The 52,849-nt window shown below is 70.5% G+C and carries 41 protein-coding genes (1 of these 41 running past the window's edge); 24 read left to right on the forward strand and 17 right to left on the reverse strand.

What is annotated here, in order from left to right:
• Positions 1-78, forward strand: partial view of a hypothetical protein gene (locus LZ198_RS25760; protein WP_253974701.1) — the 3' end only. It extends 2,109 nt beyond the left edge of the window; only the last 78 of its 2,187 coding nucleotides appear in the window; its start codon lies beyond the left edge, outside the window; its stop codon occupies positions 76-78.
• 1 nt (position 79) lies between these two features.
• Here the strand turns inward: LZ198_RS25760 and LZ198_RS25765 are convergent, their stop codons facing one another.
• The gene (locus LZ198_RS25765; RefSeq protein ID WP_253974702.1) at positions 80-3,226 is read right to left on the reverse strand and encodes an ABC transporter substrate-binding protein; all 3,147 of its coding nucleotides are present in this window, start codon (positions 3,224-3,226) and stop codon (positions 80-82) included.
• A gap of 65 nt (positions 3,227-3,291) precedes the next feature.
• On the opposite strand from LZ198_RS25765, the gene LZ198_RS25770 reads away from it, so the two are divergent.
• On the forward strand, positions 3,292-4,311 hold the full coding sequence (locus LZ198_RS25770) for a lasso peptide biosynthesis protein (RefSeq protein ID WP_253974703.1): 1,020 nt from the start codon (positions 3,292-3,294) through the stop codon (positions 4,309-4,311).
• A gap of 6 nt (positions 4,312-4,317) precedes the next feature.
• Here the strand turns inward: LZ198_RS25770 and LZ198_RS25775 are convergent, their stop codons facing one another.
• Positions 4,318-5,343 (reverse strand): arginine N-succinyltransferase, encoded by a 1,026-nt coding sequence (locus LZ198_RS25775; protein ID WP_253974704.1) that lies wholly within the window; start codon positions 5,341-5,343, stop codon positions 4,318-4,320.
• 350 nt (positions 5,344-5,693) lie between these two features.
• Between LZ198_RS25775 and LZ198_RS25780 the strand changes: the two genes are divergently transcribed.
• The 3 genes from LZ198_RS25780 (at position 5,694) to LZ198_RS25790 (ending at position 8,023) form a co-directional block, all read left to right on the forward strand.
• Positions 5,694-6,827 (forward strand): polysaccharide lyase, encoded by a 1,134-nt coding sequence (locus tag LZ198_RS25780; protein WP_253974705.1) that lies wholly within the window; start codon positions 5,694-5,696, stop codon positions 6,825-6,827.
• Between the two features lie 129 nt (positions 6,828-6,956).
• Positions 6,957-7,337: a solute carrier organic anion transporter gene (locus LZ198_RS25785; protein ID WP_253974706.1), complete on the forward strand. Its 381-nt coding sequence runs from the start codon at positions 6,957-6,959 to the stop codon at positions 7,335-7,337.
• Positions 7,338-7,555: 218 nt separating this feature from the next.
• Entirely contained in the window at positions 7,556-8,023 is a 468-nt protein-coding gene (locus LZ198_RS25790; RefSeq protein WP_253974707.1) for a MarR family winged helix-turn-helix transcriptional regulator, read from the forward strand.
• A 69-nt stretch (positions 8,024-8,092) separates the two neighbouring features.
• Here LZ198_RS25790 and LZ198_RS25795 read toward each other — a convergent pair whose 3' ends face one another.
• Together LZ198_RS25795 and LZ198_RS25800 are read right to left on the reverse strand one after the other, a co-directional pair.
• Complete coding sequence (locus LZ198_RS25795) at positions 8,093-8,383, reverse strand: hypothetical protein (protein ID WP_253974708.1); 291 nt, start codon at positions 8,381-8,383, stop codon at positions 8,093-8,095.
• Positions 8,384-8,541: 158 nt separating this feature from the next.
• Entirely contained in the window at positions 8,542-9,480 is a 939-nt protein-coding gene (locus LZ198_RS25800; protein ID WP_253974709.1) for a hypothetical protein, read from the reverse strand.
• A gap of 505 nt (positions 9,481-9,985) precedes the next feature.
• Between LZ198_RS25800 and LZ198_RS25805 the strand changes: the two genes are divergently transcribed.
• A complete protein-coding gene (locus LZ198_RS25805) occupies positions 9,986-11,239 on the forward strand; it encodes an endonuclease (protein ID WP_253974710.1) in 1,254 nt (417 codons plus the stop codon).
• 271 nt (positions 11,240-11,510) lie between these two features.
• Positions 11,511-12,557, forward strand: coding sequence for a hypothetical protein (locus LZ198_RS25810; protein ID WP_253974711.1), 1,047 nt, complete (start codon positions 11,511-11,513; stop codon positions 12,555-12,557).
• Positions 12,558-12,629: 72 nt separating this feature from the next.
• On the opposite strand, the gene LZ198_RS25815 is transcribed toward LZ198_RS25810, so the two are convergent.
• Positions 12,630-14,390: an RCC1 domain-containing protein gene (locus tag LZ198_RS25815; RefSeq protein ID WP_253974712.1), complete on the reverse strand. Its 1,761-nt coding sequence runs from the start codon at positions 14,388-14,390 to the stop codon at positions 12,630-12,632.
• A gap of 554 nt (positions 14,391-14,944) precedes the next feature.
• Here LZ198_RS25815 and LZ198_RS25820 point away from each other — a divergent pair.
• The 5 genes from LZ198_RS25820 to LZ198_RS25840 all read left to right on the forward strand — a co-directional run bounded on the left by LZ198_RS25820 (position 14,945) and on the right by LZ198_RS25840 (position 21,956).
• Complete coding sequence (locus LZ198_RS25820; RefSeq protein ID WP_253974713.1) at positions 14,945-15,232, forward strand: hypothetical protein; 288 nt, start codon at positions 14,945-14,947, stop codon at positions 15,230-15,232.
• Between the two features lie 111 nt (positions 15,233-15,343).
• Complete coding sequence (locus LZ198_RS25825) at positions 15,344-15,727, forward strand: hypothetical protein (protein ID WP_253974714.1); 384 nt, start codon at positions 15,344-15,346, stop codon at positions 15,725-15,727.
• 213 nt (positions 15,728-15,940) lie between these two features.
• Complete coding sequence (locus LZ198_RS25830; RefSeq protein WP_253974715.1) at positions 15,941-17,557, forward strand: HEAT repeat domain-containing protein; 1,617 nt, start codon at positions 15,941-15,943, stop codon at positions 17,555-17,557.
• Positions 17,558-17,758: 201 nt separating this feature from the next.
• Positions 17,759-20,221: an ABC transporter permease gene (locus LZ198_RS25835; RefSeq protein WP_253974716.1), complete on the forward strand. Its 2,463-nt coding sequence runs from the start codon at positions 17,759-17,761 to the stop codon at positions 20,219-20,221.
• Positions 20,222-20,345: 124 nt separating this feature from the next.
• Entirely contained in the window at positions 20,346-21,956 is a 1,611-nt protein-coding gene (locus LZ198_RS25840) for a M20/M25/M40 family metallo-hydrolase (RefSeq protein WP_253974717.1), read from the forward strand.
• 174 nt (positions 21,957-22,130) lie between these two features.
• Here the strand turns inward: LZ198_RS25840 and LZ198_RS25845 are convergent, their stop codons facing one another.
• On the reverse strand, positions 22,131-23,009 hold the full coding sequence (locus LZ198_RS25845) for a sulfurtransferase (RefSeq protein WP_253974718.1): 879 nt from the start codon (positions 23,007-23,009) through the stop codon (positions 22,131-22,133).
• Positions 23,010-23,352: 343 nt separating this feature from the next.
• On the opposite strand from LZ198_RS25845, the gene LZ198_RS25850 reads away from it, so the two are divergent.
• The 4 genes from LZ198_RS25850 to LZ198_RS25865 all read left to right on the forward strand — a co-directional run bounded on the left by LZ198_RS25850 (position 23,353) and on the right by LZ198_RS25865 (position 27,300).
• Entirely contained in the window at positions 23,353-23,628 is a 276-nt protein-coding gene (locus LZ198_RS25850) for a hypothetical protein (RefSeq protein WP_253974719.1), read from the forward strand.
• Positions 23,629-24,160: 532 nt separating this feature from the next.
• Complete coding sequence (locus tag LZ198_RS25855) at positions 24,161-24,850, forward strand: response regulator transcription factor (protein ID WP_253974720.1); 690 nt, start codon at positions 24,161-24,163, stop codon at positions 24,848-24,850.
• A complete protein-coding gene (locus LZ198_RS25860; protein WP_253974721.1) occupies positions 24,847-26,232 on the forward strand; it encodes a sensor histidine kinase in 1,386 nt (461 codons plus the stop codon). Before LZ198_RS25855 ends, LZ198_RS25860 begins: the two co-directional genes overlap by 4 nt.
• A gap of 234 nt (positions 26,233-26,466) precedes the next feature.
• Positions 26,467-27,300 carry a hypothetical protein gene (locus tag LZ198_RS25865; RefSeq protein ID WP_253974722.1) on the forward strand — a complete coding sequence of 278 codons (834 nt, stop codon included), beginning with the start codon at positions 26,467-26,469 and terminating at the stop codon, positions 27,298-27,300.
• Positions 27,301-27,328: 28 nt separating this feature from the next.
• Here LZ198_RS25865 and LZ198_RS25870 read toward each other — a convergent pair whose 3' ends face one another.
• The gene (locus LZ198_RS25870; protein ID WP_253974723.1) at positions 27,329-29,098 is read right to left on the reverse strand and encodes a hypothetical protein; all 1,770 of its coding nucleotides are present in this window, start codon (positions 29,096-29,098) and stop codon (positions 27,329-27,331) included.
• Between the two features lie 191 nt (positions 29,099-29,289).
• The gene (locus tag LZ198_RS25875) at positions 29,290-29,571 is read right to left on the reverse strand and encodes a hypothetical protein (RefSeq protein ID WP_253974724.1); all 282 of its coding nucleotides are present in this window, start codon (positions 29,569-29,571) and stop codon (positions 29,290-29,292) included.
• 138 nt (positions 29,572-29,709) lie between these two features.
• On the opposite strand from LZ198_RS25875, the gene LZ198_RS25880 reads away from it, so the two are divergent.
• The 5 genes from LZ198_RS25880 to LZ198_RS25900 all read left to right on the forward strand — a co-directional run bounded on the left by LZ198_RS25880 (position 29,710) and on the right by LZ198_RS25900 (position 35,964).
• Complete coding sequence (locus LZ198_RS25880) at positions 29,710-30,954, forward strand: tetratricopeptide repeat protein (RefSeq protein ID WP_253974725.1); 1,245 nt, start codon at positions 29,710-29,712, stop codon at positions 30,952-30,954.
• The gene (locus LZ198_RS25885) at positions 30,951-32,075 is read left to right on the forward strand and encodes a HupE/UreJ family protein (RefSeq protein ID WP_253974726.1); all 1,125 of its coding nucleotides are present in this window, start codon (positions 30,951-30,953) and stop codon (positions 32,073-32,075) included. Before LZ198_RS25880 ends, LZ198_RS25885 begins: the two co-directional genes overlap by 4 nt.
• Positions 32,076-32,180: 105 nt before the next feature.
• Positions 32,181-33,707, forward strand: coding sequence for a DUF4331 domain-containing protein (locus LZ198_RS25890; RefSeq protein WP_253974727.1), 1,527 nt, complete (start codon positions 32,181-32,183; stop codon positions 33,705-33,707).
• Positions 33,708-33,711: 4 nt separating this feature from the next.
• Entirely contained in the window at positions 33,712-34,008 is a 297-nt protein-coding gene (locus tag LZ198_RS25895; RefSeq protein ID WP_253974728.1) for a hypothetical protein, read from the forward strand.
• 141 nt (positions 34,009-34,149) lie between these two features.
• Complete coding sequence (locus LZ198_RS25900) at positions 34,150-35,964, forward strand: DUF6311 domain-containing protein (protein ID WP_253974729.1); 1,815 nt, start codon at positions 34,150-34,152, stop codon at positions 35,962-35,964.
• A gap of 15 nt (positions 35,965-35,979) precedes the next feature.
• Here the strand turns inward: LZ198_RS25900 and LZ198_RS25905 are convergent, their stop codons facing one another.
• Together LZ198_RS25905 and LZ198_RS25910 are read right to left on the reverse strand one after the other, a co-directional pair.
• Complete coding sequence (locus LZ198_RS25905) at positions 35,980-37,188, reverse strand: extracellular solute-binding protein (protein WP_253974730.1); 1,209 nt, start codon at positions 37,186-37,188, stop codon at positions 35,980-35,982.
• Positions 37,189-37,329: 141 nt separating this feature from the next.
• Positions 37,330-38,838 (reverse strand): hypothetical protein, encoded by a 1,509-nt coding sequence (locus LZ198_RS25910; RefSeq protein WP_253974731.1) that lies wholly within the window; start codon positions 38,836-38,838, stop codon positions 37,330-37,332.
• Between the two features lie 108 nt (positions 38,839-38,946).
• Between LZ198_RS25910 and LZ198_RS25915 the strand changes: the two genes are divergently transcribed.
• Positions 38,947-39,498: a glutathione peroxidase gene (locus tag LZ198_RS25915; RefSeq protein ID WP_253974732.1), complete on the forward strand. Its 552-nt coding sequence runs from the start codon at positions 38,947-38,949 to the stop codon at positions 39,496-39,498.
• A 63-nt stretch (positions 39,499-39,561) separates the two neighbouring features.
• Here LZ198_RS25915 and LZ198_RS25920 read toward each other — a convergent pair whose 3' ends face one another.
• The 4 genes from LZ198_RS25920 to LZ198_RS25935 form a co-directional block, all read right to left on the reverse strand.
• Complete coding sequence (locus tag LZ198_RS25920; protein WP_253974733.1) at positions 39,562-39,831, reverse strand: hypothetical protein; 270 nt, start codon at positions 39,829-39,831, stop codon at positions 39,562-39,564.
• A 166-nt stretch (positions 39,832-39,997) separates the two neighbouring features.
• The gene (locus LZ198_RS25925) at positions 39,998-40,624 is read right to left on the reverse strand and encodes an autotransporter domain-containing protein (protein ID WP_253974734.1); all 627 of its coding nucleotides are present in this window, start codon (positions 40,622-40,624) and stop codon (positions 39,998-40,000) included.
• A 1,201-nt stretch (positions 40,625-41,825) separates the two neighbouring features.
• Positions 41,826-42,107: a hypothetical protein gene (locus LZ198_RS25930; protein ID WP_253974735.1), complete on the reverse strand. Its 282-nt coding sequence runs from the start codon at positions 42,105-42,107 to the stop codon at positions 41,826-41,828.
• Between the two features lie 118 nt (positions 42,108-42,225).
• A complete protein-coding gene (locus tag LZ198_RS25935) occupies positions 42,226-42,915 on the reverse strand; it encodes a lysoplasmalogenase (protein WP_253974736.1) in 690 nt (229 codons plus the stop codon).
• Positions 42,916-43,282: 367 nt separating this feature from the next.
• On the opposite strand from LZ198_RS25935, the gene LZ198_RS25940 reads away from it, so the two are divergent.
• A complete protein-coding gene (locus tag LZ198_RS25940) occupies positions 43,283-45,313 on the forward strand; it encodes an EGF domain-containing protein (RefSeq protein WP_253974737.1) in 2,031 nt (676 codons plus the stop codon).
• 81 nt (positions 45,314-45,394) lie between these two features.
• Here LZ198_RS25940 and LZ198_RS25945 read toward each other — a convergent pair whose 3' ends face one another.
• Together LZ198_RS25945 and LZ198_RS25950 are read right to left on the reverse strand one after the other, a co-directional pair.
• On the reverse strand, positions 45,395-46,681 hold the full coding sequence (locus LZ198_RS25945; protein WP_253974738.1) for a WD40 repeat domain-containing protein: 1,287 nt from the start codon (positions 46,679-46,681) through the stop codon (positions 45,395-45,397).
• A 139-nt stretch (positions 46,682-46,820) separates the two neighbouring features.
• Positions 46,821-49,760 (reverse strand): Vps62-related protein, encoded by a 2,940-nt coding sequence (locus LZ198_RS25950; protein ID WP_253974739.1) that lies wholly within the window; start codon positions 49,758-49,760, stop codon positions 46,821-46,823.
• A gap of 335 nt (positions 49,761-50,095) precedes the next feature.
• On the opposite strand from LZ198_RS25950, the gene LZ198_RS25955 reads away from it, so the two are divergent.
• Positions 50,096-50,854, forward strand: a complete 759-nt coding sequence (locus LZ198_RS25955) for an endonuclease/exonuclease/phosphatase family protein (RefSeq protein ID WP_253974740.1) — start codon at positions 50,096-50,098, stop codon at positions 50,852-50,854.
• Between the two features lie 12 nt (positions 50,855-50,866).
• Here LZ198_RS25955 and LZ198_RS25960 read toward each other — a convergent pair whose 3' ends face one another.
• Positions 50,867-52,336: a hypothetical protein gene (locus tag LZ198_RS25960; protein ID WP_253974741.1), complete on the reverse strand. Its 1,470-nt coding sequence runs from the start codon at positions 52,334-52,336 to the stop codon at positions 50,867-50,869.
• Positions 52,337-52,849: the final 513 nt, after the last annotated feature.

Raw genomic sequence — 52,849 nt, forward strand, 5'->3', positions numbered from 1 at the left:
CCGGGCGTCCTCGCGGAGACGCGCGGCTGGCCCCAGCGCCACGCCACCGGCGCGGGGACGCGGCGCGGGGCGCCGTGAGTCACGCCGTCGCGTTCGGGTCCACCCACAGGTCCTCGAAGCGCACCTGCGGCGGCGCCTGGTGCAGCCGCAGGCCCTGCACGGACGTGGTGGCCGCGGCGTGGATGCGGTCGTGGTACAGCGGGATGAGCGGACAGTCGGCGCGGAAGAGGTGCTCGGCGCGGATGTAGAGCTGCTGGCGCAGCTCCGGGTCGATGGACACGCGCGCCTCGGAGGTGATGCGGTCCAGCTCCGTGTTGCGGTAGCCCAGCGGGTACACCGTCTGCGCGCTCGAGTTCAGCAGGAAGTGCAGGAAGGTGTCCGGGTCCGGGAAGTCCGCGAGCCACAGCGTGCGGAACGCCGGAATCTTCCCCTCGCGCAGCCGGGCCGAGTACTCCTCCGGCGGCATCACCACGTGCCGCAGCTCCAGCAGGCCCGCCTGGATGAGGGGGCGGAAGAGGACGGCGTCCTCCGCGGAGGTGTCGCGGCCGGTGGGGTGGTGCAGGGTGAGGCGCAGCCGGCGCAGGCCCACGTCGCGCAGGAGCTGCTCGGCGAGCGCCAGGTCCGGCGCGGGCTGCGGGTTCACCTCCGCGCCGCCCAGCAGCTCCGGCGGCGTCAGGGTCCGCGCCACCCGGGCGCCCGGATGGAACTGCTCCACCAGGCCCGCGATGTCCATGCCCGCGCGCAGCGCGCGCCGCACGCGCACGTCGTCATACGGCGACTCGCGCGAGTTGAGCGCCACGAACGCGGTGGAGGGCGTGGTGCTGGCCACCACCTGGAAGGACTCCAGCCCCGGCACCTCGACGTGCTCGGCGGAGAGGAACGAGACCAGGTCCGCGGCGCCGCGCTGCAGCCGCCCCACCGCCTCCTCGCGCGAGTCCACCAACTGGAACTCCAGCCGGTCGAGCATCGGCGCGCCGGTGCGCCAGTACGCGGGGTTGCGCTCCATCACCACGCGCTCGGGCTCCAGCGCCATCACCCGGAAGGGGCCGGTGCCCACCAGCCGCCCGCCCGCGTCCACGCGCGCCACCGCCGTGGGCGTCAGCGCCATCAGGTGCAGGAAGAAGGCCTTGGGCTCGCGCAGGCGGATCTCCAACGTCGCGTCGTCCAGCGCCTCGATGCCCGTCACCTCGCGGGCCATGCCGGAGGCGTACTCGGTCGCGCCCTCCACGTCCTCCAGCAGGCTGCGGTCGGGCGAGCGCACCGCCGGGTCCAACAGGCGCTCCAGGTGGCGCTTCACGTCCTGCGCCGTCAGGGGCGCGCCGTCGTGGAAGGTGACGCCCCGGCGCAGGTAGAAGCGGTAGCGACGGGCGGACGGGTCCGCGTCCCAGCGCTCGGCGAGGTCCGGCTCCAGGCCGCCGTCCGCCAGCCGCACCAGCCCGGAGAAGGCGCACGCGGTCAGCTCCGACAACTGGTTCTCCACGCTGAACAGCGGGTCCACCGCCTGGCGGTTGCGCAGCGAGGCCGCCTGGTGGAGCACCACGCGCAGCGTGCCGCCCACGCGCGGCTGCGGCAGGCGGAAGCGGAACACCTCCGTCTCCAGCCCGAGCGCCTCGTGGCCCAGCTGGTCCACCGTGCGCGTCAGCCCGTCGCCGATGCGGATGACCCGGCGCGCGTCCTCGCGCACCTGCGCGACCTCCTCGCGGATGGACGCGTCCGCCCTGGTGAGCACCTGGTTGGCGCTGCGCAGCTCGTCGATGGAGGCGCTCAGCCGCACCACGCTGTCGGACAGCTCGCGGCCCGCGCGCGCCTGGTCCTCCGCCTTCTGCGACGCGGTGTGGCCCACGCGCGCCATCTCGTGCGTCTGGCGCACCAGCTCGCGCGCGTGCCCGGCCTGCTCGATGGCCATGCGCGTGACGTCCTCCACGCGCCGGGCCACCCGGCGGCTCGCCTCCACCACCGTCGCGCCCTGGGCCTCCAGCCGCTGCGTCTCCGCCACCGTGGCCTCCACGGCGCTGAAGGTGCGCTGGGTGATGGTGCGGATCTCCACCAGCGCCTCGGTGGCGCGGTCGCCCATGGCCACGCCCGTGCCGGCCTGCTCGCGGCCCTCCTTCACCAGCGCCACCGTGGTCTGCACGGCGTCTCGCACGCCGGACACCATGGCGCCAATCTCGCGCGTGGAGCGCGTGGTGCGCTCGGCCAGGTTGCGAATCTCGTTGGCCACCACGCCGAAGGGGCGGCCGTGCTCGCCGGCCTGCGCGGCGATGATGGCGGCGTTGAGGGCCAGGAGGTTCGTCTGGTCGGCGATCTCCTGGATGACGTCGACGATGCGGCCAATCTCCGTGGAGCGCGCGCCCAGGGTGCCCATCAGCTCCGCGGCCTTCCGGATGGTCTCCTCCACCTGGTACATGCCCTTGACGCTGTCGGCGACGAGCACCTCGCCGCGCTCCGCCGTCGCCGTCACCGCCATGGCCAGCTGGTTCGTCTCGTTGGCGCGGCGGCGCACGGAGTCGATGCCGCCCTCCACCAGCGACACGAAGTCCTCCGCTTCGCTGGCGAAGCGCGCCAGCTCGTCACCGGAGGAGGCGATGTTGGCCAGCCGCTCGCTCATCGCCTGCATCAGCGCCGTGGTGCGGCTGGCGAAGTCGTTCACCTGCGACAGGCCGTCCACCACCTGCTCCAGCCGCTCCGTCATCTCCAGCAGCGAGCCCGTGGTGTCCACGGCGAAGGCCTCCAACTGGTGGACGCGCTTGCCCACCACCTGGAGGCTGGTGCCCATGCCGCTGACGGACTCGAGCGTGCGCTCCACCGCGCCACCCTGCCGGCGCGCGGCCTCGAGCAGGGCGTCCGCCTGCTCGCTCACCTCGTTGCTCGTGCGGTGCAGGTTGGCCGTCACCCGCTGCACCTGGGACAGCGCGCGGCGCAGGGACAGGACGAGGCGCCGCACGTCCTCGTGTCCCTCGTAGCGGGGGCCGCCCGTGGTGGTGAGGTCGCCCTCCGCCAGCCGCGCCATGACGCGCCGCCGCGTCAGCCGCCGTATCGCGGCCCAGCGGAACCACGCCAGGTAGCCGCCGACGAGGTACAGCGTGGGCGTGGCGACCAGCAGCGCCGTCCACGAGGACGTCGTCAGTCGCTGCCCACCCGCCAACTGGAGCACCCCCCCCAGGACGAGCGCTGAAAGCACACCGGCCGCCAGGCCGAACGCGAAGAGGTACCGTTTGGCGCCCATGGACGACGGGGAGGCTACTCCGCCTTCTCGCGCCGGTCCTCAAAACGCCGCACACTGGGGGCCTCGTGTCATCCCTGCTCGCCCTCCTGGCCGTCCTCGCGCTCCCGGTGAAGTCCACCCCCCAGGGCCCTCCGGCCCCGGCGCCCGTCGAGGAGGCGCGCTTCGTCTTCTCCTGGCGGGGCATCCCCGTGGGCACGGTGACGCTGACGCGGGGCCCCGGCCGCTTCACCTACGCCAGCCGGCACCTGCACACGCGCGCGGGCACCCACGGCGAGCGCCGGCGCGAGGCCTCCCTGGACGTGGACGACGCGGGGCGGGTGAAGGGCGGCGGCGCGTGGCCCCAGGCGCTGTGGCTGTGGCGGGGGCCTCCTCCCCCGGGCTGCGTGACGGCGCGCGAGGAGCTGTCCGGCCGCGAGGGCGCGCACTGTGTCACCGGGGGCACGGCGCCCTGGGTGGAGGGCACGCTGATGGGGGCCCCGTTCCGCGCGCGCTATGACGCCCGCGGGCGCATGGAGGTGCTGGAGCTGGGCGAGTCGCGCTTCACCGTGGCCGCGCCCGGGGAGCGGCTGCGCGCGCCCCCGGACTTCTTCGCGCAGGGGCTCCCGGTGGAGGGGGACGCGGGGCCGCTGGCGCTGGAGCCGCCGCTGCCGGTGGCGTCGCGGCGGGAGGGGATGACGGCGTGGGAGGCGGGCGCGGCGCGGGCGCTGGCGGCCAGGGTCCACGCGGCGTTCCCGGAGAAGGGCCCGGGCGAGGCGGACTTCCGCGAGGGCGGGGAGGGCGAGGCGGGCGGGTGTCTGGCGCATGCGCTGCGCTTCGCGGCGCTCGCGCGGGAGCGGGGCGTGACGGTGGCGCTCGTCCATGGGCTGCTGGTGGTGGACGGCGGTCCGGCGCGGCCCCATGCGTGGGTGCGCGTGGCGCTCCAGGGGGGCGGCACGCTGGACCTGGACCCCACGTCCCTGGACCCCGTCCTGCCGGACACGCACCTGCCCCTGGCGCTGGAGGACGCGCGAGGGCCGGCGCTGGAGGCGGGGGCGCGGTGGCTGGCGCTGCTGCGGGGGGCGCACCGCGTGGTGCGCCGGCCGTGAGCGCGCCTACTCGAAGGGGATGATGGACAGCTTGTCGCCCGCCTCCGCGCCCAGGATCTCCTTGGCGCGCGCGGGCAGGTAGACCACCTGGTTGTCCAGCCGGGCCATGCACCGCACGGAGCGGAAGCGGTTGCGGCCGGAGTCCTTCTCGAAGGCCACGAGCACGTCGTCCCCCTCCAGTTCGAAGTCCGCCTCCGCCAGCTTGAGCGTGCGGTACTTGCGGATGAGCGACACGTCGCCGGTGTTGGCCTCGAAGTGCGGCCCGCCGTCGAACGGGTCGATGCGCTCCACGTACCGGAAGCCGATGCGCTCCAGCATGCGCTGCACGCCGCGCGTCTGCGGCCCCACCTCGCCGAGCACCTTCTGCACGCGCTCCGGGAACAGCGACGCGTAGATGTCCGACGCGGGGAACAGCTCCTTGATGAACTCCTTGTTCTGGCGGCTGAGCCGGTCCGCCTCCAGGTACGTCAGCCCGGTGAACTTCTTGCCGCACGCCTCCCACAGGAGGCTGCGCCCGTCCGGCAGCAACGGCGGCAACAGCTCCGCCAGCACGCGCGGCCGGAACAGCCGCCGGTGCATGGCGATGAACAGGAAGCGCACGTAGGACAACTGCTTGCCGGGCTTGTCCTCCGTGGCGCGGTAGGGCGGGTCCACCACCAGGCCGCCAATCTCCGTGGGGCCCTCGTAGTTGTAGGCGATGGACAGCACCTTGTGCCGCAGGTGGCGCTCGAGGGACGCGGAGTAGTGCTCGCGCTCGCTCACCTCGTAGTAGATGTGCGGCGCCTCGAACGTGCCGTGCTGGGCGATGATCATCGACGTGCCGATGATGAGCCCGTTGCGCAGGTCCTCCAGGACGAAGAGGTACTCGCGCTCGAAGGGGTTCTTCACCTTCCCCGCGAAGCTCTTCACCGACTTGTCGATGATGCTCTCGAGCGTCTCCTCGTTGTTCGGCAGGTTCACCGTGTTGAGCACGGCGGCGAGCCGCTTGAGGCCGGCCAGGTCGGTCTTCTGGACGTCACGCAGGACAAGCATGGTTGCACCCGGGACGCACCGGGATGGCGCGCCGGAAGGGGTGGGGACCATACACCACACCCCCCTCCATGCGCCCATCCACCTGCCCTCTTGATTCCTTTATGACGCACTGAGTCGGAGTGTCGCTCCCCGGCACGGCCGGAGGGTGCGAGTCGCCTCGCTGCGTCGTGAAACATTTCTCAAATAGGCGAGCCCCTGCCCGGGCGTCCGCTGTGTTGTCAGACGGGCGGGAAGCTCCTGGCGGGGGAATGAAGCGCGGAATGCCTTGCGGTACGGTGTGTCAAACGTTGGCTGTCAAACCTTCGCAAGGACACGACCCATTGAGAAGACTGTTTCCTGGCTTGCTTGCGATGTGGCTGCTCCCGTCCCTCGCCTCCGCCAGCATCGTGTGGCGGGGGGACTTCGAGACGGGGAACCGCTCGCAATACACCGGTGAGCAGATGGTGAGCTCCGACCGGCTCCTGGTGGTGACGAACCCGGTGGCCGAGGGGAAGTATGCGCTGAAGGTCACGGTGAAGCAGGGAGATGACCCCATCAACGCGAGCGGCAACCGCAACGAGCTCGTGTATCAGAGTGGTGAGAAGGAAGGGTCCGAGTACTACTACCGCTGGAAGGTGATGTTCGCGTCGGACTTCCCGAGCGTGGACACCTGGCAGTTGTTCACGCAGTGGCACCACGATGGGTGCTGCGGCTCGCCTCCGCTGGAGTTCTACGTGCGCGGCGAGGAGATCCGCATGGCGTTGAACTCCAACTCCACCATCCCCTGGCGCACCGCGCTCAAGCGGGGCGTGTGGCAGGAGTTCATCCTGCACGTGAAGTGGTCCTCCAACGCCAGCACCGGCTTCGTGGAGCTGTGGCACAACCAGAAGAAGGTGCTCTCGAAGACGTACGCCGCGACGATGTACGCGGGCAACAAGAACTACCTGAAGCTGGGCCTGTACCGCAGCGACACGGTGAAGCCGGTGGGCATCCTGTTCCACGACGGCTTCGTCCAGGCCACCGCGCTCTCGGACGTGCTCGACACCACGACCCCGTCGACCGACGCGGGCACCCCCGTGGACGCGGGCACGCCGGTGGACGCGGGCACCCCTGTCGACGCCGGCACGCCGGTGGACGCGGGTACCCCCGTGGACGCGGGCACGCCGGTGGACGCGGGTACCCCCGTGGATGCGGGCACGCCGGTGGACGCGGGTACCCCCGTGGACGCGGGCACGCCGGTGGATGCCGGCACCCCCGGGGACGAGGGCACGCCCGGCGCCGGGGAGGACGCGGGGACGTCGCCAGGACCGCAGGTGGACGCGGGCACGGGGCCCACCGACGAATCACCTGGGACGGGGACGGGCGTCATCCCTCCGACGTCCGGTGTCTCGCCGGATGACCTGGGCGCCGAGCCCGCGGGCTGCAACAGCGCGGGCGGTTCGGCCGCGGCGGTGTCGCTGCTCGCCCTGCTCGGGCTCGCGCGTGGGTGGCGACGCCGACGTTGAGTGACTCGGCCGGGGCCTCGTCTCGCGGGGGCCCCGGCCTTCCCTCGCTCCAGGCTGGCGTGACTTGACCCGGAGTGTGGAGTGGAAAGACGCTTTCCGTGAAGTCTTCACTCAACGGGAGCGTGGCAGATGAAGCGGAATGTACTCGGAGTGTTGGCGGGGATGCTGGTGGCGCTGGTGGGGTGTGGTGACGTGGACCCCGCGGGGGCGACGGCGCCGGAGGAGGCCCTGGCGGAGAGCGAGTCGGCCCTCTATCCGGAGTGCTGCTCGGCGATTCCGGGCTCCGGCTACACGGAGGCGTTCTGTGACTCCGTCTCGTACTCGCCCGGGCGCTGCAACGCGGTGTGGAGCGGGACGGCGTGTTCGTGGAACACGACCAACTGCCCGGTGACGTGTTGCCAGCCGAAGAGCGGCAGCACCGTGCCCTGGAACTACTGCAACACGTACAACATCTCCGAAGGCCGCTGCAACGCGGTCAACAGCGGCACGACCTGCGCCTGGGCCTGCTGAGCCTCGCCGCTCACGAGGACTCGCGCGCCCCGGTGCGTGGAGGCCGCGAGTCCTCGAGTCATCCTGTCGCCGGGCCCCAGGGCGCGCCGTGGTCGTGACCGGGGACTCCTCCGCGGAGGTGGACCGCGACGTGTCGACGACGCGCCCAGCCTGGGCCGGGGGTTCCCCGCGTCGTCCGAAGTTGGGGAGCCGGCTGTCAATGTGACAGTCTGCTGTCCATGGCGAGATACACGACGGGCGGGGCGGCCTTCACGGACCTGGTGCTGGAGGTCTTCCGGGGCAACGGCCTGATGCTGGCGGCGGGGGAGCGGCTCGCGCTGCCGTCGGGGCTGACCAGCGCGCGGTGGCAGGTGCTGGGCGTGGTGGACCACGAGCCCGCGCCGGTGGCGAACGTGGCGCGCGCCATCGGGCTGACGCGGCAGAGCGTGCAGCAGACGGCGGACGCGTTGGCGGAGGAGGGGCTGGTCGAGTACCAGGAGAACCCGCACCACCGCCGCGCCAAGCTCATCACGCTGACGCCCACGGGGCGGGAGCGGCTGCGCGAGGTGGAGGCCCGGCAGATGTCCTGGGCGAACAAGCTGGGCGGGCGGGTGTCCCCGGAGTCCCTGAAGACGGCGCTGCGCGCGCTCCAGGAGGTCCGCGCCGTGTTGGAGCAGGAGGCCGCGGCGGCGGAGGACGCCCCGTAGCCCACGTGGACGCGGCCCCGGCCACGCCCCCGGAGGAGCGTGGCGCGGGGCCCGCTCACGGACGTGACGTCAGAAGCAGGCGCCGCAGGACCGCTGGCCGGTGGCGCCGGCGTTGTAGCTGTCGCTCGGGTTCGTGGTGGAGGTGCACCACAGATAGGCGACGTTCACCGTCCAGGTGCAGCCCTGCTCGCACTCCCAGATGATGAAGGGGGTGTAGCCCGCCGGACAGCTCACCAGGGACTGCTCCGCCTCCATCGTCATCTCCGGCGCGACCTCCTGGACCGCGTCCGCGCCACCACAGCCCAGGGCCAACCCGCTGACCGCGCACAGCACTCCACCCACGAGCATTCCCAACTTCATGCGTGTCTCCTGTCAGGACCTGCGAGGAATCGAGGCCCGCGCGAGTCTAGGATTGACGATGTCAGGGTTTGCCTCGGCGGGCGGGTTGACTGTTCACCCGCGGGCATTCGGTGGGGCGACGGGAGGGCCGTGACGGGCCCTCCCGCCGGGGGAGCGCCTCAGCGCACGTGGCCGGTGCTGTCGGTGATGCCGCCGAGCTTGAGCGCGTTGGCCTGGGAGGAGTTGGGCTCCGCCTGGACCACGGGGACGCGCTGGTTGCCGACGGGGACCGTGCCCAGGCCCTGGATGCCGTTGCCGGCGCTCGGCGGGCGCAGCCCGCTCGGCTGCGCGCCGGGGATCTGCATCATCTGGTTGAACGTCTGCGGGGAGGTGGTGAGGATGCCCCGGAGGTTGCCGTTGTTGAGCGGGATGCTCTGCCAGTGGACCTGCTCGTTCTGCTGGTGGGGCTGGGTCCCCGCGACGGTGTTGTTGAAGTTCTGGTTGCGGCCATTCTCGGTCTGCTGGGCCCACATGGGCCGCGTGCGCTGGAGCGGGTTGCCCGGAGGCAGGGCCGCCTGGTTCGCCGCGGTGGAGCCGGGGACGCGTCCCATGTTGTCCGTGGTGGACGCCCGCCAGTTGGGGTTGTTCTGGAGCAGGTTGGGGTTGAGCACCAACTGCGCGTTGTTGGGGTTGCTGCCCACGCCGTGGCCCTGCGCCCTCCAGGTGTCCTGCCCCACGCCCTGGGCGCGCGTGTAGACGCCGAGCGCGCCACCGCCGTTGCGGTCCGCGGGCCGGTGGTAGTTCCCGTTGGGCCCCAGGCGCTCGTAGGCGGAGCTCAGGCGCCCGTTCTCGAGGGCGGGGCGCACGAAGTTCGGGTTCATCCCGTGGGTGAGGGTCGCGGCGTTGTTCATGTCGAGCGCGGGGGCCTGCTGGTTGCTCGGCCGCATCGCCGGGGCCTGGCCCTGGTTGTGCTGCGGGGGCACTCCGGGGTTGAGGTTGCCCGGCGTCCGGGGCGGCCCCTGCACGGGAGGGCGGTTGGGGTTGGCGGGCCGGTTGGTGTTGGGGGGACGGTAGTTGGCGGACTGCGGAGGGTTGCTCAGTCGGGGGATGCGGCTCATGGGGGATGACCTCGTGTTCCCGCCTTGCGGGCGGGAGTTGAAGCGGACAGCCTGAATCAATGTGTGGCATTCCGTCCCGCCCGCGAGGGTTTGGGACGGTTGCTGTCCTTGCGCTGTGTTCTCCGGCTTCATGCGCCAGGAATTGCGTGCCCTCCAGTCGGAGCACAATGCCTGTCGGATTGTGGATGGAATTGGACGTGGGCGCGCGCGGCCCGCACGCGAGCGGCCCTCCGGAGCCCCGGTCCCGCACGGCGGCCTCGAATTCCAACGCCACCGGAACTGGCCCGGCACCGCGCGGGACGCCGCGTCGGTGAAACCTTTCGAAATATTCAGCGGGGCTCCGCTCCCGGTGACGCCCGGGCGTGCCCCGAGTACGTGCCGGGGCTCCCGCACCGTCCTCCGGGGCGGAAAATCAGCCCGGAAACCGGATTCCCACGTTTTCGGGTCGTGTGAAAAATCTGCGACACGACACAACCCGCACCCCCGGGTGATCGATAATTCGCGCATGACCAGCGTTGTCGGCCCCCGTCGCTCGCCCCTCTCCGCTCGCCCCTCCGACACTGCCCGTGAGACGACCCCCGCGTCCGCGAAGGCTTCCACGTCGGCTCGCAACGACTTCCAGCCCTCGCGGGCGGGACAGGGGCTCAGCGCCTCCGTCCTCACGAAGCTCGGTGCCGTCTACGTCCCGGTGACGCCCACCGTGCAGCAGGCGGTCCCGGCGAAGCAGGCCGCCGCCGCCCAGCAGGCGGGCGCCCCGCTCGTCTACAGCACGAGCCCCAACGCGGCCATCAAGGACAACTCCACCGTCACCAGCACGCTGGATGTCGCCGAGGACACCACGGTCGACTCCCTCAAGCTGGACCTGGACATCGCCCACACGTACCGCGGCGACCTGACCGTGAAGCTGACGTCGCCTTCCGGCAAGACGGCGGTGGTGTCGAACCGCGCGGGCGGCTCCGCGGACGACCTCAAGGGCGCGTTCGACCTGAAGGACTTCGCCGGCGAGCCCACGAAGGGCAAGTGGACGCTGGAGGTGCAGGACTCCGCCAAGGGCGACGTCGGCACCCTGAAGCAGTGGGGCCTGAACATCGTCTCCCAGACGAAGGCCCCCGAGGAGCCGCAGCCGGAGCCCTCCGACGACCCGTTCGACGGCCTGCGCGACGACGCGCTGCTGCGCGCCGTGCGTGACTCGTCCAACGGCAAGAAGGTCGTCAGCTACAACGAGGCCCGCAAGCTCATCTTCTCCAGCCTGGACGTGAACCAGGACGGCAACGTCGAGTGCGTCTACACGGACGCCGAAATCAAGGGCGGGAAGATTCCCAGCAGCTCCGTGATGAACGTGGAGCACACGTGGCCGCAGTCCAAGGGCGCCACGGGCGTGGCCAAGAGCGACCTGCACCACCTGTTCCCCACGGACAGCAAGGCCAACTCGCGCCGCAGCAGCTTCCCGTTCGGCGTGGTGGTGAACGTGAAGTGGAGCCAGGACGGCGCCAAGCTCGGCACGGATGCGAGCGGGAAGACCGTCTTCGAGCCGCCAGATTCCCACAAGGGCAACGTGGCGCGCGCGATGTTCTACTTCTCCGCCACCTACAACAAGGGCATCCCCAACGACGAGGAGGCGGTCCTCAAGCAGTGGAACAAGCTGGACGCGGTCGACTCGGCTGAAATCGAGCGCAATCGCCGCGTCGCCAACATCCAGGGCAACGTGAACCAGTTCGTCGAGCACTCCGAGCTGGCCGACCGCATCAAGGACTTCTGACGCGAGTCCGACCGTCGGGGGACCGGGCCCGGGTGGCGCAAGCGCCCCAGGCCCGGGCTCCGGCGGCGCTGTTCCGTCTCACCGATGCGCGGCATGGCTCCCGGGATGCCCCGGTCGAGCGAAGGCCCGCGTCGAGCGGACGCTCGGGAACGGATGTCCCGTGGAGCGCGAGGGGCGCCTGCCTCCGCTTCCTTGTCTGGATTCTCGCCAGGAACCCGGAAAACCCGTGAGATGTCCCATCCCGACCCGAAGTCGATGATGGGAGAGCGCGATGGTCCAGCGATGGTGGCGTCTCGCGGTGTGGTGCGTCCTCGTGGGTGGGCTCCTTCACGGTGGCCCCGCCGCCGCGCAGGCCGTTGGGACGACGGGCGCACCGAAGGCTCCGCCCGCCTTCCAGGTCGTGGCGCGCAAACCTCCTCCCGCGTCTGGCGAGGGGCGCTTCTCCGCGAAGGTGAAACAGGGCGGCGCTGATCCAAGCGGCTATGAGGTGCGGCTCGATGGACGGACCTTCTTCCTCCCCGGGCTGAGCGCGCTCATCCACGACCCCGGACGCAATCGACTCATCACCTATGGGCAGTCACTCGACAGCCACGTCGGGGGGGCCTCCTTCGAATACCGGGCCTATTCGGCCGAGGGACAGCCCCTGGTGTCCACGGGGCAGCTCGCCCAGTTTCCCCATGTGGCCTCGGTCGAGCCGGACGGCGCCTTCATCCTCGCGGGACAGGCGGCGGAGGCGACCCCGACGCGCTGGTTCGTCGCGACGTACGACCGCGACGCGAAGCTGAAGTGGCGCTCGCCCCTCCCCGAACCCATGGCGCCGTCGGAGATTGCCCGGTCTCCGGATGGCGACGCGGTGGGCATCCTGTTGACGTCCGTGGGCAGGCGGTCGTCGTTCCGGTTGCTCGTCTACGACGGGGCGGGGAACCTGGTGTATTCGCGGCCGCGTTCGTCACACCAGGCGTTGGCCTTCACCCGGAACCGGAACCTCATCCTCTGCGGGACGCAGGACTGGGAGGTGCTCGACACGCGGCGGGGGCTGAAGCCGGTGGCGTCGGGGCGGCTGGCGGGACTGCGGTTGGACTCCCCCGCCATCCGGGTCCACCCGACGCGGGACGTCTTCATCCTGACGAGCATGCTCGACCAGACGGTCGTGCTCCAGGCCTTCCGGGGCTCGGACGGGGCGCTCGTGGCGGAGTCCCGGCTTCCTTCCCCGAAGCCGCTGTACTTCGACACCGACCGCCTGCGCGTCGCGGAGGATGGGACGCTCCAGTTGAAGCTCGGCGATGACCTCCTCACCCTGAAGCTCCCGGCGGAGTGACGCCGCCGCATCCCTGGAGCGAGGGGCCTCCCCGGCGTCGTGGCGGACCGCGACGCCGGGAGGCGGGGGGACTCAGGGCAGCGTCACCGGGATGGGGTCCGTGTAGGACCAGCGGTCGATGACGGCGTCGGGACCGAGCGACCCGTTGAGGTTCCAGCCCCAGGCGAACACCGAGCCGTCCTTGCGCACGGCGATGACGTGCGTGGCGCCCATGCCCATGGAGGACAGCGGCGCCACCTGCGCCGACGAGGCGGTGGGCTCCGGGTGCGTCTGCTCGGAGACGCCCAGGCCGAGCTGGCCGTTGAAGTTCTGGCCCCAGGCCATCAGCGAGCCGTCCGCCAGCCGCGCGAAGCTGTAGTTGCCGTTGGCGAAGACGGCGCGCGCCTGGGTGACGTTCTTCACCTTCACCGGCGTGGCGCTCTCGGTGCCCGGGCTGATGAAGCCGAGCCCGAGCTGGCCGCTGACGTCCAGGCCCCACGCGGACACCGTGCCGTCCGTGTGCACCGCGAGGAGGTGGTCGCGGCCGTTGGCGATGTCCACCACGTCCGTCACGCCCGGCACCTGGCTGGGCAGCGGGTGGCTGTCACCGTCGGCGACGCCGTTGCCCAGGTTGCCGTAGTCGTTGCGGCCCCACACCCAGACGGTGCCGTCGCGCTTGAGCGCCGCCGAGTGCATGGAGCCGCCCAGCACCTTCACCACGTCCGTCAGGCCCCGCACCACCACCGGGTAGTCCTTCGCCACCACGGTGCCGTCGCCCAACTGGCCGTTCGCGTTGTTGCCGAAGGCGCGCACCGTGCCGTCCTCGAGCAGCACCAGCGTGTGGCGGAAGCCCGGCGCCACCGCCACCGCCCCGCTGATGCCCGGCACCCGCGTCGCCGCGTAGCGCGGCGTGATGTCCAGCGCGCGCGTCTCGCCCTCTACCGGCGCCGCGCCCTGGCCCAGTTGGCTGTCCGAGTTCTCACCCCACGTCCACACGCTGCCGTCCGCGGTGAGCGCGGTGGCGAAGTTCTGGTTGAAGGCGATGGACGTCACCGCCTCCAGCCCCGGCACCACCTGCGGCTGCTTCTGGTCCGCCGTCACGTCCGCGCCCAGTCCGAGCTGGCCCCGGTTGTTGCGGCCCCAGGTGTAGACGCGGCCGTCGCGCAGCGTTCCGCTGTGCAGGCCCCCCGCGGTGCCCAGCCCGCCGAAGTGGAAGGACACCGTCGCCTCGCCCGCGTTGCCCCGCGCGTCGCGCGCCGTCAGCTTCACCGCGTTGGCGCCGGGCTTGGGCGTCACCTCGAAGGCCAGCGTGCCCGCGGCGTCCGTGGGGACGGCGAGGGACTGCTCCTGGCCCCCGTTGAGCGAGTAGCTCACGCTCACCACGCCCTTGTTGTCCGTGGCCACGGCCTCCACGCGCACCCGGCGCACGGAGACGGCGAGCCCCTCGTCCGGGGACACCACCCGCACCTGCGGAGGCTCCGACTCCGGCGCGTAGCGCACCGTCACCTTCTGCGTGCCCTTGCCCCCGACCTGGTCCACCGCCTCCATGCGCACGGTGTTGTCGCCTTCGGGCAGGGTGAGCTCCACGGAGAACGACCCGGAGGACCCCACCGACGTCACCTCCACCGGGAGCGCGGCGCCGCCGTTCACCGTCACCGTCAGGCTCGCCAGCGTCCCGGGCGCGTTCACCGTGCCGCTCAGCCGCACCACCGGCTCCTCGGACGTGAAGCCAGGCGTGGGCGAGACGACCTCGATACGGGGCGTGGCCGGGATGCCGGGCGTGGTCTCCACGTCCGACCCGCAGGCGGAAAGCCACAGGGCCACGAGCGCCAGGGCGCAGGCACGATACTTCATGGGGGACTCCTCGAGGGGGTATTGAGATTGATTTGCAGAATCGAGAGGGCTGCCTCTTACGCTCGTCGCGGGGCGTGCGCAAGCAGGGGGAGGCCTCTATCGCCGCATGTTTCCAGGGAATTTCAGAGGGAACCGGGGATGAGGAAACCCGGGGAAGGACGCCACGCGGAGGTGGACGGGTGCTCACGCGGCGCGAGTCGACGCAGACCCCGCATGTCTGTGTTTCAGTCCTGGTTCGGCGGAGCCCGTCCGCTCGCCGGGGCCCTTCGTCCAGCCCCCGCGCCAGGGGCCCGGGGCGGTGGAGGAGGGGAGCACTCCTTCACCTGGGGCTGCTCGTGTCCGGTCGAGGTCCCCACGCGGTGGAGGGGCTCGGGCTCCATCTCGGTCGATGGCCCAGCGCATCGCCGACCCCCGACCCCCGACCCCCGGGAGGAGGCCATCCGTGGGCCGCGTCGCGGCGCGATGCGACCCCCGCCCGGGTCCCTCGTTATTGTAGCTGGGGTACTGGAGTAGATGGATTCGGCCCCCGGTTTTTCACCTGGATTGGAGGCATCATGCGTAACTGGACGATGAGTGGGCTGTTGGTCGTGGGCGCGCTGGTGGCGGGCTGTGGCGGCACGGAGGCGCTGGAGGAGCCGGCGGCCAACACGGAGACCCCCGCGCTGGGCGAGTCCCAGGCCGGGCTGGAGTACAACGAGGACCTCCACTGCATCGTGATGACCTCGTCCATCCGCTGCAACAACGGCCGCGTGATGTACTCGTACTGGAGCGCGGAGCTGGGCCACTACTTCATCAGCCGCTATGCCTGTGGCAGCAGCGGTCCGGTGGTCTGCCCGCTCTAGTCGTCGAGCGGTCGCGCGCGCGGGGCCTGGAGGCAGTACCCGGGCCCCGCATGCGCCTGGCGAGGGCGGGGATTTGTCGGCGTGGCGGGCCGGGCGGTACGCTCCGGTGTCATGACTTCCCAAGACTGGCTGCGGTCCTGTGGCCTTTCAGCCCTGGTCCTGGGCGGCCTGGCCTGTGGTGGTGACTTCGACCCGGAGGTCGCCGTGTCGATTTCCCAGGGCGTCTATGGCGTGACGACCTTCGTCGATGACGTGTGTCCGAGCGGCTGCGACGTGGAGGCGACGTCCATGACGTTGGTGGTCCGGGCGCTCCCCTCGGAAGAGGAGGTGGCCACGCCGAAGTCGGACCGGGACGGGTTCTTCCAGGTCGAGCTGGCGTCGGGGGACTATCGCCTCTGCACCACGTTCGACCGCTGCACGGATTTCTCCGTGGCCACCGCCGAACGGGTTCGTCGTGACTACGAGATGGGCCCGGGGCCGGGTTGGTCCAAGTAGTACGCCGGCGCGGAGCCGTGAGGACGGTTGCGCGGAGCCTGCGCCCCGTCTAGCGTCGATGGAGTCCCTGCACTCTTGCAGCCGGCCTCGCCCACCGGTCCCAACACGGCGTCCGATGTGTCTTCCCATCCCAGGATGGTGTGGTCCTCGCGAGAGGAGTTGGTCGGTCGACTCGTCTCGTCTCTCGATGTGATTCCCGAAGTGGACGTCCGGGTGCGGGTCGTCCGGCTCATCGGTCGCTTCGCCAGGGGCCCCGAGCGACACGCCATCCTGCGCTCCATCCTCCTCGACGCGCGGCAGCCGCCAGACGTGCGAGAGCAGGCCGTCGTCGCCACCTGGACGGACGCGCACCGGTTGACGTTGTCCCGGGAGGAGCTGGTCCGGCTCGCGCACGAAGGAGGCCGGCGTGAGCCGCCGCTCTCCGCCCCCGGGCGCCTCCCGTTGACGCTCTCCCTCGTGTTCTTCGCCATCGCGCTCGAGCCGGAGGCCGAGGCGTTCGCCGGGGAGCTGTTGCGGCACCAGCCACCGGAGGTCCGGACGAGTCTCCTGACGAACCTGCTACCCGGAGCGCTCACGCCCAGGCTCGTGGAGGCCGTGTTCCGGCAGTGGTGGGACGAGGACCGTCCGAGGCTCGAGGCGTCGGGGACGGAGGGTGACGCCGATTCGATGGGCTTCGTCGCGCGTGCGCAACGACATCGCCCGGGCGTGTGGGACCTGCTGGTCCGGTGGGCCCGTCGCCTCGAGGTGACGCCCCTGCGCTCCTGGGTCTTGCACCCGCTGTCGGCCGACGAGCAGCGCCGGCTGCTGCGGTCCCATCCGGACCTCCATCGGAGAGGGGTGGAGGCGTTGCTGCTGCCCCTCGAGGACCTGCTCGAGGCGCGCGGGGAGGCGGGGCTCTTGAAGGTCCTGGGTGCGCACCTCCACACGGACAGCCAGGCGTGGAAGCTGGGCGCGGGGCTCGTGCCGCATCCGGAGCCACTGGACGCGGCCGTGTCGCTCCTCGCGACGTGGCCCGGGGCGCGCAAGCTGTTCCATCAGCGCCTCTCCTCCTTCGCCGTGGCCACGCCGACACGGCGGCTCCTGGTGCGGGCCCTGTTCGAGCACGACCGCCCCATGGCCTTGCGCTGGGCGCTCGTCGCCGAGCGCTACCCGGACAACCTCCCGCTCGTGGGAGAGGTGCTCCGGCTCGCCGCGCGCGCGCCGATGGCGGATGACCGCTCCTTCTTCCTGCGCTGGCTCCACGCGGAGGGCGCGTGGCTCCAGGCGTGGGCCCTGGAGGGGCTGCTGGGACTCGAGGAGTCCGGTGAGGCATGGCGCGCGCGGCTCCAGGTGCTGCTGCGTTCGGACCACCCGCGGGTCCAGCTCCGCGCGGCCACGGGGCTGGTCCGCGAGGGCATTCATGACGGACTGGCGTTGCTGCGACAGACCGCCGCCGGGTCCGCCGACCCGCTCCTGCGCGCCGAGGCCATCCACTGGCTGGGCCTGGTGGACGCCGAGGCGAGCCGTCCCCTCCTCCATCGGGCGGTCGTGGCGCCGCGTCTCCCCCGTCGCGACGAAGACCTCTACATCAGGGGCGCGGCGCGTACGGACCTGGTGCCCGCGCCCGAGGCCGAGGAGGCTGCGTGCGTGCTCGACCGCTTGGGTGCGCCGGGAGACCTCGCGCATCTGCTGGAGGCGCGGCTCCGCGGCACCTGTGACTCGGTGTTCGACGACGCGCTGGCGCACCAGCTCGACCGCGAGGAGGGACATGCCGCTCCTCCGGCTCCGCGTTCATGGGCGCCACGGGGCGGGTGGAACGAAGGCCCCGCGTCCGACGACGACTTCCCTTGAGGGCCCCGAAGCCCGCTGGGCATGGGCTCGGGTGCGGCTCACGGGAGGCCCTGGCATTCCACGCGTGGGACGGAGCAATCCCGGAAGCGGCCAGTCGTGTCACGGCGGTGTGGATTCGCTCCTGTCACGGGTGTGCATGACCCGTGGCACGCTTCTTCCAGTCCCGCGCGGCGGCGACGGACTGGGAGCGAGGAGCGCGGAATGGTGGCGGTGACTCTGGCGGGACTCTGGCAGGACCTGCGACATGCCGCGCGCGGCCTGCGTCGGGCGCCGGGCTTCACGTGGGTGGCGGTGGGGGTGTTGGCGTTGGGGATTGGCGCCAACGTCAGCTTCTTCACCGTGCTGAACGCCGTGTTGCTGCGGCCCTTGCCCTATCCGTCGTCGGAGCAGTTGGTCGTCGTGCAGCAGGCGCGCTCGGGAGAGGTGGGGGGCGTGTCCTATCCCCACCTGTTGGACTGGCGCGCGGGCACGACGTCCTTCGAGCGGCTCGCGGTGTATCAACCCAACAGCTTCACGATGACGGGCGCGGGGGAGGCCACGCGTGTCTCGGGTGTCATCGCGTCCGCGGACCTGTTCCCGTTGCTGGGCGTCGCTCCCACGCTCGGGCGCACCTTCTGGCCGGAGGAGGATCGGCTGGGGGCCAGTCGCGACGGCGTGAGTCCGGTGGTGCTCAGCCACGCCTTCTGGCTGAGGCACTTCCCTGGCGCGACGGGGGGAGACCCGCGCGTGTTGGGGCGCGTGGTGCGCTTGGATGACCGCCCCTTCACCGTGGTGGGCGTCATGCCGGAGGGCTTCTCGTTCCCCCTCCAGCGCGAGCCGGTGGACGTCTGGGTGAGCGTGGCGGTGGACGCGGAGCCGAGCGTGTACGGTGGCACCATCCCCACCAGTCGCGGCTACATGCGCTACGAGGCGGCCATCGGGAGGCTGAAGCCGGGGGCCTCCGTGGAGTCGGCGCGGGCCGAACTGGACACGCTGGCGGCGGGACTGGCGCGTGAGCACGCGGGCGCCACGACCTATGACCAGGTGCGGCTGACGCCCGCGCTGGAGCGGCTGGTCGGGGGCGTGCGCCCGGTGCTGTGGCTGTTGTTCGCCGCGGTGGCCACGGTGTTGCTCATCGGCTGCGTCAACGTGGCCAACCTGATGCTCACCCGCGCCACCGTGCGTCGGCGCGAGGTGGCGGTGCGGCGCGCGCTGGGGGCCAGCCGGGGCCGCGTGGTCCAGTGGCTGCTCGCGGAGAGCTTCCTCCTGTCGTTCATGGGGGGCGTGGCGGGCCTGCTGGTCTCCGTATGGACCACGCAGTTGCTCTTGGCGCTGGTGCCGCCGGACGTGCCTCGGTTGGAGACGGTCGGGGTCGACGGCGTGGTGCTGGCCTTCACCGCGCTGCTGTCGGTGCTGACGGCCCTGGGCTGTGGCCTGTTGCCCGCGCTGGGCGGGACGGAGTGGGCACTGCACGCGGCGCTCAAGGGGGCCGCGTTCTCCGGGAGCCGTTCGGGGTTGCGCCTGCGAGGGCTGCTCGTGGTGGCGCAGACGGCGTTCGCGTTGGTGTTGATGGTGGGCGCGGCGCTGCTCGTCAACAGCCTGGTGCGGCTGACACGGGTGGACCCCGGGTTCGAGGCGCGCGGGCTGCTCACGGTCGCCCTGGACCTGCCGGCCTCGCGCTATCCCATGTCCTCCGCCCGGGTTTCCGACTTCTATGCGTCCCTGGAGGAGCGGCTGCGGGGGTTGCCCGGCGTCCTCTCCGTGAGCACCGCGGAGGTGCTGCCGTTGAGCGGGCGCGACAACGACACCCGTGTCCAGGTCGAGGGACTGCCCCCGACGCAGGAGAGCGCGCGCCTGCGCTTCGTGGGCCTGGACTACTTCCGGACGCTGGGGATTCCCCTGGTGACGGGGCGCGACTTCGCGGTGAGCGACGACCGGACGTCCGTGCCGGTGGTGGTGGTGAACGAGGCCTTCGCGCGTCACTTCCTCGAGGGGCGCACCGCGCTGGGGCAGCGGGTGAAGCTGGGCTGGGGAGGGGACGCGGCCAAGGAAGTCGTGGGGGTCGTGAGGGATGTCCGGCACTCCAGCCTGGGCGCCGCGCCAACGCCCGAGGTGTACGTGCCCCACACGCAGTTCCCCCTCAACGCGTTGACGCTCATCCTGCGCACCTCGCGCGAGCCGCTGTCGCTGGTCTCCTCGGTGCGCGCGGAGGTGCGCGCCCTGGACGCGGGAGTCCCCCTGTCGGGCATCGAGACGGTGGATGCCTTCATCGATGCGGGCCTGCTCCCCCAGCGCTTCGTGACGCTGCTCCTGGGCCTCTTCGCCGGTGTCGCGTTGGTGCTGACCCTGCTCGGGCTCGCCAGCGTGATGGCGTACACGGTGGCGCAGCGGACGCATGAGCTGGGGGTGCGTGCGGCGCTCGGGGCCCGGCCCGGGGAGGTCCTGCGCCTGGTCCTGTGGCAGGGCGTGCGGCGCACGTGCGTGGGGCTCGGGCTGGGGCTGGTGGGGGCACGGGGCCTCACGCACCTGCTGGGGCGGTGGCTGTATGGCGTCACCGCGAACGACCCGTGGACCTTCGTGGGCGTCACGCTCCTGCTGGCCGCCGCGTCGCTGGGGGCCTGCTACCTGCCGGCCCGCCGCGCCACGCGCATCTCCCCGCTGCAAGCCCTGCGCGCGGAATCATGAGGGGGGCCGGGGGGCTCCTGTCGACAGGCGCGGTCCCGGCGGTGACGGGCAGGACCCGCGATGGAGGGAAATCGCGCCGCGTGTCGGGCGTTGAGGAGTCAGGCCCTTGTCCTGGATGGCTCCCATGTCCCGTCGCCCGCTGTCCGTCGTACTGATGCTCCTCCTGCCCGTGCTGGCCTCCGCCGCATCTCCGGAGGCGGAGCGTTGGTGGGGCCACGTCCGGGTGCTCGCGGACGACGCGATGGAAGGGCGGGAGACGGGCAGCGAGGGGTACCAGAAGGCCGCGAACTACGTGGTGGAGCAGCTCTCGGCGATGGGAATCCAGCCGGGCGCCGGGGCGGGGTACTCCCAGGAGGTGGAGCTGGTCTCGCGGCGGCTGGTGGACGCGAGCTCCCGGCTGGCGCTCCGCCGAGGCGGACGGCGCATCCCCCTGGTCATCGGCCGCGAGGCGTTCATCAGCGCGCGGCTGGGGGAGTCGGGGCAGGTAGACGCCCCGCTGGTGTTCGTGGGGTATGGCCTGTCGATTCCCGAGGCGGGCCATGACGACTTCGCGGGGCTGGACGTCCGGGGGAAGGTGGCCGTCTTCCTCTACGGAGGACCCGCCCACATCTCCGGTCCGCTCGTCGCCCACCACGGCTCGCTCGAGGAGCGGGTCAAGGTGCTGCGAGAGGCGGGCGCGGTGGGCATCATGATGTTGATGCACCCGAAGAAGGAGGAGATGCCCTGGGCGCGCATCGCCTCGTCGCGGTTCGAACCCGCCATGACCTTCGCCGACCCGTCACTGATAGAAGACGGAGGGCTGAAGATCGGCGTGGTCTTCGACAACCGCCACGCCGAGAAGCTGTTCGCGGGCGCGCCGCACACCTTCAAGGAGGTGCTGGCGAAGGCGGATGCGAACCAGCCGCTCCCTCGCTTCGAGCTGCCCACCCGGCTGGAGGCGCGGGCCGAGTGGACGCAGGCTCCGGTGAGGTCCTCCAACGTCGTGGGCCTGCTGCCTGGCAGTGATGCCACGCTGGCGAAGGAGTACGTCGTGCTCACCGCGCACCTGGACCACATCGGGGTCGGGGTGCCGGTGAAGGGGGACGCCATCTTCAATGGCGCCATGGACAACGCGACGGGCGTGGCCGCGGTGCTGGAGGTGGCGCGGACCCTCCAGGCGTTGAAGCCGAAGCGCTCCGTGCTCTTCCTGCTGGTGACGGGCGAGGAGAAGGGCCTGCTGGGGTCGCGCTACTTCGCCGCGAAGCCGACGGTGCCCCTGTCCTCCATCGTCGCCAACTTCAACCTGGACATGTTCCTGCCGCTGTTCCCGCTCACCCGCATGGTGGCGATGGGGCAGGAGGAGTCCTCGCTGGAGGCGCCACTCCAGCAGGTGGCCGCCGCCCATGGCGTGACGCTGGTCCCGGACCCCGAGCCCGACCGCATGCTGTTCATCCGCAGCGACCAGTACGCCTTCATCCGCAAGGGCGTGCCCGCCTTGTTCTTCAAGTTCGGCCACGCGCCGGGCTCTCCCGAGGCGCGCGTGCTCCAGACCTGGAGCACCCGGCACTACCACGCGCCCTCCGATGACGTGCGCCAACCCATGGACCGGGAGGCGGCGGCGAAGTTCGTCCGGTTGCTCGCGGACCTCTCCCTCACCGTGGCGAACACGCCCGAGCGCCCGCATTGGAACGAGCGCAGCTTCTTCCGGAGGTTCGCCTCGGCGGCGGTGGAGGAGGCGGGGCCGAGGACGCCGTGAGTCGTCTGGTGAGGACGGGAAGCCACTCCAGTACAGGACCGTGGAGCCTCGATAGACGGGGGGATTCACGAAGCCGTCCTTGCTGCTCGGGTTCACTGCCGACCTGGCGGAGCGTGGTGTCCAGCGCGCGAGGAGTAGCACTCCTGCCAGCACGGCCCTTCGAGCCGCGGTTCTTCATGGGGTGCGCCCGCTGGGACCGGCATCCGTGACCACGGGCCGCGCGGAGGGCAGACCCCACTCACTCCACGAGCCATCATAGACTGCAAGCGCCGGGTAGCCGGCCAGTTCGGCGGCCAGGGTCAGGATGCAGGCTGTCACTCCCGAGCCACAGCTGAAGATGAGCTTCTGCTGACGCCCCGCTTTTGACGCGAAGATCGCTGCGAGCTCCTCCGCGGTGCGCATCCGGCCGTTTGCCTGGACCTGACCGAAGTGGAGGTTCACGGCATTGGGCATATGGCCGGGACGCAGCCCGGCACGTGGCTCGGGTTCGCGGCCCAGGAACCGTCCCTCCGAGCGCGCATCGAGAACGACATACCGCGGGTCCGACAGCGCGGCTTCCACATGTTCGGCGTCACAAAACAGCCCCGGGTGCGGCTGTGCAACGAAGTCCCCGGGCTCGACGGGGGGTGTGCCGACCGGTTCCGTCGGCAGGTTGGCTTCGAGCCATGCGGGCAGGCCGCCATCAAGCACGGCCACCTGCTCGTGCCCCATGGCTTTGAACATCCACCAGGCACGAGGACTCGCGTAGACCCCCATCCGATCATGGATGACGAGCACGCTGTCGCGACGAACACCTAGCGCGCGGACCTCGCGCTCGAACAACGCAGGAGGCGGCATCATGTGTGGCAGTGGGGTCTCCTGGTCGCAGATCCGCTTGTCGAAATCGAAGCTCCGCGTGCCAGGCACCTGCACGGAGCTCGCGGGGCTCGGGACCGAGGCGGCCGTCGTCGAGGGCTTCAGGCTGGCATCCAGCAGGATGAGCCGAGGGTGCCCCAGGTGCTCGGCCAGCCAATGGACGGACACGGTGGGGCCTGGCAATCGGAGCGAAGTCATCCACTTTCCTTTGGATGGAGGTCCAGCCGCTGAGCCTAGTCCTCGACCCGGATGAAGTCTGCCGAACCTGCATGTTGGCCCCAGCAGGAGGGGCGGCATGCCGGGACCTGGAGTGACGTTGAAGGAGGCAGACGGGGCCGCGCTCGCCGTCCGCGCCTTCCCGGACCCGCGCGCCCGGTGCCCCTGCCGAACCAACAACACAAGATTCGGGGCTTGACCCTCCGACAAGGCCTCTCTTCTGTCGGGTGGATGACAGTTGAGCTGTCTTTGTGGGGCGCCTCGCCGGAGCCCCTTCGAGAGGCGCGCAGAATGCTTGCCGACTCCCTCACGAAAGGATGTCCCCATGAAGCGTTGGTCCGCCGTTCTGCTGGCTGTGGTTGGACTGTCGTTGTCGGGATGTGGGCCCACGGAGACGGGCGCCGAGCCCACCGGACCCGTGGAGCAGTCCGAGGCCGGTCAGCCACTCACGCCCTGTCTGTCGTACTGTTATAGCTTCTGTGATGACGTGAACTGCCGGGCGAATTGCCGCGAGCAGTGCAGCCTGTGCGACGTGTGCTTCGAACTGTGCTTGTACAACGACCCGGGCTGCGCCACCTGCACGCCGCAGTGTGTCTTCTGAGTCGGTGGGAGCGCCGTCCCCCCACTGAATGATTCACGAGGCTTCCGGCGCGGACGTGTCCGTTCCGCCCGGGAGCGCGCGGACCAAGCGCCACGCGCCCCGGGCACCCGCGCCCGTCCACGCCAGGGCATGGGTCCGGAAGCCATGGTGCCGGCCGGACACCCCGACCACGGGTCGTCGTCGCGGCCAAGCCGGATGCCGCGCCGCCGCTCGGGGCGGCCGTCGTCCCGCACCTCCCGTGGGCGGCGACCTCCACCAGGGGGCTCGTCAGACAGGCGCCCCATGATGCCTCGGGTGCCGGTGAGGCCCTTCCTGCGGGCAGGCGGTGACGCGCGGGTTGCGGCGGGCGCCGCTCACCCAGTAAAATGGAATTGACTGGAAATCACTCTTCTATGTCATCCGGTGTCACGGAAGTGAAACGGCACGTGTTGCCAGCCACCTGACCCGGGTCGGACTCCGAGCGGCGTCCCCTCATCGGCGTCGAGCCGCTCCGCGTCGCGACGTGCACCGGGTCGGTTCATGGTGAACCGCCTTGAAGCTCCTACTTGTCGAAGATGAAGAGGCGATGGTGCTCCTCCTGCGCCAGGGGTTGGAGGAGGAGGGCCATGAGGTGCTCGTCTGCGACAGCGGTCGAATCACGCTGTCACAGGACGAGCTTTCGCATCACGACGTCATCCTCCTGGACTGGTCCCTGCCCGGGCAGGACGGAGTCTCCGTCCTCAAGCAGTGGCGCGAGTCGGGGTTGCAGACGCCGGTGCTGATGTTGACCGCCCGGGGGACCACCGGGGAGAAGGTGACGGGGTTGCGCGCGGGCGCGGACGACTACCTGGTGAAGCCGTTCGACTTCGAGGAGCTGCTCGCCCGGCTGGAGGCCCTGCACCGTCGGGACGAGCAGCACGGGGGGCCCGTGAGGATGGGCACGGTGGTGCTGGACTCGCGTCGCAGGGTGCTGCGGCGCGGAGGCCAGGAGGAGCCGCTCACCGCGCGCGAGTTCTCGCTCATGCTGTCGCTGGCGCGTCAGCCGGGCACCCCGCAGGCGCGCGCGCGCTTGATGACGCAGTCCTGGGGACCGGACTTCGAGGGCAGCCCCAACGTGCTGGAGGTGTACGTGGGCTACCTGCGCACGAAGCTGGAGCGGCTGGGCGCCGGGGACGTCACCATCCGGGCCGTGCGCGGCGTGGGCTACACCCTGCTCGTCGAGCAGGGGCCGCGCGGGTCATGACGCTCGCTCGACGGCTGTGGTTGCTGGGGGTCCTGGTGCCGTCGGCCGCGGCGTTGCTCTCGCTCGTCGTCGCGGGGCAGCTCTTCCGCTACGACCTGGAGACGGCGCTGGACCAGGCCCTGCTGACCCAGGCGGCGGTGGAGAGCCTCAGCGTCAGCCTCTTCGAGGGCACCGAGAAGCGCGACCACCTGAACCTCTCCAGCTACCCCCTGCTCGAACAGGTCCAGCCCTTCGCGCCGCACGGCGAGCTGTTCGGCCAGGACGGCCGGCTGCTGATGCACCACCCCATGGTGTCGGAGCTGGAGGCGGGCGCGGCGCCGCTCATCCCGGGAGACCCCGGGAGCCCGCCCCGGCTGTCGACCCACGCGCTGCCGGACGGCACGCGGGTGCGTGAAGCGGTGGTCAACGTGCGCTCACCCCAGGGCGAGCTGTACGCGCTGCGGCTCACCGCGACGATGGCGCAGGTGGATGGCTCGGTGCGCGGCTACTACCGCCGGGCCTTCGCCGTGGCGGGGTTGCTGGCGGTGACGCTGCTGGTGCTCCAGACCGTCGTGGCCCGCCGCATGGCGGGACGCCTGGGGGCCATCACCCGGCACCTGCGCGTCCTGCGCGAGGGTGACTTCTCGCGGGCGCCCGCCCAGGACGGCGGCACGGATGAGATCGGCCAGCTCCGGGACGTGCTGGCGGAGGTCACCGACAAGCTGCGCGGGGCTCGCGAGGAGCAGGAGCGGCTCATCGCGGACGCGGCGCACGAGCTGCGCACGCCCCTGTCCCTCATGCGGACCCGGATGGACCTCGCGCTGCGGCGCGAGCGGGGCCCCGAGGAGCTGCGCGCCTCGTTCCGCGCCGCGCGGGGGGAAGTGGAGCGACTGGCGCTGCTCGCGGGCGAGCTGCTGGAGCTGACCGCGTTGGGGCGGGGCGAGTGGGACCGGACGAAGGCGGACCTGGCCGCCGTGGTGGGCCAGTCGGTGGAGGCCGCGCGCGCCGAGGCGGAGTCCCGCGCGCTGCTCATCCTCCTGGACGCGCCCGAGCGCGTGGAGGCGTGGTTCGACCCAGGCGGCGTGCGCCGCGCGGTGGACAACGTGTTGTCGAACGCCCTCAAGTTCTCGCCCCGGGGCGCGGAGGTCCACGTGCGCGTCTGGCGCGAGGGCGCGTGCGCGCGCATCAGCGTCGCGGACCAGGGGCCCGGTATTCCGCCCGAGCTGCGGGAGGCGGTGTTCGCGCCCTTCCGCAAGCTGTCGAGCGCGACGCCCGGCGCGGGCCTGGGGCTCGCCATCGTCCGCGAGGTGGCGCGCCGCCACGGCGGCCGTGTCTGGGTCTCCCAGGACAGGCGGACCGGGGCGGAGGTGGTGCTGGAGCTGCCGGCGCGCGCGATGTCTTGATTCGGTGGAATGTGTGTGATTGGAGGCAGCGGGGGCCTCCGCTCCTGGAAAGCTGAATGATTTCTCAGGGAGGGCCCCGACTGCGTCGAGGCTGAATTTTCTCTCAGGAAACGCCGTGTCTCGTGTATCGGACATCCCAGGATTGTGTTTGCGCGCGCGGACGGACGGCGTTAGTGTTTGCGCGGGTTTCGAGCCGCCAGCTCCGCGGCCTTCCTCCCGTCAAAGGACCTCCTCATGCGTCTCTCGATTCGGCCGCGCGCCCTGGGCGCGTTGCTCTCCCTGGGCTTTTGCGCGCTGTTCGGCGTGCCCTCCGCGCACGCCGCCACCTCGGTCGCCTGCACCGGCGGCGGCTTCAGCCTGGTGCTCCCCAGCGGGGCGCCCGTGGGCGGTGGCGGCAAGGTGGAGATTCCCGGCGGCAGCCTGCCGTCGCACGGAATCCTGAAGGTGCGCGGCAAGTACATCGACTTCGACGTCGATGTGTCGACGCTGGGCGTCTACAACTACACCCTGAAGGCGACGGACAACCCGCTCGACATCACCGGCGGCGTGACGACGGTGCTGTTCACGCGCAAGGAGCCCATCCTCGGCACGGCGACGCTGGATGGCGGCACGCTGCGCGTGGAGAACAAGGACGGCGAGCTGCGGCTGATTCGCGAGGGCCAGACGCTCAAGATGAAGATCCAGGCCAAGGACTGCGCCCAGGGCGGCATCTTCCAGCTCGAACCGGAGCTGGCCTCCGAGACGGGGACCATCGACTACGTCCACACGCTGGGTCCCGCCGTCTTCTATTTCACCAACCCGTACACCGGCAAAATCAACTTCGGCAACGCCAACCTCATCCGTGGCAAGGACAGCCCGCAGGTGGCCGCCAAGCTCGTCCAGGACGAGCGCGAGACGGTGTGGCGCGTCACGTCCGGTGGACGGATGGGGGGCGTGCTGGGCGAGGACGCCATCGAGAACTCACCGCCCGCCACGCCCTGCACCCAGAGCTGCCAGGCGCAGAACCAGGTCCACGGCCGTTACGAGGTCCCGGACCCGGTCTACGAGAGCGACGGAGGAGAGGACTGACGCCCGCCCGGTGACGCGATGACGGCTGCTACTTGTAGGTCAGCATGAGCGGCGGCTTGCGGGGAGCGCGCGCCTGGTCCAACAGGCGTTGCAGCTCCTCGAGCCGGCGCTGGAGCTCCTTGAGCTCGTGTTCCGCGATGAGCTGCTGGACCTTCTGCATGTACCAGACGTCACTGCGGAAGCGCAGGGCGTCGTGGTAGTACTCCAGCCCGCGCGAGACCTGGTCATTCACCTGGTTCGTGGCGAACTCCGTGACCTTCTTGAAGTACGGCCGGACCCAGCCGTTCCCGGTGACGGATTGGAGGAGGAAGTCGCCCAGGAAGTACCAGGACGCCATCTGGCCCGCGCTGAGGATGGTTCCGCAGATGAACTTGCCGACGGGGATGTCCTTGTATTGGAGCGCCATCTCTTGCTTCTGTGTCTGCTCCTGGTTCTGGAACGTGAACAGCACGTAGCTGAGCGCCGTCTTCAGCAAGCCCCATTCGGTGTCGCCCGCGACTTCCTCGAGGTTCTCCATCACCTGGAGGAAGTCCTTGGGGCGCAGCGTTCCCACGGTCCTGTGGGGGTCCACGTCCTTCAGGAGCGCGGCGACCGTCAGCTCGTCGAGCGCGAGGCCCTCCGGACCTCGGACCAACGCGCGGCTCAGGGCGTCGAGCCAGGCGCGACACTTGGACGTGGTGAACGACTGGTTCTCCGTCGTCGTGATGTTCCCGGGCACCTCCGGGTAGTCGGTGGTGCGCAGGTGCCGCACGGAGAGGTAGGGCATCCCGAGTTGGTGCGCGTCGTTGACGCTGTTGGCTCCCTCGACGAACACGGGGAGCAGGGATTGGGTCATCACATACCGGAAGACATCCGTGGGGGCGAAGCCGCATTCGACGACATAGATGCCCGGCCGGTCGAAGGTGTCACTGAGCACGGCCTTCAGACTCACGCGTCGGACCTTGGGGTTGCCCAATATCTTGGCGATCTCCTCGACCGCCTCCTGGGAGGTCGCGGTCGTCTCGCCGAAGATGCAGATGGCGATGGAGGGAACCGGGTTGACGCGGTGATTGGCGAGCATCTGCCGCAGCGCGATGGAGGCCCCGACGATGTTCAACAACACCGATTGGGGGGAGATGTCGACCTTCCACGCGTCGTACCAGTGGAGGCCGTAGATCGGCAGCATCAGCAATTGCTTCTGGCTCTGGAGTCGGAGGACCTGCTCCAGGCCTCCGGCGCGCAGCGTGTCGAAGCGTTCGTTGCGCTGTGACATGAGGAAGTTGCGCAGGGCGCTCGGGCTCTTGCCGGGCATCACCTTCGTGCGCCAGTCCTGGCGCAGGAAGTAGGTGGGCAGGCCCGGCATGGGCACCGTGTTGGCGCCGAAGCCGAGGACCTCGCTCACCAGGTGGCGCTCCCCCCAGTCGAAGGGTTGGAGCACCAGCACCACGTCCGTGCGCAGGCGCTGGGGCCACTCCTCCAGGTGGTGGTCCGCCGCCGCGACGATGCCCACCGCGTCCGACTGGCGCGGCCCCCAGCCCTCGCTGGAGCCGAAGAGGGACAGGCTGTAGAGCGCGACCTTGTTCCCGCGATAGGTGAGCGTCTGGCCCTCCGCCTCCGGGTTGAAGCCCTTGAGCAGGTCGACCAGCTTCGCGGCGCAGCCGTCCTCGTAGACGACGACGATGCGGCCCTCGAAGCCCAGGTCGATGATGCGGTCCAGGCAGGAGACGCCCGCGCTCGCGTGGCCGTGGGCCTTGGAGGACTGCACTCCGATGCGGATCTCCTTCGCGTAGCGAAGGACCTGCATGACCTTCCAGAACATGCGCGCCTCCCGAGGTCGGCGGATGGCCGACCCGCGCGGGTACGACCGCCTCGGGATTGCGACGCGCGTGCCAGGGGGCGTGGCGCGTGTCCTGCCTGGGACTTCAGGTGGCGTCCTCGCGGCGCATGCGTCGCGCGGGGACGCCCTCGCGTCCTGGAGGGACGCTCATGCCGGGGCGCCGGAGGCCCGGCTCACCACGCGTACTGCTGGCCGTTGTACCAGAAGTACCCCGCGCCGCCGGCGGACGCGTCGCAGACCGAGTAGGCGAAGGCCGTGCATTCCTGAAGGGTCGGGACGGTGGTCTGGCCGCTGGCCCCCGTGTTGGGACCTGTGTCGCACAGCACCCTGCACTCGTTGTTCTTCACCGGGGGCAGCGCGCTCTCGGAGGACGCCTCATGGGTCTGCTCGACCTCCGGGCCGCCGCAGCCCGTCGACATCGCGAACACCACCACCGCGCCAAGGAAGCACTTCATGGTGACCTCCCCACAACTCGAGTCGTGCGCGAAGGATACGTCGTGCCTCGGGGCCTGATGCAAGTCACGCCAGGGTGGGGCGCGCCGCGACGCGGGATGGGGTCGTGTTGGAATTCACGATGAAATCCAGGCGGGCCCATGGGTCCGTATTGGGCGGCGATGCAGCCCTTCACGCATGTCGGTGGATGCCCCTGGTGGAAGCCCCTGGGCCTCGTGCTCGCGCTGGCATGGGGTTGCAATCGCGGCGCGGCGGGAGGGGAGACGCCCTTCACGCCGGGCTCGGATTCGCAGGTGCTCGAGCGGGTGCCCGCCACGGCCACCGACCCACGCGCCCGCGAGCGTGCCGCGCTGCGCCGTGAGCTGGATGCCAATCCCCGACAGCTCGACCTCGCCACGCGGCTGGCCCGGCTGGAGGTCGAGGCGGGCCGCGCGCGGGGAGACCCACGACACCTGGGCTGGGCGCAGGCGGCGCTCGGGCCGTGGTGGGACGCGCCCGAGCCGCCCCACGAGGTCCGCCTGCTGCGCGCCACCATCCGACAGGGGCGCCACGAGTTCGACGCCGCGCTGGAGGACCTGGAGGCCGCCGTGCGCGAGGACCCGGCGGATGCCCAGTCCTGGCTGACGCGCGCGGTGGTGCTCGGGGTCCGGGGACGCCACGCCGAGGCGGCGCGGAGCTGTGGCCCGCTGGAGGCCCTGGTGGGCGAGCTGCCCGCGGCCGTGTGTCGGGCGCAGGTGGACAGCCTCTCCGGCCACTCGCGTCGCGCGTATGCGCGTCTCTCGCAGGTCCTGGCCTCGCGTGCGCGCGCGGCGAGTCCCCGGGAGCAGGCCTGGGGGCTGTCCACGTTGGGAGAGGCCGCCGCCCGCGCGGGGGACGTGGCGCGCGCGGAGGTGCTCTACTCGCAGGCCTTGTCGGCGGACCCGGACGACGCCTACACCCGGGCCGCGTTCGCGGACCTGCTCCTGGACCTGGGCCGGCCCCGCGAGGTGGCCCGCTTGATGGAGGCCCACTCCCAGGACGACGGGCAGCTCCTGCGCCGCGTCCTCGCGGAGACGGCGCTGGGAACCCCGGAGGCCCGGGTGCTCGCGGAGGAGCTCGCCGCACGCCACGCCGCGAGCCGGCTGAGGGGTGACAGCCTGCACGCGCGGGAGGAGGCCCGCTTCGCGCTGCACGTGGAGCGCGACGCCGACAAGGCGCTGTCGCTCGCGCTGGAGAACTGGCGGGTGCAGCGCGAGCCCTGGGACGTCCGCGTGCTCCTGGAGGCCGCGCTCGCGGCCCGGCGACCGGAGGCCGCGCGCCCCGCGCTCGACTTCCTCGCATCCACGGACTGCGAGGACCCGGGCCTCGTCGCCCTGGCCAGGCAGTTGGAGGAGGCCGCGCCATGAAGCCCCTGCTCGCCGTGCTCGTGTTGTTGCCGTGTGTCGCGCTGGCCCACAAGCCGAGCGACAGCTATCTGCGCCTCGAGCGCGCGGAGCAGGGGTTCAGCGGCCGGTGGGACGTGGCCCTGCGCGACCTGGACGCGGTGCTGGGCCTGGACGCGGACGGTGATGGCGCGTTGACCTGGGGCGAGGTGCGCGCGCGGCGGCCGGACATCCTCCGCCACGTCCTCGCGAGGTTGTCGGTGGGGACGCCCGACGCCCCCTGCCCACTGGGCACCGGGGAGGACCTCCAGGTCGTCCACCACTCGGATGGGGCCTACGCGGTGCTGACCTTCACCGCGCGCTGCCCCATGGCGCCAGCGGTGCTGCGGCTCGACTACACGCTGCTCTTCGACCGGGACCCGCAGCACCGGGGGCTCGTCCAGGTGGCGAGCCAGACGGGGCAGGGCACGCTGGTGTTGTCCGCGGACCACCACGCGGTGGACGTGCCGCTGGAGACGCTGTCCGCGTGGAGCCACTTCGGAGGGATGGTGCGCTCCGGGGTGGAGCACATCTGGGCGGGGCTGGACCACCTGTTGTTCCTCCTGGCGCTGCTGCTGCCCTCGGTGCTCACGCGGGCGCCGGGCAAGGGCTGGGAGCCGGTGGCCCGCTTCGGCCCCGCGCTGCGCGACGTGGTGAAGGTGGTGTCCGCCTTCACGGTGGCGCACTCGCTCACGTTGAGCGCGGCCTCGCTGGGGTGGGTGTCCCTCCCGTCGCGGTGGGTGGAGTCCGCCATCGCCGCGAGCGTCATCCTCGCGGCGGTGAACAACGTCGTCCCGTGGCTCCGAGGCACGCGCTGGACGGCGGCCTTCGTCCTGGGCTTGTTGCATGGCTTCGGCTTCGCGTCCGTCCTGGCCGACGTGGGGCTGCCGACGCGCGGACTCGTGGCGGCGCTGCTGGGCTTCAACGTGGGCGTGGAGCTGGGGCAGCTCGTGTGTGTCGCGGCGTTCCTCCCGGTGGCCTACGCGTTCCGTCGCGCGGCGCTCTACCGTCGCGCGGTGCTGGTGGGGGGCTCGGCGGTCATCGGTCTCATCGCCTGTGTGTGGTTGGCGGAGCGGGTGCTGGGCGTGAGCGTCCTTCCGGTGTGAGCCATCCAAACTCCTCCCGCCGCCGTATTGAGGAGGACCGCTGATGGCGTCGCACGCGAGGTGCCCGCTGGCGGTCGATACCCCGACGCAGTGGAGACCCACCTCATGAGTAGACGACAGCTCGCGGGCGCGATGGCGCTCGCAGCGGCGCTCGCCGTTCCCGCCGCGGACGCTTCCAGTCACCGGGAAGCGCCCTTCATCACCCGCATGCCCAAGGTCGACGCCACGGACTTCTACATGTTCCGCAGCTACGAGGCGGGACGTGAGGACTCCGTGACGCTCATCGCGAACTACCTGCCCTTGCAGGACGCGTATGGCGGTCCCAACTACTTCTCGTTGGACCCGGACGCGCTCTATGAAATCCACATCGACAACTCCGGTGATGCCATCGAGGACATCACCTTCCAGTTCCGCTTCACCAACAACCTGAACGGCGCCAACGGCATCACGCTGCCGGTGGGCCCCGCGGGCAATCAGAAGAACGTGTCCGTCCCCTTCACCAACGTGGGGGCCATCACCTTCGCGAACCGCGGCAACCAGAACGTCCAGGAGAACTACTCCGTCAAGGTCGTGCGGGGCGCGCGCCGGTCGGGCACCGCGCAGGACCTGACGAACACCGCGGGCGGGAGCACGACGTTCGCCAAGCCGGCGGACTACGTGGGCACCAAGTCATTGGGCAACGCCGCCGCCTACGAGTCCTACGCCCAGCACCACATCTACAACGTGAACATCCCGGGGTGCACCGGCGTGGGCCGGATGTTCGTGGGCCAGCGCCGCGAGTCCTTCGCGGTGAACCTGGGCCCCGTGTTCGACCTGGTGAACGCGCCGCCGGCCGTCATCACCGACCCGAGCGCCCGGGGCGCCGTGCCCAACCCGCTGGCGAAGAAGAACGTCACCACGCTGGCGCTCGAGGTCCCCATCTCCTGCCTCAAGGCGGGCACCCAGAGCGTCATCGGCGGATGGACGACGGCCAGCGTGCGCCAGGCCCGCGCCGTCAACCCCGCCGCCACGTACACCACGCCTTCGCGCGAGGGCGGCGCGTGGACGCAGGTGAGCCGGTTGGGCATGCCCCTGGTCAACGAGGTGGTCATCGGCATCAAGGACAAGGACCGCTTCAACGCCAGCGAGCCGAAGGACGACGCCCAGTTCGCCGACTACGTCACCCACCCCACGCTGCCCGCGGTGCTGGAGCTGCTCTTCGGCGGGGCCGGGGTGAAGGCCCCCACCGTCTTCCCTCGTACCGACCTGGTCGCGGCGTTCCTGACGGGCGTCACGGGGGTGAACGCGAACGGCTCCGTGGCGGAGATGCAGCGGCTCAACACCGCGCTGCCGGCGACGGCGAAGAGCGGCCAGAACAACCTGGGCGCCGCCGCGTGCTTCGTGAACGGCCAGCTCACCCTGGGCAACGCGGGCTGCGACCCGGCGGGCTTCCCCAACGGGCGTCGCCCCGGCGACGACGTGGTGGACGTGGCGCTGCGCGTGTCCATGGGCTACCTGCTGGCCAACGACACGCAGGCGCCCGCGCGCAACGTCCCCTTCCACGACGCCGTGCTCCAGGATGCGTCCCAGTTCGACGCCGTCTTCCCCTACCTGACGACGCCGAACGCGGGCGCCAATGGCGACGGGACGTGAGCCCATGAGCAAGCTCCGAGCAATGGCCTGTGTGCTGGCGCTGGGAACGGCCCTGGCCTACACGGGTTGCAGCGGCGAGGGAGACCCGCCTCATCCGCTCCCCGACGGCGGCACCGACGCCGGCACGGACGGGGGCACCGACGCCGGCACGGACGGCGGCACCACGGAGTTCACCACCTTCGTGAGGGGCCTCATCCTCGAGAAGACGACGGACACCGCCACGCCCGAGAAGCTGGACGACAAGAACCTCGTGGACAGCGAGCCCGTCAACGCGTTCACCCCGTCGTTCTTCCAGCGGTAGGGATGGCCGTGCTTCGCGACTGAAGTCCGGGAGGCCGCGGTGAGACGCGCGCCGTGGCCTCCCGCCTCCGAGCCGTCCGTCCCGGGGCCGCGAGGGCTCCGCGGGGCGCCCCGGGGCTGGCGAGGACGCGACGTAGAGGATATGGCTCGGCCTCCACGGCGCCGGGAGCCCTTCGTCCCGGCGGCGACCTGGGAGCCCGTGCCGGTGGCGACGAACGAGAACCCCCTTCAGTCCCCGAGCGTCCCCGCGCCGAGCGCCGGCCTCGCCCCCTGGGTGACGGCCCTCCTGGGGCTGCTCTGGTACCTCGCCGTGGGTGGCGGGCCCACGCTGGACCCGACGAACCTGGACTGGCTGGGCGGGGACCTGTCACAGCACACGCTCGGCTGGATGCACTTCCGGGACGCGCCCTGGGCGTTCCCGCTGGGCCGGACGCCCAGCCTGCTGACGCCACTGCCGATGACGGTGGGCTTCGCGGACGCGAACCCCTGGGTCTCCATCGCGCTCAAGCCGTTCTCGCCCTGGCTGCCGCGGGACTTCCAGTTCATCGGGCCCTGGCTGGCGTTGTGCTTCATGCTCCAGGGGTGGCTGGGCGCGCGGCTGACGAGCCTGTTCACCTCCCGCGTCGAGCAGCAGGTCCTCGGTGGGGCGCTGTTCTTCCTGGCGCCGGTGCTGCTGTTCCGCACCGGGCACGACACCCTGTGCGCGCAGTGGCTGCTGACCGCCATGCTCTGGCTGCACCTGCGGCCGCGCGCCAGCGCGCGCGACGCCTGGAGGTCCCTGGCGCAGGCGCTGGTCGTCCTCGTGCTCGCCTCGGGCATCCACCCCTACCTGTCGGTGATGGTGTTCGCGCTCGGGGTCGCGTTGCTCGCGCGGCTGGCGTGGCGTGAGCAACTGCTGTCCTGGCGCGCGGCGGCGGGGGCCCTGGTGGTGGCCGGTGGGGTGTCCGGAGGCCTCTTCTTCCTGTTGGGCTACGTGGGGCAGGGCGTGAGCGCCGGCTCGCACGGCTTCGGCTTCTTCAGCGCGGACCTGCTCACGCTCGTCAACGCGATGGACTGGTCCTGGCTGGTGCCGGGGCTGCGCACGCAGCCGGGGCAGTACGAGGGGTTCGGCTATCTGGGCACGGGGGTGCTGGTGCTCGTCCTCGTCGCGCTGGGGACGCCCAAGGAACTGGGGGCGTGGGGCAAGGCGCGGCTGCGCGAGCACCTGCCCCTGGTGGTGTGCGTGCTGTTGCTGGCCCTGCTCGCGTTCTCGTCGGTGTTGTCGGTGGCGGGCGTGAAGGTGCTGTCGTTGCGCAAGCTGTTCTCGCCGCTGGCGCCCCTGCTGGGGGCGGTGCGCGCGTCGGGCCGCTTCATCTGGCCCTTGCACTACGCGGTGGTGACGGGCCTGCTCGCGCTCACGCTGGCCCGGTGGCGGCAGCGCCCCGCGCTGGGGTCGGGGCTGCTGCTGGGCGTGGTGTTGCTCCAGGCGCTGGACACGCGGGAGCTCTGGACGCGCAACCACTTCACGCCCGCGCCCTGGCCCCGGCTCCAGGCGCCGGAGTGGGCGCAGGTGGATGCGTCCTACCGTCACGTCGTCCTGTTCCCCACCTACGTGCATCTCTCCGAGTCGCGCTGCGCGAGGAGCGGCTTCTCGGAGCGGGACTCCGTGCTCTTCGCGGACCTCGCCTACCGGCGACACCTGACGACGAACAGCGGCTATCCCGCGCGCGTCAGCGAGGCGCGGGTGACGGAGGTGTGCCAGACCCTCCAGACGGACGTCGAGCAGGGGCGCCTCGCGCGCGACGCCATCTACGTCGTCGACCCTGCGCGGATGGCGCTGTTCCGGCGGCTGGGCGACGCGGTCACCTGTGGCGTGCTGGACGGCTTCCAGGTCTGCGTGGCGGAGCGCGAGGGCCGCTTCCGCGAGGCGCTCGCGCGCACGGCCCCCGCGGGCACGTCCGTGGACGTGCCTCGCTGACCCAGCGCTCCGGTCCTACTGGAGGTTCTCCAGCAGGGCGGCCTGCATCGCCTTGCGGTTCTCGGGGAAGCCCTGGTTGGGATAGGGCCGGGCGTTGCGGAGGAGCGCCTCGTACTTCGGATACATGGGGTCGGAGCGCGCGGGCTCCTGTTGGTAGAAGGCGCGGTTCGCCTGGAGCAGGTAGCGGGGCGTGCTGCCCCGCGGCGCGTCCTGGCTGAAGGCGATGAGGGTGCGCACCTCCGGGTCCTTCATGAAGTCGGTGAACGCGCGCGCGTCCTGCGCGCACGTCCCGGTGCAGTGCGTGTTGAGCACCAGCGCGTCCACGAAGACGGTGGGCGAGGAGCCCGCGCCGAGCGGCACGGAGATGACCTCCGGGAGCGCCATGCTGGGATTGGCCGCGAGGATGTAGAACAGGCGCTCGGTGTAGCCCATGAAGCCATTGGCCGCTTCCGTGGCGAAGGCCTCCTCCGGCAGCGTGTTGTCCGCGTAGGTGCCGTCCATGCAGGGATTGACGCCCGGCTCGAGCGCGCAGCTCTCCACCACCGCGGAGAAGGCCTCCACCACGGAAGTGTCCAGGGGTAGGGACACGGCGCTCGCGAGCGCCGAGCCCGGGTGCGTGTCGGCCCAGGCGTCGAGGTACGCGGACGGCAGCGTCCAGCTCCCGTCGAGGTTGGTGGCCAGGGGGCGCTTGCCCGGTGCGGCCTCGTCGAGGATGCGGACGAGGGAGGTGCTGTCCGTGGCGGAGCGGATGTTCGTGCTCCGCGAGTAGACGACGTTGGTGCACAGGTAGGTGGGCACGCCGTAGCTCTCGCCCGAGACTTGGACGGCCTCGGCGGCGGCGGGGTGCACCGCGTTCGCGTCGACCCGGACGGGCTGGACCCAGCCCTTCGACACCAGCGAGCCGAGCACCAGCGTGTCGACCTCCACCACCTGCGCCGCGCCGTCGCCAGCGCCGAGCAGCGTGTTCAGCGCGCCGCCTTCGTCCAGGTCATAGACATCCAGGTTGAAGTCGAACACGACCTCCAGGTCGATGTCCGCGTGCTTCGCCTCGAAGTCGGCCTCGAGCCGCTGCTTCAGTCCGGCGAACTGGTCCTTCCCCGAGTCCGGGATGTAGGGGAAGAGGACGGCCTTCAAGGGGCGGCGCGGCTCGGGCTCGGGGTCGGGCGAATCCGAGCAGGCGCTCAGCGCGAGGAGGACGGCGCAGGGCAGGGCTCTCCAGGACATGGCGTGAATCCTTTCGGTGGACCCTCGCGTCGCGGGAGGACGGCGCAGGGCGCGCGAGGGACCGGAAGGATAGCTGTCAGGCTTTGACCGGGGGAGATGCCAGGTCGCGTGCGTCCCCCCGAGTGTGGGATTGACGGCGGCTCAGCTCCAGACGACGTTCGGATGCGGGGCCACGGCCGCGCGGAGCATCCCCTGACCTCGTGGGTCCGTGCGGTGGGCGCCACGGATGTGGACCCGCGGGGCGCGGAAGGTCATCGCGCCCCGGAGGGCCTGGGCGAGCGACTCCACATGTTGGCCGTGGACCAGCGTCGCGCGCAGGGGCTGCTCGCGCTCCGGGGCGAGGACCAGGGTCCAGGCGTCGACGGCGCGCGCCTCGAAGCGCTTCAGTCGCGGGGCGAGCGGGGAGAGGGCGCACTGCTGGACATCCTCCGGCGCCGTCGTGTGGAGGACCAGGTGGGTCAACCGGGGCAGCTCGGCCAGTTGCGCGAGCAGCGTGGGGTCCTTCTGGGTGAGCGAGCCCACCAGGGACAGGCTGCGCACCGGGGGCGCATGGCGGAGCAGCGCTCGCGCCAGCTCGGGTGCCACGCGCCGCAGGGTGGTGACGTTGGCCAGGTTCGGATGGCACAGCCACCTGGCCAGCTCGGGCGTGCTGATGCCCAGGGTGTCGATCTCCCGCACGGTCCTCCATTCGGGGCCGGGCTCGGCGAGGGCCTGCCGTACGCGCGTGCTCAGGCGCACCGCCATGGGGAAGCCTCGCTCGAACCGGGTGGAGCCCCGCTTGACGAGGGGCCCGAGCGGGGCCTCCCACCACAGGCCATGCTGCTCGATGAGCTGCTCGATGCGCTCGGCGGACGCGCCGGGCATCAACTGCGCGGAGACGAGCTCGCCCCAGGGATTGCCGGACTCCTGGAGATGGTCCGCGAGCACCAGCCGCGCGGACATGTCCTCGGGTGACGCGAACACACGTCCCAGCAGCTCCCCGCGCAGGGGCGCGTGCGTGGCCTCCCGGGTCTCGCGCTGGGTGAGTGCGTTCTCCCACGCCTCGAGGCGCGTGGTGGCTTCCGGGCCAGGCGCGCGCGGGTGGACCGCCTGGATGCGCTCGAGGAGGGCGGTCCTCCGCAACTGGACCTTCCGCTCCTCGATGTCGCGGGGCTCGGCCTCGGGCGTGCGCCAGAGTCGCTGGAGTCGGTCGAGCACCCGCATGTCGGCCGAGGACTCGAGGAGTTGGAGGAGCGGTTGCGCCACCATCGGCGTGGCCGCGACGGGGTGTTGCGCCACGTCCACGAGGGTGAAGGTCAGCCGGGGATCCGCGGGCCATTGGAGCTGCGGAGAGCCGGGCCACTCACGGAACTGCTCCAGCCAGTGGGCCACGGCCGCGGCGTGGCCGAGCGACAGGGCCTGCTGGAGTGCCCCGCGCAGCAGGGGCAGGTCGAGCATCTTGCGCCGGGAGGCCCGCAGTGACACCTCCGCGGTGTCCGGGAGGTGGAGGCCCGAGGTGAGCCGGTCGGACAGCCGCTCGATGAGTCGCGCGAGGCGCTCCTCGCGGATGAACCGCCAGGTCTGGACGAGCAGGTCGAGCGCCCGCTCCTCGTCGTGTTGCTCGAAGGCCTCCAGGGCGCCATCCAGGTGCGTGCTCAGCGTGTCGGTCACGGTGGCAGTGTATCCTTCCGAACCTCGGGGGGATGGGATTCGGGTGGGGCGCGCGAGGTCGGGTTGTTACTGTGGGGCGTCATTCCCCCTCAGGAAGCGAGCCGACGCGTGAGCCACGACCTCTATGACATCCCCCTGAAGTCCATCGACGGAGCCCAGCAGTCCCTTGGCCGGTTCAAGGGAAAGGTCCTGCTGGTGGTGAACGTCGCCTCCAAGTGCGGCCTGACGCCGCAGTACGAGGGACTGGAGAAGCTCTACGAGCGCAAGAACGCCGAGGGGCTGGAGGTCCTGGGCTTCCCCGCCAACGACTTCATGGGCCAGGAGCCGGGCAGCGAGGCGGAGATCAAGGACTTCTGCTCCCTGACCTACGACGTGAAGTTCCCGCTGTTCTCCAAGATTTCGGTCGTGGGTGAGAACAAGCACCCGCTGTACCGCGCGCTGACGAGCGCCGTGCCCGACGCCACGGGCGAGGGCCCCATGCGCGCGCGCCTCAAGGGTTATGGCATCGAGGCCAACCCGAAGCCGGAGGTGCAGTGGAACTTCGAGAAGTTCGTCATCGGCCGGGACGGTCGGGTCGCGGCCCGCTTCACGCCGGACGTGACGGCGGATGACCCGCGCCTGCTCCAGGCCATCGACGCCGAGCTGGCGAAGTCCACCTGAGCCGGAGCCGCTCCCGCGGGCCTCGTGAAGGTGCCCGCGGGACAGGCCTTGCCGACGTCCGGACTACGCGCAGATGTTCTCGACGAAGGTACAGGACTGGGTGCAGTTCAGCCCACACCGGTGACCGGCCTCGTAGTCCGTCCTCCCGCTGAACGTCCGTCCGGTGACGGGGCAGCGATAGAAGATGCAGTCGCCAGGGGCGAGCGCGCCCTCCTCGCTGCGGGTCTCCTCGGGGAGCGGCTGTTCGGCGCCGGTGGCGTCGTCGACGCCGCCGCAGGCCGTGAGCATCAGGAGCGCGAAGACCAGACCGCCTTTGACAGACACACCCTTCATGATGACCTCCCTGGACGCGATGGTGAGACCGTGCACGGGTGGAACGAGCCCTCGGGTTCGTTCGCTGCGCGAGGGTATGAAATGCCCGCACGGAGCGTCAAACCCGCCTCGGATGTTCAGCGGGAGCCGAGGTGGGGGCGCGTCTGGGATTGTCCGTCGATGAGGTTCAGCGCCGCACCATCAGCCGCAGGCCGCCCATCAACCAGGAGTGGTCGCGGGGATCCTGCTCCTTGTACCGGGCGAGGGTGGCGGTGACGTAGGGGCCGAACCACACGGGGCCGGCGAGGCGGAAATCGAGGCCCGCCTGGACGTTGCCCAGCTCGAAGCCCTTGGAGGTGGCGTCCACGCGCTCCAGCTTGCCCGTCATCACGGAGGGCATCTGGTCCGCGTCGAGGATGTCGTAGCCCGCGCCCACGCCCAGCCACGGGCTGAGGTCCTCCGACCAGGGGTGGTGGTAGCTCACGGCGAGGCCGAAGCGCATGGCGCTCACCCCACACTCGCCCTGGCACTCGCTGGCGGCGAGTCCTTTGGCGTACTGGAAGAAGGCGCCCACGTAGATGCGGGAGGCGAGGAACGTGCCCGCGTCGATCTGCATGGGGATGATGCCCTTCGCGACCTTGTTCAGGCGGACGTCGTAGTGGCCTTCTCCTCCGCGGACGAGGCCGGTGGGGAGTCCGTAGCCAGCGCGGGCGCCGACGGTGAGCTTGAGGCCTTCGGATTCGGCGTGGGCGGTAGGGGCCGCGCAGAGGAGGATGAGGAGGAGGACGGCGGACGTAGCGGTGGCGTGACGCATGGGTCTTTCCTTGGCGGTGGCATGAGAGAGGTCACCGTGTGCCCGGCCGGGTCGGCCTGCCTCGAGCGGGGCGTGGTGGCTCCAGTGCAATCACGATGCCTTGGGCGGTTTCAGGGTGGCAGCGGTAGCCAGGTGGACGGCGGACCTCAGAATTCCACGAGGACGCGGCGGGTGGGGCAGGGTCGCGCCGCGTGACTGACGCGGATGTCGCGCCTCGAGATGGGACGCGTCGCGTCAGGAGGGGCGTCGAGCGCGGTTGCGGTCTGGATGGTGTTGGAGCGCGCACCACGGAGCATTCTCAGTGATGTGATCGGAGGTAGGGCCTTCCTGGTGCTGGTGTCCAGGGGGCCGCGGACTCATGGGCGGAGCGGGTGTGCGTCGAGCGCCGTGCGGCCTTCGCGCCAGTGCTCGTTCGTCTGAACGGCGGGCGCGCCGCTGCCGGTTCGCCCCGCCCTCCTCGTGGATAGGAGCTTCGCCCGGGACGTGGATGTGGTTGCTTCGGGCAATGAATTGGGAGTCTTGGGTGGTAGATTGTTGCCTCAGGCATCTAGTGGGAAGTGCGTAGGATGAGGCGGGCCGGAGAGGAGATGGTTGCCTCAGGCAATGACTATTCGGTCATGGGCTTGCATTTGGGAGGGATTGGGCGTTTACTGCTTTTGCCTCTTTCGGGAGCCCGGAGAGGAATCACCCAGAAAGCGAAGAGGAGAACCCATGTCCGTCGTGGGATTGCGCCGTTGTGCCCTGTTGATGGGAGTGATGCTGCTGGCCGCGTGCGGAGGCCCGCTGCCGGAGGAGCACGCCACTCCCGCTGCCGCTGACAGCCGGATCGAGGAGTTGATGAATGCCTCCTCCGAGGATGAGCCTGTCGCTGCCGCTGCGGAGTGTGTTCTTCGGAGGGTGCAGTCGTGCAGGCCCACCGCGCGCTGGTGCAGTGTTACTTGTTGTAACAATACGTACCATCTGGCGTGGAAGGAATGTGGCGATTGTCGGTCTTTTGCCAATACCCAGTGCGCAGCAGCTGGCAGTGGTCCTATGACCATTGACTGGCTGGAGTGATATCCGTCCGAGCCAATGGGCTGGTCCAGAATTCGCCAGGGCCCGTCCGTAGGTTGCGAGCGACGGCGGTCAGTCTATCTCGACGTTGAACTGGGAGGACCAGGGCTCCAACCCTGGGCCTCCTGGCTGTCACCGTCGACAACCCTCAGAAACAGACGCTATTGCAGTACGGCGCGCCAGTGCGCTGAGTGCAGCACGTCTGACCGTTGGTGCAGGCGCCGTTGACACAGGCGGGGCGGCAGAGGCCCTCGTCCGGCTGGTCCGGGAACCAGGCGCACACCGTGGTGCCCGGGCACGCGCCCGTGCCGTACTCGCACGCGAGCCCCTGCTCGGTGCTGCCGAGCTCATCGCCCGCCGTGTCGGGACCCGAACCGCACGCCGTGAGCCCGAACGCGCACATCGCCACCACACAGATCATCCGCAACATGGAAGCCTCCTGGTGTTTCGAGTGAGGAATCCAGAAGTATACGGGTACACCATGTGCGGAGAGTAATCCGGTCCGAGTCTCGCTTTTCCCGTATCACTGATACGCCTGCCCCAAAGGTTCAAGCTGCCGTGGGCGCGTGGGCCTCCAGTGGTGCCTCCCGGGGCTCCCGCGCCGACCAGGCGATGCTCAACTGCGCGGCCCAGTACAGCAGCATGACGGCGTAGCTCCCGCCGGGCAGGGGACGGACGAAGAGCTTGATGGCGAGCAGCCCGTCGCTCGCGGCGAACAGCAGCGCCCCCGCGAAGGCGGTCCATTGCCGCTGTCGAGGCACCTCGGCGGAGTTCATCAAGGCCGCGGCGCGCCACGCCATGGTGCAGATGACGGCGACATAGAGCGTGACCGGCACCGTCATCTCCCCCAGCCACGGGTGGAGCAGCACGCTGGCGCCCACGGCCAGCACGAGGAACGGCAGCGCCCTGCCGGGGCTCGGCGCCCGCGTCGCCTGGAGATACGCGACGGTGTACCCCAGGTGCGCCAGCAGGAACGCGCCCAGCCCGGGCAGGAAGAATCCCGGCCCTAGCTCCAGCAGCACGTCTCCCAGCAGCGACAGCCCCAGCCCCGCGAGAATCCAGCGGGCGTAGCGTGTCCGCGTCGGCCACATCCACGCGAGCAGGCAGAGCATCGGCAGGGCTTTCGTCACCAGCCGGAGTCCCCGCTGTGGCTCGCCCAGCGTGAGCAGGAACCCCAGGGCTCCGACCGCGCCCACCGCCGCGAGGGCCTTCACCGCACCGTTCGATGCACCATGCATGGGCGCCACCTTATCCTGGTCGAGCGACCGGCGGTCCGCCGCCTGTCACCCGCGCTACCGGGCTCCGGACCCCGAGGACGATGCCGGCTGACCCCGGTGCTACGTATTTTCCCACGTGTCGCGGCCATGCGCGTGCCGCCTGGACCGTTGCGGGGATTGCCTCCGTGGCCGGGGCGGGTGTCGGCTGATTCCCTCCGCGGTGCTACCTGACGCAATGCCTGTCGGATGGCTCACGTGCCCGCGTGTTCTCACGCATGGGCGCCGAGCCAGACGCAGACCCCGTGCCTTCCATGTGTCTCGACGGATGACCGCGGTGAACCCATGAGTCGTGGCTCCGTCACATCCTTCGATACAAATGGAGCGAGACATGAAGGTGAGTCGAGTGGCCACGGAATGGCGCCTGTTGTTCGCCGCCGTGGCGATTTCCATCCTGGGCGCGTGTGGTGTCAGTCCTGAAGGCGAGGACGGGCTGCCTGTGAATGAGTCCGCGGCGGAGCTGCGAGACGAGGCGAAGCCCGAGGAACTCGCGGTCGCGGACCCCTACGCCAAGGCCGTGGCGCAAGGGGGCGTCACCGCCGTCCTCAACCCACAGAACGCGGTCGGCGCTCCGGACGGGAACGTCGCGACCATGTTGGCGGTGCTCGGGGGCTCACTGGTGCTCGACATGGGCACGGACCAGGGCACCGGCCCCCTGCGCATCTACTACCGGGGCCTCTCCGTGGCGTTGATCGCGACGGTGGAGTTCCTGCGCGCCGACATGAGCATCATCGCCACCGGTCAGGCGCAGTTGCTCGACCTGGGCCTGGGTGATTTCTCCACGCTCGTCCCCTACACCAACTCCACGCCCTATCGGTATGTGCGCCTGCGCGGCGGCCTGCTCTCCATCTACATGGTCGATGCCGTCGAGGCGACGGGTCCCCTGTGCGGCGACGGCCGGGTGACCGGCAGCGAGCAATGTGACGACGGCAACCGCACGTCCGGCGACGGCTGTAGCAGCACCTGCCAGGTGGAGACCGGCTTCACCTGTCAGGGCCAGCCGAGCGTCTGCACCGACATCAACGAGTGCGCCAACGGCACCGCGCAGTGCTCCGTGAACGCCACCTGCACCAACACCCGTGGCAGCTACACCTGCGCGTGCAAGGGGGGCTACACGGGCAACGGCCGGACCTGCAACGACATCAACGAGTGCACCAACGGCACCGCGACCTGCTCCCCCAACGGCACCTGCACCAACACGCCGGGCTCGTACTCCTGTACCTGCAACGCGGGGTACAGTGGCAACGGCCGGACCTGCACGGACGTCAACGAGTGCACCAACGGCACCGCGACGTGCTCCGCCAACGCGACCTGCTCCAACACCCAGGGCAGCTACACCTGCGCGTGCAAGGCCGGGTACACGGGCAATGGCCGGACCTGCAATGACATCAACGAGTGCACCAACGGCACCGCGACGTGCTCCTCCAACGGCACCTGCACCAACACGCCGGGCTCGTACACCTGCGCGTGCAAGCCGGGGTACGCGGGTGACGGCCGGACCTGCACCGACGTCAACGAGTGCACCAACGGCACCTCGCAGTGCTCCGCGAACGCGACCTGCTCCAACACCCAGGGCAGCTACTCCTGCACCTGCAAGTCCGGCTACACGGGCAACGGCCGGACCTGCAACGACGTCAACGAGTGCACCAACGGCACCGCGACGTGCTCCGCGAACGCGACCTGCTCGAACACCCAGGGCAGCTACACCTGCGCGTGCAAGGCGGGGTACTCGGGCGACGGCCGCACCTGCAATGACATCAACGAGTGCACCAACGGCACGGCGACGTGCCAGCCCGGTCAGCGCTGCGTGAATCGCGCCGGTGGCTACGACTGCGTGCCCGGCAGTTGCCCGGCCCCGCTGGTGCTGTGCGGCAGCCTGTGCGTGAACGCGAACACGGACACGACCAACTGCGGCTGCTGCGGCAACCGCTGCGGCGCGGGGAAGACCTGCAGCGCCGGCACCTGCAAGAGCCCGCTGTCCGAGGAGGGCTCCGTGGGTGGTGGTGACGAGGGCTTCATCGTCCGCATGCCCACGGGCATGCTCATCGACTACGGCCACGAGGGCCTCTCCGCGGGCGAGGGGGCCGAGGCGGATGGCCGGACCCTCGAGGTCGTGGGCTGGGGCATCGACGGCGAGCCGCCGATGGGCACGTATGACCTGTGCCGCAAGAGCGTGAGCCTGGAGCCGGCGCAGGCGCAGGCGGGTGACGACCTGGCGTCCTATCCGCTCCGGGTGACGCTGCCGGATGGCGGGGAGCGCGTGCTCACCGGCCGTGTCATCGACGCGAGCGCGGGGGTCTCCTGCTCTCCCGAGCACCCGTCGTACGTCGGCTCCATCACCCTCGAGCCGATGCCGCAGTGACGTGAGCGCGCGACGCGCGGGGAGCCTCCGCGCGTCGTGAGCGTGTCGTCCTCCACGGAGGCGTCGGCGCCGTGGGGGACGCTACGCGCCGGACAGCCGGCTCTCTCTCAGTGTCCCGTCGTCGCGCACCGTGAGGAAGCAGCGCGCCCCGGGGTGCCAGGCGGTGGGCACGAGCCCAGGCTCCTCGTGGAGCCGCTCTCCTGTCTCCGAGTCCCAGACCTGCGTGCCCGTGTCCGCCGCGCTCGCGAACAAGCGGGTCCCGTCGCCGCGGAACTCACCGCGAGGTCCCGGGAACCAGCGCAGCAGCGCTCCGCGCTCGACGTCGAAGAGCAGCGCCGCGTCGAGCAGGTGGTCCACGTCGCCGCCGAGCCCCCACAACGCGAGGGTCCTCGGGCCGAGGAAGCAGCTCGGGCCGTCCCAGAAGTAGGGGATGTCGCGCAGGGATTGGCGGGAGGGCCCGTCCTCGGACTCCCAGACGTTCTCGCGCAGCCAGCGGCGCAGCGAGAGCGTGGTGGGGATTCCCACGGGGTGCCAGACCCAGCCATCGTCCAGGAGCCACTCCCCGTCCGGCGAGACGGTGAGACCGCAGTGGAAGTAGTCGAGCGAGTGTTCGGCGGGGCCGTCCTCGTTGTCGACCGCGTCGCCCCGCGGCGTGAGCAGCTCGCCGGTGGCGGGGTCGGAGACGTCGAGCCGGTTCCACTGCGTCGCGTGCACGATGCGCGCGCGCCCTTCGTCCTGGAAGAAGGCCACGGAGAAGCTGCAACGGGTCTCGTGGTAGTCCCCTCGGTCCAGCCGCATCGTCACCGCGCCGGAGCGCAGGGAGACGACGACGCCCCGCGAGCCGAACCGGTTGGCCACGGCCGCGAAGCCACCGCAGTCCGAGACGCGCAGCTCCAGCTCGGCGTCCAACGTGACGGACTCAGGCGGCAGGGTGCCGACGCGGGTCGTGTCGCCCGCGTCGAGGTCGAGCAGGAGGAGTCCTCCTGTCGCGTCCACGGCGAGCCACCGCGAGTGGGCCTCCGTCCCCACCGGGGCGATGGCGCGGGGCGCGGCCCCCTCGAACGCGGTCAGCGAGAGGTCGCGGTGCTCGAAGCGAAGCGACGTCTGCCGGACGCGCGGCCGGGGAACGCCACGCGTCCCGATGAGACAGGAGAGACGCATCTCGATGGCGCGCTGACACGCGGCGCAGAGAGGACGGTCCGCCAGCGTGAGCGGAGCCTCCGTCCGCGCGCAGTCCTCGCACAGCGCGTGGCGCTCGTCACCCTGGCCCGTGAAGAAGAGGAAGTAGCAGGCCTCCGGGTCGCTCGGCAGGTGGTGACAGGCGCGTCCCGCGACGGGGGCGGCGTGTCCACAGGCGAGCGGCTCCATCGGGTTCCTCCAGGTGCGGTGGGCAGCCGTGGCTTCGCACTCCTCGCCGCGGTCCGCAAGCCGCATGGAGGCTGCCGTGCCGCGCGGCCGGGCACGGCGCCTGGTGGAGGTCCGTGCCCGGCCAATTCCTGCGGGGTGACTACTCCAGCTCCCCGTAATCCGGATGGGTGAAGTCCTTCTGCATGGGGCCCCCGGGGCCGCCGTTGAGGATGCACTCCCCGGAGGCCTTCGAGACGACGTTGTCACAGCCCGACTTCGCGTTGCCCCAGCCCGCGGTGATGTTGAGCCAGGAGAGGGAGCCCGTGAACGAGCCTTGCGGCTGCCACGGGAAGACCACGGGCTTCTCCCACGTCTTCCACGCGGCGCCCCGGTTGGTGACGTCCTTCAAGGAGTCGCCGTTGTAGAGGTTCATGTATTCGTGCACCGCGGCGTCGGGATAGAGCCCGTGGGAGCCGAGCGCGGAGTAGGCCTCCGGATGCAGGTCGGCCATCGGCAGCAGCTTGCCGCCGTATCCGAAGACGGGCGCCTTGCCGTGCTGGCTCATGGTCACCTGCGTGGGCCGTCCGTCGACGAACCTCACCGTGAGGTGCTCCCAGTCGCCCACGTGGTTGCCCAGTTGCATCCAGTAGCCGAGGCAGGTGTCCCCGAGCCGACCGCCGATGCAGACATGCTTGCCGAAGTTGAAGGCGTAGAAGGTCCAGTAGACGACGTCGGTGATGTTCGTGGGCGTCCCGGCGACGGTCCTCGGGATGACCTGCGCGTAGACGGGCACGTGTTGCTGGTTGGGATCGAGCCCGTGCAGGAACGGCGGGTTTGTGCAGTCATCGCAGCCGAGCGGTATCCGCGTCGTCAGATGACCGCCCACCTCTTGGGTGTTCTCGAGGAAGTACTCCGTCGTGGAGGGCAGGAAGAACTCGTCGGAGTGGAGCCAGACGCGCGGCGCGAACTGGATGACGGCGTAGTCGTCCACGAAGCCGCCCGAGAACTCGGGGTTGTCGAGCGCGCTGCGGTTGAGGGCCCAGACCTTGGGCAGTGGAAGGCCGGGCAGGTAGCGACCCGCGACGGCGCTCAGCGTGGAGGTGTACAGCGCCTGGGGGACGTCGGTCCGGGCCTCGAGCAGGGTGACGCTCGATTTGGCGCCCTTGGCCCCCGCGTCGTCCCACACCTTGTGCGAGGCGACCTGGACGGCGAATTCGCTCCGGACGCAGCGCATGGCGTCGAGGGCGGGCTTGTAGAAGTCGTTGGTCGCGATGCCGCCCAGGCAGGTGTAGCCGTCGTAGGGGATGGCTTGCCAGAAGCTCCCCTTGAGTCCGCCGGACGTCCCCTCGCTGGTCCAGACCAGGGTGTAGTCCTTGGGGCGGAGCAGCAACCCGCCATAGCCCTTGTCCTTGACGACGAAGGCGGCGCGCGGCGCCACCCCGTGGCTGGGCATGGCGACGTCGCCCAGCGAGTAGTAGCCCTGGGCCTCGTTCGCGGCGGGGCGCCAGACGGAGAGGTTGCCGGAGGCGCCCGTGCCCCGGTCGTCGTAGATGAACTGGAAGCTGGTCACGAGCCTGGCTTCGAGGTGGTCCATGTACTGGAGCCGTCCCTTGTCCGTGCGGACCGTGAAGTCGCAGCTCTTGCCCGGCTGGCTCGTGCCGGCGACGAGGTAGGGGCCGCCCTCCATGTTGCGCAGGGCCACGGTGAGGCGCGCGACGGTGGGTGAGACGAGGACCGATTCGGCGACCGGGGTGTCGGTGCCATTCGACAGGTAGAGGATGGGACCCGCGGTCGACTCCAGGTCGATGGTGACGATTTCGTCGTCGGGCCCGGTGCGACTCAGGAGCAGGGTGCGGTTGCCCGCATGTTTCACCTGGGGGCCGCCGGACGACTGCCATTGTCCATAGACGACGTTGGTGTTGCGCTGCGTGGGGGATTCGATGAAGAGGGCGGCGACCTTCCCGTCCATGTAGCTTCCGCTGGCCAGGTCGGTGTCCTGGGTGAGCACCTGGTAGGTGCCGTAGAAGTTGGTCTGCGCATGGAGCGTCACGCGGAACCCCTCGGGTATCCTGAGGGAGCGGAACGTGGCGCTCGTCAGGCCGAGTTGCTCCAGCGTGTATCGACCCGGACGCAGCTCCCGCGAGTCCCCCGTGAAATCGGGCTGGGTGAACACCGTCACCGGGGCCTCGACGTGGATGCTGGAGGTCTGCAGGTTGACGACGTGGCCGGTCAGGTCCGTGTCCCGCGTGAAGATGTGCTGCGTGCCCTGGAAGCCCGAGTCCGTGTAGAGGGTGACCTTCCATCCTCGGGGCACGTGGACCGCGTTGATGGCGTCGTTGCCGACGGTGAGTTGGTTCATGTCGAACCAGCCCAGGTCGAGCGCCTGTCCGGAGGTCGGCGAGCCACCCACGGGGTAGACGCGTGCCGTCACCTTCCAGGTCGGCGCGGCGGTGTCGTAGATGAGGGGCAGGATGCCGCCGTCGAGCGGGTCCTCCCACGCCGTGAGGATGGGACCGTTCCAGCCGCAGGCGCCGCCGCCCGTCAGCGTCGCGACCTGGTCGCCCGGCTCACGCGTCTCGATTCCCGCGCGGGCCCAACCGTCCACGGCGAAGGCGGAGTAGGGCAGGATGAACGGTGTGCCGCGCAGGTCGACCGTCGCCCGTCCGGAGGCGCCTCCGGTGCAGGCCATCGCGGTGGCGTAGGGCATGACCGTGACGACGGGGCCCGTGCCCGCGTGCGTGAGTCTTCCGGTGGAGGTCGTGAACGTCTTGTCCCAGGCGCGCACGCGCAGCGTGAAGGGGTCGATGCGCAGCTTGTGGAAGACGGTCCGGACCGTGGTGCCGGGGGAGTGGACGCCCGCGGCGTACTCGGAGACGTTGGAGAAGAGGCTCGACTCGGGGAGCGTGAGGTACTCCGCCGGCGTGCCCGCCATCCCGTGGCAGTACGCCATCCAGGGCTTGCTCCGGTTCCCCTCGTAGTAGAGGACGAACTCGCCGTCCTTCGCGAGGTACACCTGGCTCTTGATGTCCTGGCACGTCGTCGGAAGCGCGGCGAGGGATTGCAGGACCGCGCCGGGCGTCTCGGGTGGAGGGGGTTCCACGGACGTGGGCTCTGGCTGACACCCCGAGGAGAGGGCGACGAGGCCCGCGAGGAACACACCGCGCCCCGAGCCACGGTGGCTCGTCGCGGACTTCCATGGGTGATTCATTGCTGTGACCGATGCCTTTCCGGCCCCCACGGCGGACCGCGAGGGCTCCCCGCGGGCCGCGGAGGGAGCACTTCGACTCCGCACTGGAGACGGCGGCGAGGCACCGGGTGTTATTCGCGGCGATTTACACGCGGGGCTTCCACGGGTGTGGCGTCACGGACACGGTCTTCCTGGCCCCTGTCTTGCTGACCCTGTCTGGAATGTGGCCTTCCTGCCTCGCAGCGCCCTTGTTGATCGCCGTGGTGGGGGGCGCGGTCCCCGAGCCGCGCGAGCCCCTGCGGGTCATGACCTACAACGTCCTCTACTCCGCGTCGGAGGAGGAGGTGGGCAGGTCCCTGGACGTCATCGAGCAGGAGGCGCCGGACATCCTCTGCCTGCGGGAGCTGACGCCGCGCTTCGCCAACGCGTTCCGGAAGCGGCTCGGGGCGAAGTACCCCCACACGAGGTTGCTGCCTCGCAAGGGCACCTGGGGCATGGGCATCGCCAGCAAGTATCCGGTGACGCGCGCGGAGCCGTTCGCGCAGAAGCCACACCGGATGCCGGGGTTGGAGGCGGAGGTGCGCGTCGGCCGGCGAGGGTTGAAGGTCGCCTGCGTCCATCTCATGGCGCCGGGGGCACTGCACGCCAAGGACGACGACCTGTTCCAGTCCATGGCGAAGAACGCGGTGCTCCGCGGGAAGCAGGGCGAGGCCTTGGTGCGGCGGTACGCGAAGGAGAAGGGGCCGCTGCTGCTGCTGGGCGACATGAACGAGGAGCGCTCCGGCGAGGCGATGAAGGCCTTCGCCGCGGCGGGCTTCGACCATGCCTGCGACGGGCTGGAAGCGAAGTGTGGCGCCACCTGGCCGGGAGCGACATCCATGCTCCCCGCCGTTGTGGAGATCGACCACATCCTGGCCCGGCGACTCACGCTGTCCGACGCCAAGGTGCTGCGAACGGGAGGCTCGGACCACTACCCGGTGCGCGCGGTGCTGGCCTTCCCACCGTGAGCCGGGCCGAGGCTAGCGCTGTCCGGACTCCAACCCAGGCCGGTCGTCGAAGAGCTGGACCCAGCGGCCGTCGAAGCCGCCGTTCTCCGGGAGGTACCAGCCCCCCGGCAACCAGAAGCCCTGCTCCACGCCGTCCGTCGAGTCCGCGACGCCCGAGTGCACGAAGTAGTCGTGCTGCCACCAGAACGCGCGGGCGGACGTGGGGTAGCCGCTCGCGCTCGCGCGGGTGCGTCCCCGGGAGTCGACCACGGTGCTGGCGTAGGCGTTGTCGTGGAAGGCGTTGGAGCCACCGCCGCCGAAGTCGGAGGCGCTGTCGTTCAGCTCGAAGGTGCCCAGGAGCCACTTCTTGGCGATGTAGCCTTCGCGGTCGTCCTCGTTCTCGATGTCGCGCGTCTGGGGGAAGAAGCGCTGCATGCCCGGGCTCACCTCCGCCAGCCCCGCCTCGTTGGTGATGGCGCTCTCCAGGTAGAAGTCGATGGGCGACGTGTCCAGCCAGTGCGTGGCGTAGCCGCCGAACTGCCAGTGGGTGGGGAGGATGTCCGCCAGGTCCTGCAACTCGTACGTGACGCGCTTCACGTTGGGCCAGGTGATGGTCTTCCCGTTGTCGTAGCGGCTGGCGAGCGCGTCCGCCGTGGCGTAGGTGATGGGCAGGGCGCCGAGCGTCGCCACCGCGTCCATCCCGTCCTCCGGCACGAAGGCGTAGTGCACGTTCTTCCGGCCGCCGTCGTTGTTCACGCCCGCCTCGGCCTTGCCCGCGCTGGCGATGCGCCCGGCGAAGAAGGACCACGGGTCGGTGACGAAGCGCAGCTCCTGCCCGTGGGCCGCCGCGAGCTTGTCGGACCACTCCGCCTGCCAGATGAGCAGGTGCTTGCCGCTGGGCGTCTGCAGGAAGTTGAGGTCCACGTGGCCCGCGCGGCGCACGACGTTGCGCTTGTGCTGCGTCACCACCGCATAGGCCACGGACTCGCCGCCGCCGGGATTGCCGACGACGTGGGTGACGAGCAGCTCCACCCGCTCCCAGTCGTGGAGCTGGTAGTCGCCGGCCGCGTTCTTATCGAGCGCGTGATACACGTGATAGATGAGCTTCAGGTCCTTGCTCGCCCCATCCATGTATTCGATGAGCGCGGTGTAGAGCGTGGGGCGGATGCGCCACCCCGAGTACGCGCCAGTGCCCGCGCGCGCCGCGTCGATGTACTGCGGCACCTGCTTCCAGTTCAGCTTGTTGTTGGAGAAGTTCCCGTCCCGGTCGAAGTCGAAGCTCGTCACCCAGTCGTAGCCGTGGCGTCCGCTGTCGGCGTTGCCTCGCTTGAGGATGAGGGGCGCGTAGTGCTGGAGGAACGCCTTTCGCTGGGCCGGGGACAGCGACCATGCCTGCGCATCGGCCCGCGAGGGCCAGCACAGGCCCACGAGGACGACCGCGAGCACGGCGTACAGCGTGGAGCCTCGACACTTCGACGTGGGACTCGGGAGGGCTGGGCGCATGGCCCGAGGTAATCACTTCTCGCTCCCGGTGTAAGCCGTGAGTCGAGGATTCTCGTGTTCGAGCACAGGCGCGATGTGCGGTGCGTCACGTGCCGGGCGCGAAGGCTTGGGGGAGCGCTATTCCCAGGTCGTGGACGCCAACGGCGTCATCATCCAGTTCGTCCCGTGAGGGCATGCGCCGCCCGGGGGCGGGGGCCTGACGTCCCGGTCCATCCGCGTCCTGGTGAACAGCCTTCCTTTCCGCGCGACGGCGGTGTTTGAAGGCCGGCGTGGTGCATGGGAGGAGTGACGCGCATGAGCCAGGACTCGCGTGACGGTGATGGCGGGGTGCCCCATCTGAGCCCGGAGGAGTTCCGGAGGTTGGGGCATCGCATGGTTGGGAGTAGCCCAGTTCCGTGGCTCTCCCGCACTTCGTGTGGACCGTAGGTTCAGACGGTGAGCAGCACTCGACGACGGAGCAGATCGAAGTTGGCGCGGCCATACATCTGTCGCTTGAGAAGCTTGAGCTTCGTG

Origin of the sequence: Myxococcus dinghuensis (genome assembly GCF_024198235.1) — a bacterium.
Lineage (GTDB): Bacteria > Myxococcota > Myxococcia > Myxococcales > Myxococcaceae > Myxococcus > Myxococcus dinghuensis.

Excerpts from the sequence above, each read along its gene's own strand:
- LZ198_RS25935 (WP_253974736.1), bottom strand. The coding sequence starts at position 42,915 with ATGCATGGTGCATCGAACGGTGCGGTGAAGGCCCTCGCGGCGGTGGGC.
- LZ198_RS25765 (WP_253974702.1), bottom strand. The coding sequence starts at position 3,226 with ATGGGCGCCAAACGGTACCTCTTCGCGTTCGGCCTGGCGGCCGGTGTG.
- LZ198_RS25840 (WP_253974717.1), top strand. The coding sequence starts at position 20,346 with ATGTCCCGTCGCCCGCTGTCCGTCGTACTGATGCTCCTCCTGCCCGTG.
- LZ198_RS25820 (WP_253974713.1), top strand. The coding sequence starts at position 14,945 with ATGCGTAACTGGACGATGAGTGGGCTGTTGGTCGTGGGCGCGCTGGTG.
- LZ198_RS25900 (WP_253974729.1), top strand. The coding sequence starts at position 34,150 with ATGGCTCGGCCTCCACGGCGCCGGGAGCCCTTCGTCCCGGCGGCGACC.
- LZ198_RS25925 (WP_253974734.1), bottom strand. The coding sequence starts at position 40,624 with ATGCGTCACGCCACCGCTACGTCCGCCGTCCTCCTCCTCATCCTCCTC.
- LZ198_RS25790 (WP_253974707.1), top strand. The coding sequence starts at position 7,556 with ATGGCGAGATACACGACGGGCGGGGCGGCCTTCACGGACCTGGTGCTG.
- LZ198_RS25775 (WP_253974704.1), bottom strand. The coding sequence starts at position 5,343 with ATGCTTGTCCTGCGTGACGTCCAGAAGACCGACCTGGCCGGCCTCAAG.
- LZ198_RS25870 (WP_253974723.1), bottom strand. The coding sequence starts at position 29,098 with ATGTTCTGGAAGGTCATGCAGGTCCTTCGCTACGCGAAGGAGATCCGC.
- LZ198_RS25895 (WP_253974728.1), top strand. The coding sequence starts at position 33,712 with ATGAGCAAGCTCCGAGCAATGGCCTGTGTGCTGGCGCTGGGAACGGCC.
- LZ198_RS25930 (WP_253974735.1), bottom strand. The coding sequence starts at position 42,107 with ATGTTGCGGATGATCTGTGTGGTGGCGATGTGCGCGTTCGGGCTCACG.
- LZ198_RS25815 (WP_253974712.1), bottom strand. The coding sequence starts at position 14,390 with ATGAAGTATCGTGCCTGCGCCCTGGCGCTCGTGGCCCTGTGGCTTTCC.
- LZ198_RS25835 (WP_253974716.1), top strand. The coding sequence starts at position 17,759 with ATGGTGGCGGTGACTCTGGCGGGACTCTGGCAGGACCTGCGACATGCC.
- LZ198_RS25810 (WP_253974711.1), top strand. The coding sequence starts at position 11,511 with ATGGTCCAGCGATGGTGGCGTCTCGCGGTGTGGTGCGTCCTCGTGGGT.
- LZ198_RS25825 (WP_253974714.1), top strand. The coding sequence starts at position 15,344 with ATGACTTCCCAAGACTGGCTGCGGTCCTGTGGCCTTTCAGCCCTGGTC.
- LZ198_RS25795 (WP_253974708.1), bottom strand. The coding sequence starts at position 8,383 with ATGAAGTTGGGAATGCTCGTGGGTGGAGTGCTGTGCGCGGTCAGCGGG.
- LZ198_RS25865 (WP_253974722.1), top strand. The coding sequence starts at position 26,467 with ATGCGTCTCTCGATTCGGCCGCGCGCCCTGGGCGCGTTGCTCTCCCTG.
- LZ198_RS25800 (WP_253974709.1), bottom strand. The coding sequence starts at position 9,480 with ATGAGCCGCATCCCCCGACTGAGCAACCCTCCGCAGTCCGCCAACTAC.
- LZ198_RS25850 (WP_253974719.1), top strand. The coding sequence starts at position 23,353 with ATGAAGCGTTGGTCCGCCGTTCTGCTGGCTGTGGTTGGACTGTCGTTG.
- LZ198_RS25785 (WP_253974706.1), top strand. The coding sequence starts at position 6,957 with ATGAAGCGGAATGTACTCGGAGTGTTGGCGGGGATGCTGGTGGCGCTG.
- LZ198_RS25805 (WP_253974710.1), top strand. The coding sequence starts at position 9,986 with ATGACCAGCGTTGTCGGCCCCCGTCGCTCGCCCCTCTCCGCTCGCCCC.
- LZ198_RS25960 (WP_253974741.1), bottom strand. The coding sequence starts at position 52,336 with ATGCGCCCAGCCCTCCCGAGTCCCACGTCGAAGTGTCGAGGCTCCACG.
- LZ198_RS25875 (WP_253974724.1), bottom strand. The coding sequence starts at position 29,571 with ATGAAGTGCTTCCTTGGCGCGGTGGTGGTGTTCGCGATGTCGACGGGC.
- LZ198_RS25945 (WP_253974738.1), bottom strand. The coding sequence starts at position 46,681 with ATGGAGCCGCTCGCCTGTGGACACGCCGCCCCCGTCGCGGGACGCGCC.
- LZ198_RS25920 (WP_253974733.1), bottom strand. The coding sequence starts at position 39,831 with ATGAAGGGTGTGTCTGTCAAAGGCGGTCTGGTCTTCGCGCTCCTGATG.
- LZ198_RS25860 (WP_253974721.1), top strand. The coding sequence starts at position 24,847 with ATGACGCTCGCTCGACGGCTGTGGTTGCTGGGGGTCCTGGTGCCGTCG.
- LZ198_RS25885 (WP_253974726.1), top strand. The coding sequence starts at position 30,951 with ATGAAGCCCCTGCTCGCCGTGCTCGTGTTGTTGCCGTGTGTCGCGCTG.
- LZ198_RS25890 (WP_253974727.1), top strand. The coding sequence starts at position 32,181 with ATGAGTAGACGACAGCTCGCGGGCGCGATGGCGCTCGCAGCGGCGCTC.
- LZ198_RS25845 (WP_253974718.1), bottom strand. The coding sequence starts at position 23,009 with ATGACTTCGCTCCGATTGCCAGGCCCCACCGTGTCCGTCCATTGGCTG.
- LZ198_RS25880 (WP_253974725.1), top strand. The coding sequence starts at position 29,710 with ATGGGTCCGTATTGGGCGGCGATGCAGCCCTTCACGCATGTCGGTGGA.
- LZ198_RS25780 (WP_253974705.1), top strand. The coding sequence starts at position 5,694 with ATGTGGCTGCTCCCGTCCCTCGCCTCCGCCAGCATCGTGTGGCGGGGG.
- LZ198_RS25905 (WP_253974730.1), bottom strand. The coding sequence starts at position 37,188 with ATGTCCTGGAGAGCCCTGCCCTGCGCCGTCCTCCTCGCGCTGAGCGCC.
- LZ198_RS25940 (WP_253974737.1), top strand. The coding sequence starts at position 43,283 with ATGAAGGTGAGTCGAGTGGCCACGGAATGGCGCCTGTTGTTCGCCGCC.